56 protein-coding genes, 1 pseudogene and 1 riboswitch (1 of these 58 running past the window's edge) are annotated in these 56,942 nt (G+C 76.2%); of the genes and pseudogenes, 25 read left to right on the top strand and 32 right to left on the bottom strand.

Features of this window, described 5'->3' with window-relative positions; genetic code table 11:
- A protein-coding gene (locus ACI79C_RS16885; RefSeq protein ID WP_456946827.1) for an AMP-binding protein crosses the window boundary here: on the top strand, positions 1–413 show its 3' end. 1,192 nt of this gene lie to the left of the window's left edge; the window shows 413 of its 1,605 coding nt (coding positions 1,193–1,605); the start codon falls outside the window, past its left edge; its stop codon occupies positions 411–413.
- A 112-nt stretch (positions 414–525) separates the two neighbouring features.
- Complete coding sequence (locus ACI79C_RS16880) at positions 526–1,035, top strand: phosphohydrolase (RefSeq protein WP_456946826.1); 510 nt, start codon at positions 526–528, stop codon at positions 1,033–1,035.
- Positions 1,036–1,053: 18 nt separating this feature from the next.
- Here ACI79C_RS16880 and ACI79C_RS16875 read toward each other — a convergent pair whose 3' ends face one another.
- Positions 1,054–1,248: a hypothetical protein gene (locus ACI79C_RS16875; protein ID WP_456946825.1), complete on the bottom strand. Its 195-nt coding sequence runs from the start codon at positions 1,246–1,248 to the stop codon at positions 1,054–1,056.
- A 283-nt stretch (positions 1,249–1,531) separates the two neighbouring features.
- Here ACI79C_RS16875 and ACI79C_RS16870 point away from each other — a divergent pair, with 283 nt between their 5' ends.
- Positions 1,532–1,858 (top strand): WhiB family transcriptional regulator, encoded by a 327-nt coding sequence (locus ACI79C_RS16870; protein WP_456946824.1) that lies wholly within the window; start codon positions 1,532–1,534, stop codon positions 1,856–1,858.
- Here the strand turns inward: ACI79C_RS16870 and ACI79C_RS16865 are convergent.
- Both ACI79C_RS16865 and ACI79C_RS16860 read right to left on the bottom strand, forming a co-directional pair.
- Complete coding sequence (locus ACI79C_RS16865; protein WP_456946823.1) at positions 1,848–3,449, bottom strand: Na+/H+ antiporter NhaC family protein; 1,602 nt, start codon at positions 3,447–3,449, stop codon at positions 1,848–1,850. The two genes, ACI79C_RS16870 and ACI79C_RS16865, sit on opposite strands and share 11 nt — an antisense overlap.
- Before the next feature lie 40 nt (positions 3,450–3,489).
- Complete coding sequence (locus tag ACI79C_RS16860; RefSeq protein WP_456946822.1) at positions 3,490–4,350, bottom strand: fumarylacetoacetate hydrolase family protein; 861 nt, start codon at positions 4,348–4,350, stop codon at positions 3,490–3,492.
- A 263-nt stretch (positions 4,351–4,613) separates the two neighbouring features.
- Between ACI79C_RS16860 and ACI79C_RS16855 the strand changes: the two genes are divergently transcribed.
- From ACI79C_RS16855 to ACI79C_RS16845, 3 genes and pseudogenes are all read left to right on the top strand, one after another.
- Positions 4,614–5,306 (top strand): cysteine hydrolase family protein, encoded by a 693-nt coding sequence (locus ACI79C_RS16855; protein WP_456946821.1) that lies wholly within the window; start codon positions 4,614–4,616, stop codon positions 5,304–5,306.
- A gap of 54 nt (positions 5,307–5,360) precedes the next feature.
- Complete coding sequence (locus tag ACI79C_RS16850) at positions 5,361–5,762, top strand: SgcJ/EcaC family oxidoreductase (protein WP_456946820.1); 402 nt, start codon at positions 5,361–5,363, stop codon at positions 5,760–5,762.
- Between the two features lie 27 nt (positions 5,763–5,789).
- Positions 5,790–5,984, top strand: a pseudogene (locus tag ACI79C_RS16845) (DUF6506 family protein); the annotation flags it as partial.
- A 34-nt stretch (positions 5,985–6,018) separates the two neighbouring features.
- Here the strand turns inward: ACI79C_RS16845 and ACI79C_RS16840 are convergent.
- The 5 genes from ACI79C_RS16840 to ACI79C_RS16820 all read right to left on the bottom strand — a co-directional run bounded on the left by ACI79C_RS16840 (position 6,019) and on the right by ACI79C_RS16820 (position 11,585).
- Positions 6,019–6,972 (bottom strand): C-terminal binding protein, encoded by a 954-nt coding sequence (locus ACI79C_RS16840; protein ID WP_456946819.1) that lies wholly within the window; start codon positions 6,970–6,972, stop codon positions 6,019–6,021.
- A gap of 11 nt (positions 6,973–6,983) precedes the next feature.
- Positions 6,984–7,865, bottom strand: a complete 882-nt coding sequence (locus ACI79C_RS16835) for a dihydrodipicolinate synthase family protein (RefSeq protein WP_456946818.1) — start codon at positions 7,863–7,865, stop codon at positions 6,984–6,986.
- Between the two features lie 2 nt (positions 7,866–7,867).
- Complete coding sequence (locus ACI79C_RS16830) at positions 7,868–8,851, bottom strand: sugar kinase (RefSeq protein WP_456946817.1); 984 nt, start codon at positions 8,849–8,851, stop codon at positions 7,868–7,870.
- On the bottom strand, positions 8,844–10,247 hold the full coding sequence (locus ACI79C_RS16825) for an Nramp family divalent metal transporter (RefSeq protein ID WP_456946816.1): 1,404 nt from the start codon (positions 10,245–10,247) through the stop codon (positions 8,844–8,846). Before ACI79C_RS16825 ends, ACI79C_RS16830 begins: the two co-directional genes overlap by 8 nt.
- A 129-nt stretch (positions 10,248–10,376) precedes the next feature.
- A complete protein-coding gene (locus ACI79C_RS16820; protein ID WP_456946815.1) occupies positions 10,377–11,585 on the bottom strand; it encodes an alpha-hydroxy acid oxidase in 1,209 nt (402 codons plus the stop codon).
- A 244-nt stretch (positions 11,586–11,829) separates the two neighbouring features.
- Here ACI79C_RS16820 and ACI79C_RS16815 point away from each other — a divergent pair, with 244 nt between their 5' ends.
- Positions 11,830–13,632, top strand: a complete 1,803-nt coding sequence (locus ACI79C_RS16815; RefSeq protein ID WP_456946814.1) for an IlvD/Edd family dehydratase — start codon at positions 11,830–11,832, stop codon at positions 13,630–13,632.
- 9 nt (positions 13,633–13,641) lie between these two features.
- On the opposite strand, the gene eda is transcribed toward ACI79C_RS16815, so the two are convergent.
- The 3 genes from eda to ACI79C_RS16800 all read right to left on the bottom strand — a co-directional run bounded on the left by eda (position 13,642) and on the right by ACI79C_RS16800 (position 16,245).
- A complete protein-coding gene (eda, locus tag ACI79C_RS16810) occupies positions 13,642–14,292 on the bottom strand; it encodes a bifunctional 4-hydroxy-2-oxoglutarate aldolase/2-dehydro-3-deoxy-phosphogluconate aldolase (RefSeq protein WP_456946813.1) in 651 nt (216 codons plus the stop codon).
- Positions 14,289–15,230 (bottom strand): phosphoglycerate dehydrogenase, encoded by a 942-nt coding sequence (locus ACI79C_RS16805; RefSeq protein ID WP_456946812.1) that lies wholly within the window; start codon positions 15,228–15,230, stop codon positions 14,289–14,291. Before ACI79C_RS16805 ends, eda begins: the two co-directional genes overlap by 4 nt.
- A 148-nt stretch (positions 15,231–15,378) precedes the next feature.
- On the bottom strand, positions 15,379–16,245 hold the full coding sequence (locus tag ACI79C_RS16800; RefSeq protein WP_456946811.1) for a hypothetical protein: 867 nt from the start codon (positions 16,243–16,245) through the stop codon (positions 15,379–15,381).
- A gap of 276 nt (positions 16,246–16,521) precedes the next feature.
- Positions 16,522–16,675, bottom strand: a riboswitch (cyclic di-AMP (ydaO/yuaA leader).
- Between the two features lie 279 nt (positions 16,676–16,954).
- On the opposite strand from ACI79C_RS16800, the gene ACI79C_RS16795 reads away from it, so the two are divergent.
- A complete protein-coding gene (locus tag ACI79C_RS16795; RefSeq protein ID WP_456946810.1) occupies positions 16,955–17,329 on the top strand; it encodes an ArsC/Spx/MgsR family protein in 375 nt (124 codons plus the stop codon).
- A gap of 18 nt (positions 17,330–17,347) precedes the next feature.
- Here the strand turns inward: ACI79C_RS16795 and ACI79C_RS16790 are convergent, their stop codons facing one another.
- The 5 genes from ACI79C_RS16790 to ACI79C_RS16770 form a co-directional block, all read right to left on the bottom strand.
- Positions 17,348–18,061 (bottom strand): CPBP family intramembrane glutamic endopeptidase, encoded by a 714-nt coding sequence (locus tag ACI79C_RS16790; protein WP_456946809.1) that lies wholly within the window; start codon positions 18,059–18,061, stop codon positions 17,348–17,350.
- Positions 18,062–18,649 carry a hypothetical protein gene (locus ACI79C_RS16785; protein WP_456946808.1) on the bottom strand — a complete coding sequence of 196 codons (588 nt, stop codon included), beginning with the start codon at positions 18,647–18,649 and terminating at the stop codon, positions 18,062–18,064.
- An 87-nt stretch (positions 18,650–18,736) separates the two neighbouring features.
- Positions 18,737–20,386, bottom strand: coding sequence for a serine hydrolase (locus ACI79C_RS16780; protein WP_456946807.1), 1,650 nt, complete (start codon positions 20,384–20,386; stop codon positions 18,737–18,739).
- Between the two features lie 293 nt (positions 20,387–20,679).
- Positions 20,680–22,341, bottom strand: a complete 1,662-nt coding sequence (locus ACI79C_RS16775) for a bifunctional 3'-5' exonuclease/DNA polymerase (protein WP_456946806.1) — start codon at positions 22,339–22,341, stop codon at positions 20,680–20,682.
- A gap of 48 nt (positions 22,342–22,389) precedes the next feature.
- A complete protein-coding gene (locus tag ACI79C_RS16770) occupies positions 22,390–23,778 on the bottom strand; it encodes a carotenoid oxygenase family protein (protein WP_456946805.1) in 1,389 nt (462 codons plus the stop codon).
- Between the two features lie 562 nt (positions 23,779–24,340).
- Here ACI79C_RS16770 and ACI79C_RS16765 point away from each other — a divergent pair.
- The 7 genes from ACI79C_RS16765 to ACI79C_RS16735 all read left to right on the top strand — a co-directional run bounded on the left by ACI79C_RS16765 (position 24,341) and on the right by ACI79C_RS16735 (position 31,465).
- Entirely contained in the window at positions 24,341–25,060 is a 720-nt protein-coding gene (locus tag ACI79C_RS16765; protein ID WP_456946804.1) for a DUF6597 domain-containing transcriptional factor, read from the top strand.
- A 10-nt stretch (positions 25,061–25,070) separates the two neighbouring features.
- Positions 25,071–25,937 (top strand): hypothetical protein, encoded by an 867-nt coding sequence (locus ACI79C_RS16760; RefSeq protein WP_456946803.1) that lies wholly within the window; start codon positions 25,071–25,073, stop codon positions 25,935–25,937.
- Between the two features lie 188 nt (positions 25,938–26,125).
- A complete protein-coding gene (locus ACI79C_RS16755) occupies positions 26,126–27,604 on the top strand; it encodes an amidase (RefSeq protein WP_456946802.1) in 1,479 nt (492 codons plus the stop codon).
- A gap of 89 nt (positions 27,605–27,693) precedes the next feature.
- Complete coding sequence (locus tag ACI79C_RS16750) at positions 27,694–27,885, top strand: antitoxin (RefSeq protein WP_456946801.1); 192 nt, start codon at positions 27,694–27,696, stop codon at positions 27,883–27,885.
- Positions 27,886–28,065: 180 nt separating this feature from the next.
- Positions 28,066–29,100, top strand: a complete 1,035-nt coding sequence (locus ACI79C_RS16745) for an alpha/beta fold hydrolase (RefSeq protein ID WP_456946800.1) — start codon at positions 28,066–28,068, stop codon at positions 29,098–29,100.
- 38 nt (positions 29,101–29,138) lie between these two features.
- A complete protein-coding gene (locus ACI79C_RS16740; RefSeq protein WP_456946799.1) occupies positions 29,139–30,668 on the top strand; it encodes an ATP-dependent DNA ligase in 1,530 nt (509 codons plus the stop codon).
- A gap of 86 nt (positions 30,669–30,754) precedes the next feature.
- A complete protein-coding gene (locus tag ACI79C_RS16735) occupies positions 30,755–31,465 on the top strand; it encodes a DUF2306 domain-containing protein (protein ID WP_456946798.1) in 711 nt (236 codons plus the stop codon).
- Between the two features lie 5 nt (positions 31,466–31,470).
- Here ACI79C_RS16735 and ACI79C_RS16730 read toward each other — a convergent pair whose 3' ends face one another.
- The 7 genes from ACI79C_RS16730 to ACI79C_RS16700 all read right to left on the bottom strand — a co-directional run bounded on the left by ACI79C_RS16730 (position 31,471) and on the right by ACI79C_RS16700 (position 35,771).
- Entirely contained in the window at positions 31,471–31,722 is a 252-nt protein-coding gene (locus ACI79C_RS16730; protein WP_456946797.1) for a hypothetical protein, read from the bottom strand.
- A 51-nt stretch (positions 31,723–31,773) separates the two neighbouring features.
- Positions 31,774–32,709, bottom strand: coding sequence for an anti-sigma factor RsbA family regulatory protein (locus ACI79C_RS16725; protein ID WP_456946796.1), 936 nt, complete (start codon positions 32,707–32,709; stop codon positions 31,774–31,776).
- A 152-nt stretch (positions 32,710–32,861) separates the two neighbouring features.
- The gene (locus ACI79C_RS16720; protein WP_456946795.1) at positions 32,862–33,053 is read right to left on the bottom strand and encodes a hypothetical protein; all 192 of its coding nucleotides are present in this window, start codon (positions 33,051–33,053) and stop codon (positions 32,862–32,864) included.
- Between the two features lie 233 nt (positions 33,054–33,286).
- Complete coding sequence (gene sigE, locus ACI79C_RS16715; protein ID WP_456946794.1) at positions 33,287–33,865, bottom strand: RNA polymerase sigma factor SigE; 579 nt, start codon at positions 33,863–33,865, stop codon at positions 33,287–33,289.
- A 188-nt stretch (positions 33,866–34,053) separates the two neighbouring features.
- Positions 34,054–34,398 carry a hypothetical protein gene (locus tag ACI79C_RS16710; RefSeq protein WP_456946793.1) on the bottom strand — a complete coding sequence of 115 codons (345 nt, stop codon included), beginning with the start codon at positions 34,396–34,398 and terminating at the stop codon, positions 34,054–34,056.
- A gap of 15 nt (positions 34,399–34,413) precedes the next feature.
- Entirely contained in the window at positions 34,414–35,418 is a 1,005-nt protein-coding gene (locus ACI79C_RS16705) for a hypothetical protein (RefSeq protein ID WP_456946792.1), read from the bottom strand.
- A gap of 143 nt (positions 35,419–35,561) precedes the next feature.
- Positions 35,562–35,771: a hypothetical protein gene (locus ACI79C_RS16700; RefSeq protein ID WP_456946791.1), complete on the bottom strand. Its 210-nt coding sequence runs from the start codon at positions 35,769–35,771 to the stop codon at positions 35,562–35,564.
- Positions 35,772–36,172: 401 nt separating this feature from the next.
- On the opposite strand from ACI79C_RS16700, the gene ACI79C_RS16695 reads away from it, so the two are divergent.
- On the top strand, positions 36,173–36,643 hold the full coding sequence (locus ACI79C_RS16695) for a DUF5709 domain-containing protein (RefSeq protein WP_456946790.1): 471 nt from the start codon (positions 36,173–36,175) through the stop codon (positions 36,641–36,643).
- Positions 36,640–37,863, top strand: a complete 1,224-nt coding sequence (locus ACI79C_RS16690) for a cytochrome P450 family protein (protein WP_456946789.1) — start codon at positions 36,640–36,642, stop codon at positions 37,861–37,863. Before ACI79C_RS16695 ends, ACI79C_RS16690 begins: the two co-directional genes overlap by 4 nt.
- A 15-nt stretch (positions 37,864–37,878) precedes the next feature.
- Here ACI79C_RS16690 and ACI79C_RS16685 read toward each other — a convergent pair whose 3' ends face one another.
- Positions 37,879–40,581, bottom strand: a complete 2,703-nt coding sequence (locus ACI79C_RS16685; protein ID WP_456946788.1) for a PEP/pyruvate-binding domain-containing protein — start codon at positions 40,579–40,581, stop codon at positions 37,879–37,881.
- A gap of 112 nt (positions 40,582–40,693) precedes the next feature.
- On the opposite strand from ACI79C_RS16685, the gene ACI79C_RS16680 reads away from it, so the two are divergent.
- The gene (locus ACI79C_RS16680; protein WP_456946787.1) at positions 40,694–41,440 is read left to right on the top strand and encodes an SDR family oxidoreductase; all 747 of its coding nucleotides are present in this window, start codon (positions 40,694–40,696) and stop codon (positions 41,438–41,440) included.
- 55 nt (positions 41,441–41,495) lie between these two features.
- On the top strand, positions 41,496–42,899 hold the full coding sequence (locus ACI79C_RS16675; protein WP_456946786.1) for an amidase: 1,404 nt from the start codon (positions 41,496–41,498) through the stop codon (positions 42,897–42,899).
- Between the two features lie 8 nt (positions 42,900–42,907).
- On the opposite strand, the gene ACI79C_RS16670 is transcribed toward ACI79C_RS16675, so the two are convergent.
- Positions 42,908–44,947 (bottom strand): lytic murein transglycosylase, encoded by a 2,040-nt coding sequence (locus tag ACI79C_RS16670; RefSeq protein WP_456946785.1) that lies wholly within the window; start codon positions 44,945–44,947, stop codon positions 42,908–42,910.
- Positions 44,948–45,193: 246 nt separating this feature from the next.
- Entirely contained in the window at positions 45,194–45,607 is a 414-nt protein-coding gene (locus tag ACI79C_RS16665) for a DUF6221 family protein (protein ID WP_456946784.1), read from the bottom strand.
- 105 nt (positions 45,608–45,712) lie between these two features.
- Between ACI79C_RS16665 and ACI79C_RS16660 the strand changes: the two genes are divergently transcribed.
- On the top strand, positions 45,713–46,057 hold the full coding sequence (locus ACI79C_RS16660) for an HNH endonuclease signature motif containing protein (protein WP_456946783.1): 345 nt from the start codon (positions 45,713–45,715) through the stop codon (positions 46,055–46,057).
- Positions 46,058–46,271: 214 nt separating this feature from the next.
- On the opposite strand, the gene ACI79C_RS16655 is transcribed toward ACI79C_RS16660, so the two are convergent.
- From ACI79C_RS16655 to ACI79C_RS16635, 5 genes are all read right to left on the bottom strand, one after another.
- A complete protein-coding gene (locus tag ACI79C_RS16655; RefSeq protein WP_456946782.1) occupies positions 46,272–46,781 on the bottom strand; it encodes a hypothetical protein in 510 nt (169 codons plus the stop codon).
- Positions 46,782–46,903: 122 nt separating this feature from the next.
- Entirely contained in the window at positions 46,904–47,536 is a 633-nt protein-coding gene (locus ACI79C_RS16650) for a class I SAM-dependent methyltransferase (RefSeq protein ID WP_456946781.1), read from the bottom strand.
- Between the two features lie 70 nt (positions 47,537–47,606).
- Complete coding sequence (locus ACI79C_RS16645) at positions 47,607–48,812, bottom strand: FAD-dependent oxidoreductase (protein ID WP_456946780.1); 1,206 nt, start codon at positions 48,810–48,812, stop codon at positions 47,607–47,609.
- A 29-nt stretch (positions 48,813–48,841) separates the two neighbouring features.
- Positions 48,842–50,221, bottom strand: coding sequence for a rhodanese-like domain-containing protein (locus ACI79C_RS16640; RefSeq protein ID WP_456946779.1), 1,380 nt, complete (start codon positions 50,219–50,221; stop codon positions 48,842–48,844).
- 108 nt (positions 50,222–50,329) lie between these two features.
- Positions 50,330–51,505 (bottom strand): cysteine--tRNA ligase, encoded by a 1,176-nt coding sequence (locus ACI79C_RS16635; protein WP_456946778.1) that lies wholly within the window; start codon positions 51,503–51,505, stop codon positions 50,330–50,332.
- A gap of 482 nt (positions 51,506–51,987) precedes the next feature.
- Here ACI79C_RS16635 and ACI79C_RS16630 point away from each other — a divergent pair, with 482 nt between their 5' ends.
- From ACI79C_RS16630 to ACI79C_RS16610, 5 genes are read left to right on the top strand one after another with little or no spacing between them, the layout of a single operon-like run.
- Complete coding sequence (locus tag ACI79C_RS16630; RefSeq protein WP_456946777.1) at positions 51,988–52,341, top strand: rhodanese-like domain-containing protein; 354 nt, start codon at positions 51,988–51,990, stop codon at positions 52,339–52,341.
- Entirely contained in the window at positions 52,338–53,141 is an 804-nt protein-coding gene (locus tag ACI79C_RS16625) for a sulfite exporter TauE/SafE family protein (RefSeq protein WP_456946776.1), read from the top strand. Before ACI79C_RS16630 ends, ACI79C_RS16625 begins: the two co-directional genes overlap by 4 nt.
- Before the next feature lie 60 nt (positions 53,142–53,201).
- Positions 53,202–54,053 carry a pyridoxal kinase PdxY gene (pdxY, locus tag ACI79C_RS16620; protein WP_456946775.1) on the top strand — a complete coding sequence of 284 codons (852 nt, stop codon included), beginning with the start codon at positions 53,202–53,204 and terminating at the stop codon, positions 54,051–54,053.
- Between the two features lie 14 nt (positions 54,054–54,067).
- On the top strand, positions 54,068–55,012 hold the full coding sequence (locus tag ACI79C_RS16615) for an alpha/beta fold hydrolase (RefSeq protein WP_456946774.1): 945 nt from the start codon (positions 54,068–54,070) through the stop codon (positions 55,010–55,012).
- 9 nt (positions 55,013–55,021) lie between these two features.
- On the top strand, positions 55,022–56,476 hold the full coding sequence (locus tag ACI79C_RS16610; RefSeq protein WP_456946773.1) for an amino acid permease: 1,455 nt from the start codon (positions 55,022–55,024) through the stop codon (positions 56,474–56,476).
- On the opposite strand, the gene ACI79C_RS16605 is transcribed toward ACI79C_RS16610, so the two are convergent.
- On the bottom strand, positions 56,466–56,942 hold a 477-nt coding region (locus ACI79C_RS16605), incomplete at its 5' end, for a zinc-binding dehydrogenase (protein WP_456946772.1). The two genes, ACI79C_RS16610 and ACI79C_RS16605, sit on opposite strands and share 11 nt — an antisense overlap.

Here is a 56,942-nt window from a genome sequence, read left to right as displayed (position 1 = left end):
CGATCGACGCCGACGGGTGGCTGCACACCGGCGACCTGGCGTCCATGGACGAGCGCGGCTACTGCCGGATCGCCGGCCGGCTCAAGGAGATGATCATCCGCGGGGGCGAGAACATCTACCCCCGCGAGATCGAGGACGTGCTGTTCGTCCACCCCGGGGTGGCCGAGGTGGCCGTCGTCGGCGTCCCGGACCCGGTCTGGGGCGAGCAGGTCGCCGCGTTCATCCGGCCGGCGCCGGCCTCCCGGCCCACGGAGGTCGAGCTCGTGGCCCACTGCCGCGAGCGCCTGGCACCCCACAAGACGCCGCGGTACTGGCGGTTCGTCGACCGGTTCCCCCTGACCGGTTCCGGGAAGATCCAGAAGTACCGGCTGCGGGAGGAGTTCACGCCGGATCGGCACCCCGAGCCGGCCTGAGGGTGCGCGGCACGCGCGGTCACCGATCCGGCGGGAGCCGCCGCCGGAGACAGCCGCCGCGACGGTGCCGTCCTGACGTCGGCGTCCGGCGACGACGCCTAACCTCGGGTCCGTGGGTTTCACCGTTCCCGATGCTCACCTGCTGGCACTGCGGGCGCACGAGGGGCAGGTGGACCAGCACGGCCGCGACCACTACCTCGCGCACCTGCAGCCGATCGCCGAGGCGCTGCGCCCGTACGGCCCGCACGCGGAGATGGCCGGCGCGCTGCACGACATCGTCGAGGACACCCGCGACAACCCCGACCCGGACCGCCGGTACGACCTCGACCGGCTGCGCTCCCTCGGCGTCCCGGAGGTGGTCGTCGAGGCGATCGACGCGGTCACCCGGCGCCCCGGCGAGCCGTACATCGCCGGACTGATCCACCGCGCCGCCGCCCATCCGCTCGGCCGCCTGGTGGAGCTGGCCCACAACAAGCGCAACCTCGCCGCCAACGCGGAGCTGGCCCGGACGGATCCGGACAAGGCCCGCAGCCTGCGCGAGGGCCGCTACCGCCCGGCTCGCCGGATCCTGCTGGCCGCCGAGGCCGCCGACCGCCTCCACGGCCGCCGCATCCTCGCCTGACGGCGGGCCGGTCCGCCCTCACGCCGACGGTCGCCGACCCGGCCCGCGGCTCGAGCCCGCCGACGGACTCCGGGTGAACTGCCAGCCCCTCCGCTCGAGCAGGGCGATGCACTGGTCGACCACCGCCTCGATGTCGTACTCCTCCGGCACCTCGGGCGGCAGGGCCAGCGCCAGTGCATTGGCCAGCGCCACGTGGAAGTCGCTGCGCGCCATGGCCGCGCCTCCGTACGTCCCTCGGGCGCGCCGGCGGTGCTCACCGACGGCGCCTCGATCATCTCCCCGGATCCGCCGGACGGCATCGCGGGCACGCGCCCCGGACGGGGGTGGGGCGGCGACCCGGCGAGTCCGGCAGATCCCGCCAAGCCTGCGGACCGATGTCCTCCACGTTGTGCCAGTGCCCCGCGGCGCACCGGGACCGTAGCGTTACGGAACGAAATCAGGGCGTACCGGTTCGTCACGCCGGCATGCATCTTCCCGACTCCCTGAGGAGCTCCCCGTGTCGTCTTCCCCGCGTCCGTACCTGACCCTCGCGCCCACGGTCCCCGCCGAGCCGCCGGCGCAGCCCTGGGCCGCTGCCGTCCCGGCCGGTGACGAGTCGTGGCGGCTGGACGCGCTCTGCGCCGAGACCGACCCGGAGGCGTTCTTCCCGGAGAAGGGCGGGTCCACCCGCGAGGCCAAGCGGGTGTGCGCCGGCTGCCCCGTCCGGTCGCAGTGCCTGGAGTTCGCGCTCGCCAACGACGAGCGGTTCGGCATCTGGGGCGGCCTCTCCGAGCGGGAGCGGCGTCGCCTGCGCCTGCAGCGCCGCGTCCCGCTCAGCGCCTGAGGTCGTTCCCGGGCGCGGACCCGGTGCCCTCGACGGGCGCCGGACTCGCCACGACGCCGGAGGACCGGGCACGCAGCAGGACGATCGCCCCGGCGAGGGCCAGCACGGCCGCCAGGAGCCCGAGGCCGGTGCTCTCCGTCAGCCCGGAGACCACGAAGCCCACCGCCGAGGCGCCGGCAGCGACCAGGGCGTAGGGCAGCTGGGTGTTGACGTGGTCGATGAGGTGCACGCCCGATCCGATCGAGGACAGGATGGTCGTGTCCGACAGCGGTGAGGTGTGGTCCCCGAAGATCGCGCCGGCCAGGACCGCCCCGAACACCGGGATCAGCAGGCCCGGGTCGAGGGCCACGGCGATCTGACCGGCGATCGGCAGCAGCAGGCCGAAGGTGCCGAAGGTGCTCCCCATCGAGAACGAGATGAAGCTCGCCAGGACGAACAGGACGACGGGCAGCAGGGCCAGCGGCAGCGCCTCGTCGACCACCCCGGCCAGGTACTCGCCGATGCCGAGCTCGGAGATGATCTCCGCGGTCATCCAGGCCAGGAAGAGCACCGCCGCGGCCATGAGCATCGACCGGACACCGGCCCAGGCCGCCCGGCCCAGCAGGCCGCCCGGCGTCCGGCGCGCCACGAGGATCGCCGCCGAGACCAGCGTGGCGGCGATCGTCCCGTAGAAGAGCGCGAGGATCACGTCGGTGTTGGTGAGGATGTCCATCGGGCTCAACGAGCCCTCTGCCCCGGCGATCCCCAGCCAGACCGCGCCGACGACGGTGACCCCCAGCAGCGTGGCCACCGGCCAGAGCAGGTCCCCGATCCGCCCGTCGCCCCGGGTCGGCAGGTTCCGGTCGGTCTCCCCGGGCACGGCTCCCCGGCTGTCGTCGAACAGCACGCCCCGCTCGATCGCGGCCCGCTCGTGCCGCCGCATCGGCCCCAGGTCGATGGTGAGCCAGGCGACGGCGATGACCAGCAGCAGGGCGGTGATCGGGTACAGCATCGCCGGGATGGTCCGGAGGAACGCCTCGTAGCCGTTCATGTCCGTGACGCCGTTCTCGTCGAGGATGCCGGTCATCGTGGCGGCGATGAAGGCGGCCCAGCCCGAGATCGGCACCAGGACGATCACCGGCGCCGCGGTGGAGTCGACCAGGTAGGACAGCTTGGCGCGCGAGATCCGGTGCTGGTCGGTGATGGAGCGGCTGACCGTGCCCCCGACCAGGCTGCTGAACGCGTCGTCGAAGAAGATCACGAAGCCGATGACGACGGGCACGAAGGCCGCCTGCGCCCGCGTCCGGACCTTGGTGACCGCCCAGGAGGCGAAGGCCAGCAGGCCGCCGGAGACGTAGATGAACGACGTGAGGACGCCCAGCAGCACGACGACGGCGAGGATGTAGACCTCCTCGGCCACCTCCCCGTCGGCGACGACGAGCCCGCCGGCCGTGTCCAGCACCAGGTCCGCGGCGGTCCCGACGTCCCACTGGGCGAACAGCAGCGCGCCCAGGACGATGCCGACGCCCAGCGAGACCAGGATCCGCCGGGTGGTGATGGCCAGGACGATCGTGACCAGGGGTGGCAGCAGGGACAGCAGCGACGGTTCCACGAGCGCTCCTCGGCGGTGGGGTGGTGCGGGCGGAGGTCGGTCAGGGCGGGTCGGCCACCAGGCGGGTCACCAGGCGTCCCAGGCCCTGGACCTCGCAGACCACCTCGTCGCCCGGCTGCAGCCAGACGGGGTCGGCCATGCCCATGACCACGCCCTCCGGGGTGCCGGTGTAGATGACGTCCCCGGGCTCCAGGGTCATGACCTGGGACAGGTCGCTGACCAGGTCGGCGACGGAGAACACCATGTCCCGGGTGTTCGAGCTCTGCCGCAGCTCCCCGTTGACCCAGCACTGCAGGTCCAGCGCCTGGGGGTCGGGGACCTCGTCGGCGGTGACGAGGTAGGGGCCCAGGGGCGCGAAGCCGTCGATGGCCTTGCCGTAGGTCCACTGGCTGCTGCGCATCTGCAGCTCGCGGGCGGACAGGTCGTTGCCGGTGGCGTAACCGAAGACGGCGTCCAGCGCCTGCTCCGGGGACAGCTTCCGGGCCCGCCGCCCGATGACGGCGACCAGCTCGACCTCGTAGTCGGCCCTGGTCGTCGCCGCCGGGATGACGACCTCCTCCCCGGAGCCGGCCAGGCTGTTCTGGAACTTGGCGAAGTAGATCGGCCGCTCGGGGACCGGCTGCCCGCCCTCCGCGGCGTGCTTCGAGTAGTTGAGGCCGACGCAGATGATCTTCCCGGGGTCCGGGACGGCCGCGGCCAGCCGGAGCTGCTCGATCGGCACGGCGTCGGTCGCGGACCCCACGGCCTGCCGCAGGTCCTGCAGCGCCCCGGGGCCGGCCGCGATGAGCGCCCGCGCCGTGGCCGGGGCGTCGGGAGCGGCCGTGCGGACGTCGACCACGCCCGCCGCGGTCTCGACCCCCAGGCGCACCCCGTCCTCGCCGGCGAAGGACACGAGCCTCACCGGGCACCCCCCGGCGTCCCATCGGCGGTGCGTGCACCGGTCCGGCAACGAGCCCGTGGAGTGATGTGCGTCACGCCGCGCATCGTGGACGGATGCGTTCCTGAACGTCAAGGGAGCACCACGACCGCCGGGGCCGCACCACCCGGACGCGCCACGACGCGGAGCCGGGACGGCGCGCGGTCCCGTGACGTCGGGCGGTCGCTGCGCCACAGTGGCGGCACGGACGCCGCACCGCGCCACCGCACGACCTGGAGGGAGCACGCATGGGCGCCTGGCCGGAGGACCTCGACCCGCACATCACGCCTGAGCTCGACCGCTCCGCACTGGTGGTCATCGACACGCAGGTCGACTTCGTCGACGGGGGCGCCAGCCCGATACCGGGGACCAGCGAGGTGGTCCCCGGGATCGCCGCGCTGCTGCGTGCCTACCGGGACGCCGGACGCCCGGTCGTGCACGTCGTGCGGCTGTACGAGGGACAGGACGTCGACCTGGTCCGGCGCACGCTGATCGCGTCCGGGGCGCCGGTGGTGCGCCCCGGCTCGGCGGGGTCCCAGATCGTGCCGGAGCTGCAGCCCGCGGGCGCGGCGCCGCTCGACCCGGACCAACTGCGCGCCGGTGCGGTGCAGGCCCTCGCGGACGGCGAGTGGGCGGTGTGGAAGCCCCGCTGGGACGCCTTCCACCGCACGCCGCTCGACGACCACCTGCGCGGGCTGGGCGTCACCACCGTGGTCCTCGCGGGGTGCAACTACCCGAACTGCCCGCGGGCGACGGTCTACGGCGCCAGCGCGCGGGACTACCGCGTGCTCATCGCCTCCGACGCCGTCTCCGGCATCCGACCCTCCCACCTGGAGGAGGCCGCGCTCATGGGGGTCGTCCACGCGCCGAGCTCCGACGTCGTCAGCCGCCTGGCCGGCCTCGCGGCGCTGTCGCCGTCCCCGCCGGAGCGGGGCGCTTGACCTCGAGTGCGCTCGACCTCCGACGCTGGGACGAGGCGAGCGATCGGAGGGGTCATGGGAGACCGGGACGCGGACACGGACCAGTTGGCAGCTGTCATCGCGGACATCGAACGCGGGTCCAACACCAAGGACCCGGAGCTGTCGGTGGCGCACTTCCTCCCCGAGGCCTGGACGGTCACCGTCGCCGGGAGTGAGGCGGATGGGCGCGAGGCCCTGCTCGAGGCCCACCGGCGCGGTCTGAGCGGGCCGCTGCGGGAGCAGTACGCGCGCTACGACGTCGTCCGCGTCGCCTTCCCGGCACCGGACGTCGCCGTGCTGCAGAAGCACGCCCGGGCGACGGACGCCGACGGCCGCCCCCTCGACGCCGGACACGCCATGACCGCGCTGTACGTCTTCGTCCGGCGCGACGGGCGCTGGCAGGTGCTGGCCCGCCAGAACACGCTCGTCCACCGGTGACCACCCCGACCAGTCGCCGTCCGGACGCGGCGGTGGCCGCCCGAGGTGGCACGAGCCCTCGTCGACGAGGGGGTCGAGCTCACGCTGTGCGGTGGGTTCGGTCTCGCCGCGACCGCCGCCGTGGCGGGCCGGGTCCCGGTCGGCCACGTGACCTCCGCGGTCGACTCGGTGGGCGGCGCGGCGTCCTACAGCGAGCGCTCCGCCGCCGGTCCGCCGCACTGACGGGCGGGCCGGGTCCCGGCCCGACGGCCCGACGTCATCGGCCCTCGACGACGGGGTACGTCGGCCGTCCGGTCCGCGCCCAGTCGACGACGTTCCCGGCCGCCTTGCGCCGCAGCTCCACCTCGGCCTCCTCCGAGTACCACGCGACGTGCGGGGAGAGCAGGGCGCGCGGGTGGGTGAGCAGCGGGTGGCCGGCGGGCGGCGGCTCCTCGGGCAGCACGTCGAGGGCGACGCCGGCGAGCCGGCCGTCCGCCAGCGCGGCGAGCACCGCGTCGACGTCGACGAGCCCGCCGCGCGCGGTGTTGACCAGGTAGGAGCCGGGCGGCATCCGGCGCAGCAGGTCGGCCCCCACGAGGCCGGAGGACCCGGCAGTCAGCGGCAGGTGCAGCGTCACCGCGGAGCTCCGGGTGAACAGCTCCTCCAGCCCGACCCGCTCGACCCCGGGCGGCCACACGTCGTCCGGGAGGTGGGGGTCGTAGCCCACGCAGGCGCCGAACCAGGGCGCCGCCCGCTCCATCGTCATCCGGCCGATCCGGCCGAGGCCGACCACCCCGAGGGTCAGCCCGCCGGGACGCCGCAGCGTCCCACCGAGCCGGTGGTCCCACCGTCCCGCGCGCACCTCCCGGTCGTGCCCGGCGAGGTCGCGCAGGAGCGCCAGCAGCATCGCGACCGCGTGCAGCGCGACCTCGGCGGTGCCGTAGTCGGGCACGTTGCACACCCAGACCCCGCGGGTGCGGGCGGCGTCGGTGTCCACGACGTCGACCCCCACGCCGAAGCGGCTCACCAGCCGCAGCCGGGGCAGCGCCGCCAGCACCTCCGCGGTGATCGGGGCGTACTGGACGAGGACGGCGTCGGCGTCCCCGGCGGCGGCGACGACGTCGGCCGCGGTCCGGCACTGCGCGGTGCGCAGCTCGTGTCCGGCCGCGGCGAGGACGTCGGACTCGATGTCGGAGTCCCCGTAGTCGGCGTCGGTGACCAGGACGCGCACCCCGCGCCGCCTCAGCCGACGGGGACCGCGGCGGCGCGCCCTGCGGCGCCCGCGGCGTCGAACGACGCCGGCACCGGGACCAGTGGCGGGCGCACGGTGCCCATCGGGTGCCCGTGCCGCGCCTCGGCGACGCGCTTGAGCACGCCCGGGCTGGCGTGCGTCTTGGTCATCGCGCGCACCTGCTGCAGGTGCGCGGACAGGGACGCCGCCTCGGCGGCGCGCCCGCTGCGGACGTGCCGGTAGAGCGCGACGACCTGCTCGGGGACGATGTTGGCCAGCGCGGAGATCGACCCGGTGGCGGTGCGCAGGCGGGCCGGCAGGTCGTCCTCCGTGCCGACCAGCACCCCCTTCCCCGCCCCGGCGACGGCCTGCGCGTAGCCGGCCTCGCCCCCCGAGTCCTTGACCCCCCACACCGGCAGGCCGGTCACCAGGTCGGCCGGGACGGGGACTGCGTACTTCGGGATGTGGTAGACGACCACCGGGTGGCGGGTGGCGGCCAGGACGCGCTCGTAGAACAGCCGCAGCCCCTCGGCCGACACCGGCTTGAAGAAGTACGGCGGCAGCACCAGGACCGCCCGCACCGGCAGGTCCTGGAGGAACTCGAGCAGGTCGAGGGTGTCGGGCAGGTTGCCCTCCGCGACCGTGGGGACGACGTGCAGCGCGCCCGCCGCGGGGAGCAGCGCCTCGAGCACGGCGCGCTTCTCCCCGGTCGCGATGGAGGGGCCCTCACCGTTGGTCCCGAACGGGATGACGCCGGTGACCCCCTGGTCGGCGAGCCACCGGACGTGCCCGACGTAGGAGTCGACGTCGATGGAGCAGCGCTCGTCGTCGCGGAACGGCGTCACGTTGGCCACGTAGACGCCCTCGAGCAGCTCGGCCGGGTCGCTGGTCATCGTCACCTCCCGAGGTCGACGGTCCGGTCGAGGAACGCGGTCAGCTCGGGGCGGCTGGGCAGGCCCTCGTAGTCGCCGAGGTTCTGCACGCAGAAGGCGCCCATCGCGTTCGCCGTCCGCAGGCGCTCGACCGGGTCGAGGTCCCACAGGGTCGCGGCGAGGTACCCGGCGGCGAACGCGTCCCCCGCCCCGATCGGGTCGACCTGGCGCGCGGGGAAGCCGGGGGCGGTCAGCCGCTCGCCGTCCACCGTCGCCGCGCAGCCGCGGGCGCCGAGCTTGAGCACGACCTCGCCGGGGCCGGCGTCGGCGAGGCGCTGCAGGCAGGTCTCGTCGTCCCACCCCCACAGGGCGCGGGCCTCCTCGTCGCCGACGAGCAGGACGTCGACGTGCGGCAGCAGCGCCTCGGTGGCGGCGCGGGCGGCCGCCGGCTCCCACAGCCGGCTGCGGTAGTTGACGTCGTAGCTCACGCGGACGCCGGCCCCCTTGGCCGTCCGCGCCGCCCACGCCAGGAACTCGGCCGCCTCCGGCGACAGCGCCCCGGTGATCCCGGTGAGGTGCAGGAAGGCGGCGCCGTCGAGGACGGCCGGGTCGAAGGCGCCCGGCGCCAGCGTCGAGGCGGCCGACCCGCGCCGGTAGTAGTACACCCGCAGCGCGCCGGCGACCTCCTCGCGCAGGTAGAGGCCGGTGGGGCGGTCCGGGTCCCGCCGCACGGCGCTGGTGTCCACCCCCTCGGCGCGCACCCGGTGCAGGACCAGCTCGCCGAGCTCGTCCTCGCCGAGGGCGCTCACCCAGCTGGCCGGGACGCCGAGCCGCGCCAGCCCGATGGCGACGTTGCTCTCCGCGCCCCCGATGGACAGCGTCACCGCGCCGGCGTGCCGCAGCCGGCCGGGAGCGGTGGGGACGACGAGGACCATCGTCTCGCCCGCGGTGACCACCCGCGGGGCGGCGTCCCCTCCCGTCGCCGTCACCTCCGCGGGCTCACCCACCGAAGAGCTTGCCCAGCTGCTCGTTGAAGGTCAGCAGCGACAGGAAGCCGAAGAGCAGGAAGGCCCAGACCAGCGCGGCGATCCGGACGGCGCCCGGACGGATCTGCTTGGGCAGCGTCCGCCGGTTGACCAGCAGCAGGAGCGCCGAGTAGATGAACATCATCAGCCCGCCGGTCACCGCGGAGATCACCAGCAGGACCAGCGGCTGCGACAGCCCTGACAGCAGCACGATGACGCCGATCGCGACCAGGCCCCACACCAGCGCGAAGTAGATCTTGCTCTCGTTCGCGTTGCGCAGGTACGCGGTCTTGAGGACGTCGGCGCCGAGCCGGCTGGTGTAGTCGACGATGCCCAGCGCGGCGGCGAACAGCGAGAACGCGCCGATGATCCAGAAGAAGGTGCCGAACCAGCCGCCGACGGTCGCGTTGAGCGCCTCGCCCTCCGCCTCCAGGAACGAGATGTCGCTGGCCAGCCCCTCCTGGCCGAACACGGTCGCGTAGGCCAGCAGCGAGGTGAACAGGATGGTGAGGAAGCTGATCGCCACGAAGGTCGTGAGCTGCTCGGTGTTGGCGAACTTCCACCACCGGCGCCACCGGCCGAGGTTCTCGGGGGTCGGCTCGAACACGAAACCGGTGGAGGGCGCGGCCTCCGGGTGCCCGGTCACCGGGCTGACGATCCGCGGGACGTAGGCGCCCATGCCGAAGCGCTTGTCGCGGATCCAGTTGCTCTGGCACAGGTTCTGCCCGCCGCCGGCCCCGGCGAACGCCAGCGCCCCCAGCAGCAGCGCGAACCCGAGCTCCTCGGCGGGCAGCCCGGCCTCGGTGACGATCTGCGGCACGTCCGCCCAGGTCGAGGCACCGATCGCGGCGATCGAGGCGACGACGATGAGCAGCAGCACGGCCGCCACCTTGACCATCTCGATCTTCTCGAGGGCCTGGTAGACCACCGGCGCCATGGTGAGGATGATCCCGATGAGCAGCAGGAAGCCGATCGCGATCGGCACCACGCTGCCGCCCACGAGGTAGGTGACCAGCGTCGCCGAGCTCGTCGCCCACCCCGGCCAGATGTTGGCGAAGTAGGCCATGATCGCGAACACCAGGCCCCAGTGCCGCCAGTACCGGCTGAAGCCGGTGAGCGCGGTCTCCCCCGTCGCGAGGGTGTACCGCTCGATCTCCATGTTGAGGAAGTACTGGGTGGCCAGTCCCACGAAGGCCGCCCAGACGAAGACCAGGCCGACCTGGGAGGCGATGTAGGGGTAGAGGATGAACTCGCCGCTGGCCATCCCGACGCCGGCGGCGATGATCCCCGGGCCGATGACGTGCCGGAAGCTCGCCGGCGGCTCCGGCATGTCCCGCACGGCCGGTGCGGCCAGGTGCTTGGTCGGGAACAGGTCCACCACCGAGGAGGGTCGGCCTCCCGGACGGGTCGTGACCATCGCGGCCCCCTTGTGAGCTGCGTCACTTCCTGGGCGGGACCATTCCTGCACGTTCGCGTCCCGGCGGCAACCCGGGGGTGCGGGCCGTGCTCAGACCGAGACGTCCGGGTAGTCCCCCGTGCCGTGCGGCGTGAAGGCGACGTGCCGCTCGGAGAGGTCCGCGCTGCGCCGCACCCCGAGCAGCTGCATGCAGCGCAGGTACTCCTCGGCGAGGATCTGGTAGGCGCGCAGGACGCCGTCGCGGCCGCCGGCCATGAGCCCGTAGAGGTAGGCCCGACCGATCATCACGGCGTCGGCACCCAGTGCCCGGGCCGCGACGACGTCCTGGCCGTGGAGGACGCCGCCGTCGATGAGCACCGTGGCCCGCTCCCCGACGGCCGCGCGGACGTCGGGCAGCACGTCCAGCGTCGCGGCCGAGCGGTCCAGCTGGCGGCCACCGTGGTTGGAGACGACCACGCCGTCGGCCCCGCGCTCCATGATCTCGCGGGCCGACGCCGGCGTCGTCACGCCCTTGACCAGCAGGTTGCCCCGCCAGCGCTCCCGGACCCAGTCCAGGGACGTGAGGTCCAGGCCCGGGTCGAACACCATGCTCGCGACCTCGCCCGGGGTGGGGTTGCCCGGGACCTCGGCGAGGGAGGCGAAGGCCAGCCCGCCGGTGGTGAGCTTGTTGAACCACCACACCGGGAACCGGGACATGTTGAGGAAGGTCCGGGCCGTCAGCGTCGGCGGGATGGTGAGGCCGTTGACCACGTCCCGCAGCCGCATCCCGGAGACCGTGGTGTCGACGGTGAGCAGGAGCGTCGAGTAGCCCGCCGCCTCGGCCCGCGCCAGCAGGCCCGCGTTGACCTCCCGGTCGGCGGTGAAGTACAGCTGGAACCACAGGTCACCGCCCGGCGCGGCGGCCCGCACGTCCTCGATCGAGGTCGAGCCGACCGTCGACAGGGCGTACGGGACGCCGACGTGCGCCGCCACGCCCGCCACGGCCGCCTCCCCGTGGTGGTGCATCATCCGGGTGTAGCCGGTCGGCGCGAAGGCCAGCGGCATCGCGATGCGCGACCCGAACAGCTCCACGCTCGGATCGGGGTCGGCGACCGAGCGCAGGGCGTCGGGGCGGAACGTGACCCGCCGGTAGGCCGCGACGTTGCGGGCGGCGGTGATCTCCTCCTCGGCCGCGCCGTCCACGTAGTCGAACACCGCGCGGGGCGTCGTCCGCCGGGCGGCCGCGCGCAGGTCGCGGACGGTGAGGCAGTGCTCGAGGCGGCGGGCGGTGCGGCCCAGGCGCGGCCTGCGGAACTGCACGACCTCGCGGAGTTCGGACCACCGGGGCACCTGCCGAGCGGTCGAGACGGGCTCGAGCGGCGCCTGGCCTCCCATGTCCCTCGCCTCCGTAGCTCCTGGCGGTGACGACCGGCCGGGTCGCGGCCGCGTCCAGCGTCGCAGGCTCCCGGGCGGCGCGCTCGTCGTCCGACGGACCACAATCGCGCCCGAGAGGACCGGGCCGTCCCGCGGAGGCGGCCGGCTCCGACCGGCGAGAGGAGCTCCGGTGGACGACGACGCGACGCCCGGGCGACGGCTGCGCAGCCAGGAGTGGTTCGACGACCCCCGCGACACCGGGATGACGTCGCTCTACGTCGAGCGGTACCTGAACTGGGGGCTGACCCGCGAGGAGCTCCAGTCGGGCCGGCCGGTCATCGGCATCGCCCAGACCGGCTCGGACCTCTCCCCGTGCAACCGGCACCACCTGCAGCTGGCGCAGCGCGTGCGCGAGGGCGTCCGGGACGCCGGCGGGGTGGCGCTGGAGTTCCCGGTCCACCCGATCCAGGAGACCGGGCGGCGACCCACGGCGGCGCTGGACCGCAACCTGGCCTACCTCGGGCTGGTGGAGGTGCTCTTCGGCTACCCCCTCGACGGTGTCGTCCTGACCACCGGCTGCGACAAGACCACCCCGGCCTGCCTGATGGCCGCGGCCACCGTCGACCTCCCCGCGATCGTGCTGTCCGGTGGGCCGATGCTCAACGGCTGGTTCAACGGCGAGCGCACCGGCTCGGGGACGATCGTCTGGCGCGCCCGGGAGATGCTCGCCGCCGGGGAGATCGACGAGGCCGGCTTCGTCGACCTGGTCGCCTCCTCGGCCCCTTCCCCCGGCCACTGCAACACCATGGGCACCGCCTCGACGATGAACGCGATCGCCGAGGCCCTCGGCATGAACCTGCCCGGCAGCGCGGCGATCCCCGCCCCGCACCGGGACCGCGGGCGGATGGCCTACCTCACCGGCCGGCGGATCGTGGAGATGGTGCACGAGGACCTCACGCCGTCGTCGATCCTGACCCGGGAGGCGTTCGAGAACGCCGTCGTGGTCACCTCCGCCATCGGGGGCTCCACCAACGCGCCGATCCACGTCAACGCCATCGCCCGGCACATGGGCGTCCCCCTCGACGTGACGGACTGGCAGGCCCTGGGGCTGACCGTCCCGCTGCTGGTCGACGTGCAGCCGGCCGGCCGGTTCCTCGGCGAGGAGTTCCACCGGGCCGGGGGCGTGCCCGCCGTCGTCCACGAGCTCATGGCCCACGGCCTGATCCACGAGGACGCCCGCACCGTCAACGGCGCGACGATCGGCGAGAACTGCCGGGACAGCGCCGCGACCGACCGCGAGGTCATCCGCACCTTCGACCGGGCGCTGCTGCCCGACGCGGGCTTCCTGGTGCTGCGCGGCAACCTCTTCGACAGCGCGATCATGAAGACCAGCGTCATCTCCGCCGAGTTCCGGGAGCGCTACCTGTCCGACCCGGAGCACCCCGGGGTGATGGAGGGCCGCGCCGTCGTCTTCGACGGGCCGGAGGACTACCACGCCCGCATCGACGACCCGGCGCTGGCGATCGACGAGACCTGCCTGCTGGTCATCCGCGGGGTCGGCCCGCTGGGCTACCCGGGGTCGGCGGAGGTCGTGAACATGCAGCCGCCCGCGGCGCTGATCAAGGAGGGCGTGCACGCGCTGCCCTGCATCGGCGACGGCCGCCAGTCGGGGACGTCGGGCTCCCCGTCGATCCTCAACGCCTCCCCCGAGGCCGCGGCCGGCGGCGGGCTGGCGCTGCTGCAGACCGGGGACGTCGTCCGGATCGACCTCCCCGCCGGCCGGGCCGACGTCCTGGTCCCCGAGGAGGAGCTCGCCGAACGGCGCCGCCGGCTGGAGGCCGACGGCGGGTACCCGGTGCCGCCCTCCCAGACGCCGTGGCAGGAGATCCAGCGCTCGATGGTCGGTCAGCTGTCCGAGGGCATGGTCCTGCGCCCCGCGGTGGGGTACCAGCGCGTCGCGCCCACCGTGGGCGTCCCGCGCCACAACCACTGAGGCGGGGTCTCAGTCCCCTGCCGCCGGCGCCGGCCGGCCCCGCACGAGGGCGACGGCCTCGGCGGTGAGCCGGCGGACGGTCGCGAAGTCGCCGGCCGCGATGCGGTCGCGGGGCACCATCCAGGAGCCGCCGACCGCGACGACCGCGTCGACGCGCAGGTACTCCTCCACGTTGCCCGGGCCCACGCCACCGGTGGGGATGAAGCGCACGTCGCCGAACGGTGCCGCGAGGGCGGCGATCGCCCGGGCACCACCGGACGTGCCGGCGGGGAAGAACTTGACGGTGGTGAGGCCAAGCTCCAGGGCGGCCTGGACCTCGGTCGCGGTGACCGCACCGGGCAGCGCGAGGACGCCGTGCTCGGCGCAGCGCTCGACGACGGCGCGGCTCAGACCGGGCGAGACCACGTAGGCCGCGCCCGCGGCGACGGCCTCGTCGACCTGCGCGGGGGTCAGGACGGTCCCCGCCCCGAGGAGCACGTCCCCCCGCGCGGCCATGGCGCGCAGCGCGTCGCCCGCGGCCCGGGTGCGGAAGGTGACCTCGGCGACCGGCAGCCCGCCCTCGACGAGGGCGCCGGCGAGGGGCTCGGCGTCCCGCGCGTCGTCGAGGACGACGACGGGGACCAGCCGCGCCCGGCCCAGCGCGGCCAGCACGTCGGTCACCGCTCCACCACGTTGCGCAGCTCGCCGCCGTCCAGCAGCGCCGCGAGATTGGCACTGACCAGGTCGTCGGCGCCGACCGGCCGGCCGCCGGCCGCGTGCGGCGTGAGCAGGAGGTCGGGGGCGTCCCAGAGCGGGGAGTCGGCGGGCAGCGGCTCGGTCTCGGTCACGTCGAGGGCGGCACCGGCGATGCGGCCCTCCACCAGCGCCGCGACGAGGGCGGGCTCGTCGACGGTCGAGCCGCGGCCCACGTTGACCACGTGGGCGTGCGCCGGCAGTGCGGCCAGCCGGCCGGCGTCCAGGGCCCGGGTGGTGCCGGCGGTCGACGGCAGGATCATGACCAGGACGTCGGTCCGCCCGAGCTCGGCCTCCAGGTCCTCCTCGGCGACGACGGCGAACCCGGCGCGCTCCCCCGCGCTGCGCGCCACCCCGCGCACCCGGGCGCCCAGCGAGGCGAGCACCGGCGCGAGGGTCTGCCCGATGGCACCGAACCCCCAGATGAGCACGCGGGCGTCGATCAGGGTGGTCACCGCACCCTCGGGGTGCAGCGGCTGGAGCCCGCCGAGCTCGCGGGCCCAGCGGTGCTCGCCCTGCGCCCGGGCGGCGGCGGGCAGGCGGCGCACCAGGGCGAGGGTCAGGGCCAGGGCGTGCTCGGTGACCGTCGCGCTGTGCAGGCCCGCACCGGCGGTGACGACGACGTCCTCGGGGAAGCCGGCGGCGAGGACGGCGTCCGGTCCGGCCGCCAGGGTCTGCACCCAGCGCAGCCGGGGCATCCGGCCGGCGACGGCGGCGAGGTCGGCGGTGGAGCTGCCCCACACGACCATCGCCTCGGCGTCCAGGTGCTCGTCGGGCACGGGGGCCGCGGCGTCGTAGACGACCGCGTGCACGCCCTCGGGCAGGTCCGGGGCCAGCGGGACCGAGTCGGGCAGCAGGAGCTTCATCCGAGGAGGCCTCTCGTGGGGTCAGGCGGGGACGGTGCCCGAGCCCCATGCCACACCCGGCCGTCGGGCGCCGCCACCCCAGCCCGGTCGCCCGTGGACGGGAGCCGGACCCTGACCTCCGGCCGCGCCGGGCCCGACCGGCGGGGTGTCAGCCCCGGTAGTTCACGTGGACGTGGTCGAAGTGGTTGGCCGTCACGCCCCCGCGGTCGGCCATCGGCTTCCAGGAGCCGTTGGGCGAGGAGAGCATCCGCTGCTGCCAGATGACGTACTCGACACCGAGCTCGTCCCAGTGGTCGATGTGGTACTGGGCGATGGCGTCGCCGAGGGCGTCGTCGGACATGACCATGTAGTCGACCGCCAGGCCGGACGGGTGACCGCCGGGGTCGGCCGCGCTGGCGCGGGTGCCGCCCAGCCTGATGCCGGCGGCGCCCGGGACGTTGGAGACGACCGCGTTGGCGGCCGCCTGCGCGGCCGGCTTGATGCTCCCGGCGGTGTTGGTGATGCGCGCGACCGCACCCGCCGCGGCCGCGGCGGCCCGGGCGGGAGCGGCCGGCTCCGGTGCGGCGGCGGCCTGCGCGGCCGCGGCCTCCGCCTGCTGTCGCGCGGCGGCCTGCGCGGCCGCCTCGGCCTCGGCCGCGGCCCGGGCGGCGGCCTCCGCCTCGGCCTTCTGCCGGTCGAGCACGGCCTGGTCGGCGGCGGCCTGCGCCTGCTGGGCGGCCGCCTGCGCGGCCTCGCGGGTGCTGCGGCTGGCGGCGAGGTCGGCCAGCGGCTGCAGGTCCCGGGTCGCGTCGACCTCGACGGGCGCGGACTGGGCCGAGAGCCCCAGCTGGGCGGCGACGCTGACCGACTCCGACGCCCCGGCGTCGGCCTGGGCGGCCGGCTCCGCGCCGATGACGACGTTGGCCACGACCGCGCCGGCCGCGGCGGCGGCCAGGAGGAGGGCCGGGCGGCGGCGCGAGGGAGCGATCCGGCCGCGGCGGTCGGCGCGGCGGGAGGTGGTGGTGCGGGGGTCCATGGGGTGGGGTGCTCCGAGGGTGCGGGCGCAGGTGCGCACGGAGGGGCGCAGGCTGCGGGGAGGTCGGGGGACGTCGGCGGTCCGGGAGAGCCGGCCGGTGCGGACACCACGGAGACGGCGGGGACGCCGGTCGAGCGAGGGTGCTCGGGGAGGGTCCGCGGGAGGCGGGTCAGGGACGGCCGCGGGCGATCACGTGCGAGGGTGCGCCCGGAGCCGGCGGTGCCGGAGCGAGGGTGGGCATCCGGCAGGGCTGGGGCACGCCATCCGGCGGCTCTCCGTTCTTCCGATGGCCGCCTACCGAGTTAGCTGACGGGTTCGGGCGGGAAGCGGCCCTGCCCGCTACCCGGACGACGGCCCGGGAGCGGGGTTCACCCCAGTACTGCGGTGGGTCCCCGGCTCGCCCCGGAGGGCGACTCGGCGGCGTCCGCTCGGCTTCCCCGGCAGGGGACGTGAGGACCGGCCGGACCCGACCACCGTAACCGGCGTTATGTGTTTGTGACAATCGCGGACCGTCGATTCGTCGGGTGATGTGTGTCGCGCCTCCCCCGGTCGACGGCCGGGTGGTGTAGGCGCCGACGATCCGCGTGCACGGGGCCACCCGCGTCGTGTGCACGGACCGCGGTGGTCGGCGCCCGCAGAGCGCGGTACGTGCACGAACCGTCGTCGGCGCCGCGGGAGAGGCCAGGGGCGCCGCCCCTAGGGTGGGCCCGTGGAGGTCTGGTTCACCCCGTCCTGCTCCAAGTGCCGCACCGCGCGGGCCCAGCTGGAGGAGGCCGGCGTCGAGTACACGCTGCGCCGCCACCTGGACGACCCGCCGACGGAGGCCGAGCTGCGCGCCGCGCTCCGTGCCCTGCAGCTGGAGCCGTGGGACATCACCCGCATGTCCGAGCCCCTCGCCCGGGAGCTCGGGCTGCGGGACCTGCCCCGGGACGCCGACGCGTGGATCCGCGTGCTGGCCGAGCACCCGCGGCTCATCCAGCGCCCGCTCGTGCTGACCGACGACGGACGGGCGTGGGTCGCGCGGGACGACGCGACGCTGACCGAGGTGGTGGCGGCCGGACGGCGGTCGGACGCGGGCTCCTGACGACGCCGGCTCCCCTGGTCAGAGGCGGTGTGCCGCGGCGGCGGCGAGGGTCCCGAGGGTGTTCGTCGAGAGATGCAGCACGGTGGGGGCGAGCAGGCTCCCGCTGCGGAGCCGCAGCCAGGCGAAGAACGCGCCGGCGGCGGCCGTCCCGGAGCACAGGAGCGCGACGGCCAGCGCCCGGGCGACCGGACCCTCGACCAGGTCGTTGGCCGCCAGGCCGCTGAGCGTGGGCCGGACGTGCCAGACCCCGAAGACCGCCGCGGACACCGCGACCGCGCCGCGGAGCGGCAGCACCCGCCCGAGGACGGCCAGGAGCACGCCCCGGAAGGCGACCTCCTCCCACACGACGGTGCCGAGCGGGATCCGGACGAGGACCTGGTAGGCGATCTCGGCGCCGTCGGCCCCGGCCACCCGGGCGTCGCGCACCAGCGGCCGCAGGGCGGGGACGGCGACGGCGACGGCGTACCCCGAGGCCACCAGCGCAGCGGGGACCCCGCCCCAGCGGAGCCCGGCACCCAGCCGCGACCGCGCCAGGCCCAGCTCGGCCCAGGACAGCCCGGCGGCGCGCGCCACCGCCAGCAGCACGCCGGCGGCGGTCAGGTTCGCCGGGACGTAGGACGCCGGGGCCCCGGGCAGCCGGGTCACGACGAGGTTGTTCCAGGTGCCCAGCACCAGGACCAGGCCGGTGGCGAGGGCCAGCGCCCTCGGGCGGTCGCCGGCCCCGGTCGGCACCTACCGCGCCTGGTCGGTGAGCAGCCGCCGCAGCCCCGCCACCGGCGCGCGCAGCGACCACCACGCCAGCCGCACCGGTACGCCCGCTGCGGCGCGGACCCCGCGGGCGCAGAGCCGCAGCAGGTCGGCGTACTCGGCCGGCCGCGGCCCCTCCGCGGCAGCGGTCCGCGCCGCCCGGTCGGGAGCGGGCGCCGACTCGGCCGGGGGCGGCGTCGCCGGGACGATCAGGTCGACCGTCGTCCGCCGCCGCGGGCCCCGCAGCGACTCGAACGACGGGATCGCCGGCGACGGCGGCCCCTCCTCCTCGTCCGGCTCGATGCCCGCGGCCACGGCCTCGGCGCGCACCTCGGCCTCCGACGGGGCCGCGGCACGGGGCACGCGGGCGACTGGTTCGGGGACGACGTTCCGGATCGCGGCGATCATGCCGGGACCGAGGCCGCCGATCGCGGCGAGGTCGCGCCGGGACAGCCGCGCCAGGTCCTCGGTCCTGGTGACCCCCGCGCGCAGCAGCGCGGAGACCGCCCGGCCGGGCAGGCCCAGGTCCCGGACCGTCCCCGCCGGGACACCCCCGGACGACTCGATCGACATGCGGCTCAACCTATCCCCGTCCCGCTCCGCCCACGCATGCACTCCCGTCCCGTCCCGCGCGGTGCCCGGACGCCCTGACGGGGTCCGTCAGGCACGGGTGAAGGTGCCCAGCCCGGTGCGGTCGTAGAAGTCGAGTCGCACGGTCGCGGCCGAGGCGCCGTCCACGGTGAAGACGGCCCCGGCCGGCCCGTTGGCGTTCTCGCCGATGGTCTCGAAGGTGAAGGTGTCCCCGGAGTGGTGCGTCAGGGCGAAGGACGTCGGCCGGTCCGGCGGCCCCATCGACATCGTCAGGGCGCCACCGTCGGCGGCCACGGTGAGCGGGCCGTAGTAGGAGTTGGCGTAGGTCCCCGTGTAGGCCTCCAGTGGCCGGGCCGGCACCGGGTCGGCCGCTGGCTGCGTCCAGTCGGTCTCCGGAGCGTCGGCCTGCTCGATCTGCTCGAAGATCGCGGCGGTGAAGGTCAGCCAGTCGACCGTGGGTTCGCCGTGGTTGGCGACGTCGAAGAACCCGGCGGCGATCGCCTCCGGGATGCCCTGCGGGCGCCCGTTGGTCAGCACCACGATGCCCAACTGCTCGCCGGGGAGCATCAGGACGGTCGTGGCGGCGCCCAGCGCGAACGCGCCCGAGTGGCCGATCTGCAGCCGGCCCTGGTCGTCGTAGGAGACGTTCCACCCGAGGCCGTAGAAGCCGGTGCGGGCCTCCGGTGTCGCCGGCGGGCCGGAGACCGAGTGCGGGACGCGGGTGACGTCGAGTGCGGCCGGGTCGATGACCCCGGTGCCGGCGTGGACGCCGTTGCCCAGCTGCAGGCGGATCCACTGGGCCAGGTCACGGACCGACGAGCTCGCCCCGCCGGCGGGCGCCTCCGCGTCGGCGTCCCGGGTGTACCGGGCCGCCCAGGTCCCGTCGCCGGTCGGCACGTGGATGGCGGCCCGGTTCGCCGCGGCCTCGTAGTCCTCGTGGCGGTAGCTGGTCGAGGTCATCCCCAGCGGGTCGAAGAGGACCTGCCGGGCCAGGTCCTCCCACGGGGTCCCCGCGGCGGCGGCCGCGGCCTCCCCGGCCGCCGTGTACCCGAAGTTGCTGTAGTTGTAGCTGGACCGGAACCGGTCCAGCGGCTGCTGGTCCAGGTGGTCGAGGATGTACCCCCGGTCCCACCCCAGGTCCTCGAGCAGGTCACCCGCCCCGGTGTGCAGGCCGCTGCGGTGCGACAGCAGGTCGGCGAAGGTCGCGTGCTCGCTGACGTAGGGGTCGCTGAGCGCGAAGGAGGGGTCCGACGCCCGGACCGGGTCGTCCCAGCCGATCGTCCCCTGCCCCACGACGCCGGCGATCACGGTGGACGCCAGCGGCTTGGACACCGACGCGAGCTGGAAGACGGTGTCCGGGTCGACCGTCTCCGGCCGGCCGACCTCGCGGACCCCGAACCCCTCCGCGTGCACGACACGGTCGCGGTGGACCACGGCGACGGCCACACCCGGCACCCCGGTCCGGTCCATCGCGTCGGTCACCAGCCCGTCCAGCGCGGCCACCGCGGTGTCCACCTGGTCCTGGGTCAGCAGCGGTGGCACCGCGGCCGGGGGCGCGGGGGGCAACGTCGTGGACGCCGCCGGGGCGCCGACGGGACCGCCGGCCGCCGCGCACGCCGCGGTCAGCGCCGTCATCGCCACGACCGCGGCGGCCGAGCCGGCCCTGTGCCGCGGTCGTCGGCTGCGGTCGCGGGTGCCTGCGGAGGAGGGGTCGGACACGGTCCACGGTCCAGACTGGCACCCGCAGCAGAGGGTGCCCGGTCGTGAGCGCCACGGGCGGGGCCGGCGGGGCACGCGGCACGCGGGGCGCCCGTGGTGGGGCGGGACCGTAGCCCGGCACGGACGCGGAAGTCGAGGTCCAGCCGGACCGGGCCCCCGGCCGCCGGGCCGCCCGCGGGGTTGCGCGCGTGTGCCGCTACAGGGGGCGTCCGGCGCACCCCTGCCGCGTGTCGGCCGGAACGCCCCTCCGCGGCGCGGGCGAGGTCCCAGCCGTGCACCGGCGTCTCGTGCGCTCAGCCCGCGTCGGCCCAGGACCGCACCACGGCGACGTCGAGCGGGAAGTCGACGGGGAATGCGCCGAACAGGAGCCGGCCCGCTTCCGCCGCGGCGGACCGCACCGCGGCCACGACGTCGTCGGCCAGGTGCTCGGGGGTGTGCACGACGACCTCGTCGTGCAGGAAGAAGACCAGGTGGGGGCGCTGGTCGACCGTCCCGGTGCCGCCCAGTCGCCAGAGCCGGTTGCGCAGGGCGGCCAGCCAGCACAGCGCCCACTCGGCACCGGTGCCCTGGACGACGAAGTTGCGGGTGAACCGGCCCCAGGCGCGGCGGGCCCGGTCCCGCTCCTCGCGCGGAGCCCCCTCGTCGGACGGCTCGCCGAGGTCGACCGGCCGTTCCGCCCACGCGCCGGCCGGCGCCGGGGAGCCCCGGCCGAGCAGGGTGTGCACCACCTCGCCGCGCTCCCCCGCGCGGGCGGCCTCCTCCACCAGGCCGATCGCGCGGGGGTACCGGCGGGCCAGCCGCGGCATCATGCGGCCGCTCGCCCCGCGGGTGCCGCCGTACATCGCCCCGAGCATCCCGACCTTGGCCTCGGCGCGGGTCGCCACCGCGCCGGCGGCCACCATGCCCTGGTAGAGGTCCGACGACCGGGCCGCCTCGGCCATCGCGGCGTCCCCGCTCATCCCGGCGAGCACCCGCGGCTCCAGCTGGGCGACGTCGGCGACCACGAACCGCCAGCCGTCGTCGGCCACCGCCGCTGGGCGGACCTGGACGGGCACCGACAGCGCACCCCCGCCGTTGGACGCCCACCGCCCGGTCACCACGCCCCCCGGCACGAACACCGAGCGGAACCGGCCGTCGCGCACCCAGGTGTCCAGCCAGTTCCAGCCGTTGGCCGTCAGGAGCCGGGAGCGCCTCTTGTACTCCAGCAGCGGCGGGACGGCGGGGTGGTCGAGCTGCTCGAGGGTCCAGGACCGCGTGTCCCGCACCGGCAGCCCGGCGTCCTGCAGGGCCCGCAGCAGCGCGCCGGGCGAGTCGGGGTTGAGGTCGGGGACGCCCAGGGCCCCGCGCACCTCCCGGGCCAGCGCCTCCAGCCCCGACGGGCGCCCCCCGGCCTCCGGCCGCGGACCCAGCAGGTCGGTGAGCAGGCGCTCGTGCACGTCGGCCCGCCACGGCAGCCCGGACCAGGTCATCTCGGCGGCCGCCAGCGCACCCGAGGACTCCGCCGCGACCAGCAGGCCCAGGCGCGCCCGCTGCGCCGACGCGGCGAGCACGGCCTGCTGCCGGTCGTGCTCGGCGACCGGGTCGAGGCGGTCGGCCGGGTCGTCGAGCGGGAACAGCGCCGGATCGGCCTCCGTCACGGGTTCCAGCGCGTCCCACCCGGGCGCCTGCTCCCCGCCGAGCAGCGCGGCGTCGGCGAACGGCGACCGCCGGAGGAGCGCGTGGCCCAGCCGCAGGTCGGTGCAGCGCTCGACCCGGACGCCTGCGGCCAGCAGCGCGGGGTACCAGCGGGTGGTGTCGTCCCACACCCAGCGGACCGGCGAGGACTCCCGCTCGCGGACGAACCCGGCGAGCTCTCCGGCGGGCACCGGGGAGACCGCGACCGGCGTCCCGTCGTCGGTGCACTCCCGCGCCTCCACGACGCCCTCGCCGCGGCGGACGAGGACGACCCGGTTCACCCCGGCAGTCTCCCCGAGGGGTCCGACGGCGCCGGGGAGGCCGGGACCTCAGGCGTCGGCGACCCAGCTGCCGTGGAAGCCGAGCGGGACCCGGGCGGGGAGGTGCACCCGCGCCACCGGGTCGCCGGTGAAGTCCTGCGCGGCCAGGACGACGAGGTCGGTGGCGCCCCGGTCGGGGTCGTGGACGAAGGCGAGGACGTAGCCGTCGTCCTCTGCCGCGTCCGGGGACGAGGGCGCGAACACGGCCTCGCCGACCGTGGCGTCCCGGCCGAACGGGTGGGCCTCGACGGTCCCGGCGGTCATGTCGTGCTTGAGCAGAGCGTTGGCGAAGGCGCCGTCGGCGAACAGGCCGGCCGGGTGGACGGTGGCCGGGCTCAGCTCGCCCACGGCGACGCTGTACCCGTAGCGGTGCGGCCGGGAGACGACCCGCTCGTCGACCCGCGGGAACTCCTGCTCGCGGTCGTCGAGCCGCTGCGCGGACACCCGGCCGGCCGCGGGGTCGACGGTCCAACGGTCCAGGGTCAGCGGTCCCTGACCGGCCAGCGCCGACAGGTCGTAGGCGCCCTCGTACCGGCACACGTCGACGACGACGCGACCGTCCGCGTCGTCGAAGGCGTTGAGCGTGTGGAAGACCCAGCAGGGGTCGATGTCGACCCACCGGACCTCGCGCGCCGCGCCCTCCCGGGGCAGCAACCCGACCCGGGCCGGGTGGGACGCGTTCCAGGCGTAGGGCAGCCGGGCGCCGGCCATCGCCGCGGACAGGTCGAAGGTGACCGGCAGGTCCAGCAGGACCACGTACCGCTCGGTCAAGGCGAAGTCGTGCACCATCGGACCGTCGGCGACGGGGACGTCGGTGGTGCTGCTGACCTTCCCGTCGGGGCCGACGACGACGTGCTGGAGGTGGTCCCAGCCCCAGTAGTAGGCGACCGCGTGCAGGTCGCCGGTCCGCCGGTCGAGCTTGGTGTGCGCGGCGTAGCCGCCGGGCAGGGTGCCGTCGAAGTCGCAGGGGCCCACGGTCTCCAGCTCGTCGGTCAGCTCGTAGGGCAGCGGGCCGGCCTCGACGGTGGCCAGGGTGCGCCCGGCATGGGCGATCACGTGCGTGTTGGCGGCGAAGTCCGTGTCGGCGTGGATGGGGCCGCCGGCCCACTCCTCCCCCAGCGCCCGGGCCATCTCCCGGGAGCGCACCCAGCGGTTGCGGTACCACTCGGCCCGGCCGTCCCGCAGCCGCACGCCGTGCACCATGCCCGGGCCGAGGAACCAGTGCTGGACCGGTTCGTCGAGGCCGAGCGGGTTGGGCCCGTTGCGCAGGTAGCGCCCGGAGAGCTCGGCGGGCAGGCGGCCGGTCACCGGCAGGTCGAAGGCCGTGACCTCCTCGGTGACCGGGGCGAAGGGCCCCTCGAGGAAGCGGCTGCCGTCGGAGATGGGCTGGTCGAGCATCGTCTGTGTCCCCCGGGGGGTCGTCGGCTCGGGCGTCCGGTGCGATGCTCGCCCGCACGCCCCGTCGCCGGACAGGGCCCAACCGCCCTGCCGCGGTCCACCTGGACCACACCGTCGTCGCCGCACGCGACAGGCAGCGGTCAGCGACCTTCCTCGCCGACGTCCGGCCGGACGACGACGTCTCGCTCGACCTCGCGGACGACGGGCAGGTGCAGCCGCGGCACCACGCGCTCCTCGTCACCGAGGAGGAGCTCGACGCCATCCTCGGACGCATCCGCCCCCGGGGCTCTATCCCTTCACGGCCGACCCGTTCGAGCAGCACCGCGCCGAGGTCGACACCCACGACGGCGGCCGGGGCGTGTACCGGCACGACCCCGACGGCCACGTCCTCGAGATCACCACCCGGCCGTACGGTGGCTGCTCCCCGCGCGGGGCACGTTGGCGGGCGGGGCGCACCCGAGGTACGCCCCGGGGCCCCGCCCACGGGAAGTCTGCGACGGACCGGGCCGTCTCGCAACAGATGTCTAGGACGTCTGCCGTGGTGCGGTCGTAGGGTCGCCGGGTGACGTCGGAGTACCGGGAGCTGTCCCCGTCCGGTGCCGCCGCGGCCGTCGTGGCGTGCGTCTGGGAGCAGCGGGCGGCGGCCGACCACGTCCAGCTCGTCGTCCCCGACGGCTGCCTCGACGTCATCTCCGGAGGCGGGCGCGACCCCGTCGTCGCGGGAGCCGACACCGGCCCCCGCCTGGTGGGCCTGCCGGCGGGCACGCTGCTGACCGGCGTCCGCCTCCGCCCGGGCGCGGCCGGCGCGGCGCTGGGGGTGCACGCGGCGCAGCTGCGCGACCGGGAGGTCCAGCTCGCCGACCTGTGGGGGGAGGCCGCCCGGCGGCTGGGGGCCGCGCTGGCCGACGCGGCCCCGGCCGTGCGTCGCGCGCTGCTGCTGGAGGCCGTGCACTCCCGGCGGGCCGCCCCCGACGCACTCGTCGCGGCCGCCGCCCGGCTGCTCGCCGCGCCGCGCGCGCGGGTCGCGACGGTGGCCGCCGACCTGGGGGTGACCGAGCGCCGGCTGCACCGGCGGACCCTCGCCGCGGTCGGCTACGGCCCCAAGCAGCTGGCCCGGGTGGGGCGGCTCGCGCGGCTCCGCGCCCTCCCCCACCCCGACCTGGCCGGCCGGGCGCTGGCCGCCGGCTACGCCAGCCAGTCCCACATGACCGACGAGGTCCGCCGGCTGACCGGGACGACGCCCGTCCGATTCCTGGAAGACGGCGGTCCGGCCGCTCCCTAGCGTGCGGTGCATGCCCATCGACGTCGCCGCCGCCGAACGGTTCGTGCTCGACACCGCCCGCCTGCTCGACCGGCACCGCCTCGCCGTGCTGCTGCACGGGGCCCCCGTCGAGCCGGTCCTCACCGCCCTGCGGGCCTACCGCAACCCCGACGGCGGCTTCGGCCACGCCCTGGAGCCCGACGTCCGGGACCCCGCCAGCCAACCGGCGGCACTGCTGCACGCGCTGGAGGTGCTCGCCGAGGTCGGGGCGCTCGACGACCCCGTGGTCACCGGCGCCGCGGAGTGGGCGGCGCGCACCGCGCGCCCCGACGCGGCGCTGCCCTTCGTCCTGCCGAGCGCCGCCGGCGCGCCGCACGCACCGTGGATGGCGCCGGACGACGGTCCCTCGTTCCTCACCATGGCCGTCGTCGCGCTGCTCTCCCGGGCCGGGGAGGACGGCGCCTGGCTGGCCGACGCCACCGGCTGGTGCTGGTCACGGGTCGAGGCCCCCGCGGAGCTGGGCGCCTACTGGGTGAAGTTCGCACTGGACTTCCTCGACGCCGTCCCGGACGACGACCGCGCCCGCGCGGCGGTGGAGGGGCTCCGCCCGGCGATCGGGCCGGACGGGACCATCCCGGTCCCCGGGGGGACGGAGGGCGAGCACCTCACCCCGGCGGAGCTCTCCCCCCGCCCGGGCCTGCGCAGCCGCGCGCTGTTCACCCCCGGGCAGATCGAGGCCGACCTGGACCGGCTGGAGGCCGGGCAGCGCCCGGACGGCGGGTGGGAGTTCTCCTGGCTGGCCTGGTCGGAGGGCCAGCGGGTCGAGTGGCGGGGCGGGGTGACGCTCCGGGCGCTGCAGACGCTGGCCGCACACGGCCGGCTCCCGGCGACGGGCTGAGCCGCCCGCCCTCGTCCCGGTCGGCCTCGTCCCGGTCGGCCTCGTCCCGGTCGGCCTCGTCCCGGTCGGCCTCGTCCCGGTCGGCCTCGTCCCGGTCGGCCTCGTCCCGGTCGGCCTTGTCCCGGTGGGCGGACGTGGGCAGACTCCCCACACCCCGGGATCCCCACGACGCCGTGCGGAGGACGACCGTGTCCGACGACCTCGCCTACGCCCCCGCCACCGAGCTCGCCGCCCGGATCCGGCGCCGCGACCTCTCCCCCGTCGAGTTGCTCGACGCGGTGATCGAGCGCATCGAGGCGCGCAACCCGAGCCTGAACGCGCTGGTGTTCACCGCGTTCGACGAGGCCCGCGACCGTGCGCGGGAGGCCGAGCGGGCCCTGACGTCCGGGGCGACCCTCGGCCCGCTGCACGGCGTCCCCACCGCGCTCAAGGACCTGTTCGACTTCAAGCCCGGCTGGCCGGCGACCTTCGGCGGCGTCCGTGCGCTGCGGGACTTCAGCGTCCCCGCCCGGTGCACCTACGCCGAGCGGATGGAGGCCGCCGGGGCGGTCCTCGTCGGCAAGACCAACAGCCCGGTGATGGGCTTCCGCGGGACCTGCGACAACCCGCTGTTCGGCCCGTCGCGCAACCCGTTCGACACCACGAAGAACACCGGCGGCTCCTCCGGCGGCAGCGCGGCCGCGGTCGCCGACGGGCTGCTCCCGCTGGCCGAGGCCACCGACGGCGGGGGCTCCATCCGCATCCCGGCGTCCTGGTGTGGGCTCTACGGGTTCAAGGCCTCCTTCGGCCGCGTGCCGCAGACCTCCCGGCCCAACGCCTTCGGCTCGCTCAACCCGTTCCTGTTCGAGGGCGCGCTGACCCGCACCGTCGACGACGCCGCCCTGGCCCTCGACGTGCTGGCCGGCTACGACGACCGCGACCCCTTCGCGCTCGACGAGCCCGTCACCTTCGCCGGCGCTCCCCGCCGCTCGATCCGCGGCCTGCGGATCGCCTACAGCCCCGACTTCGGCGGGTTCCCCGTCGACCGCCGGGTCGCCGCGGTCGTCGCCGATGCGGTGCGCGTGTTCGAGCAGGCCGGCGCCGTCGTCGAGGCGGTCGGCCTGCGGTTCGACGCCGACCAGCGCGAGCTCAGCGACCTGTGGTGCCGGCTGATCGCGCCGCTGAACATCGAGGGCCTCGAGGGGCTGGCGGCCCTGGGGGTCGACGTGCTCGGGGAGCACCGCGCCGACCTCCCACCGGAGTACCTGCGCTGGATCGACGAGGGGTACCGGCTCAGCGCGCTGGACGTGCTCCGCGACCAGCGGATGCGCACCGCGGTGTACGACCGGGTGCAGGAGGTGCTGCGGACGCACGACCTCCTGGTCACGCCCACCCTCGGCGCGCTGCCGGTGGACAACGCCGCCGACGGCAACACCGTCGGCCCGAGCAGCGTCGAGGGCGTCGAGGTCGACCCGCTCATCGGCTGGTGTCTGACCTACCCGGTCAACTTCACCGGGCACCCGGCCGCCTCCGTCCCCGCCGGGGACGTCGACGGGCTGCCGGTCGGCATGCAGCTGGTCGGCCGCCGCTACGGCGACGCCGACGTGCTCGCCGCGAGCGCGTGGGTGGAGCGCCTCCGACCGTGGTCGGACGCCTACGCCCGCTGCGCCGCCCGCCCGCTGGACTGAGCCCGGCGACCGGCCCCGTTCCCCAGGCGTCGGGGCGGTCGGGGTCGGGTAGGGGCACCACCTCGACACCCGACAGAGAGGGGAACGACATGGACGTCGGAGGTCTCGGCGACAAGGCGAAGGACGCCCTCAACAGCGAGCAGGGCGAGCAGCGCAGCGACCAGGCGCTGGACAAGGCGGAGCAGTTCGCCGACGAGAAGAGCGGCGGCAAGTTCGACGCGCAGACCGACAAGGCCGGCGACCTCGCCGACCAGCGCATCGGTCAGGAGGGCGGCGCCTGAGCCGCCGGTGAGGGGGGGGGGGGGGGGGGCGGCCCCCCCCCCCCCCCCCCCCCCCCCCCCCCCCCCCCCCCCCCCCCCCCCCCGCCCCGACGGCGTCCCGCGGCGCGCTCAGGGGCATTGCCATCACCGTCGGCCGGTTGGAGGCTGCCCCCGAGGCTCCCGAGCGGACGGAGGCATGCCATGCCGGCACCGACCGACCACGAGCTGTTCGACCTGGGGGACCTCCCCCTGCAGTCCGGCGGGACCCTGCGCGGGGCGAAACTGGCGTACAAGACCTACGGCAGGCTGGCCGACGACCGGTCGAACGTGATCCTCCACCCGACCTGGTTCAGCGCCTGGCACGACGCCAACGAGTGGACCATCGAGCCCGGTCTGGCGTGCGACCCCGACCGGTACTTCGTCGTCGTCCCGAACCAGCTCAACAACGGGCTGTCGTCGTCGCCGAGCAACACGCCGCCCCCGTTCGACGGGCCGCACTTCCCGCCGGTCACCTTCCACGACCAGGTGGAGGCGCAGTACCGGCTGCTCACGGAGAAGTGGGGCATCGAGTCGCTGGAGCTGGTCCTGGGCTCCTCCATGGGCGCGGGCCAGACCTACCAGTGGGCGGTCAGCCACCCCGAGATGGTCAGGCGTGCCGCGCCCATCGTCGGGTCACCGCGGACCAGCGAGCACAACCAGGTGTTCCTCAAGAGCCTGCGGGCGACGCTGACCCTCGACCCGGCCTTCCGCGGCGGGCACTACTCCCCCGACGCCCCGCCCACCGCCGGACTGCGCGCGTTCGCCCGCATCTACGCCGGGTGGGGTCTGTCCCAGGCGTTCTACTGGCAGCGCGAGTACCGGGAGATGGGCTACTCCTCGCTCGAGGACTTCCTCGTGGGGTTCTGGGAGGGCTTCTGGCTCGACCACCGCGACCCCAACGACCTGCTGGCCATGCTGTGGACCTGGGAGCACGGGGACGTCGGCGCGACGCCCGGCTTCGACGGGGACACCGAGGCGGCGCTGCGGTCCATCCGCTGCCCGCTGGTGTCGATGCCGGCGCGGACCGACCTGTACTTCCCGCCCGAGGACGAGCAGTGGGCCGCGCAGTTCATCCCGAACGGCGAGGTCCGGGTGATCGACACGATCTACGGCCACTTCGCCGGTCTGGGCGTGCACGCCCCGGACAACGAGTTCATCGACAAGACGCTGCGCGAGCTGCTCAGCCGCCCGGCCTGACGGCGGCGGACGTCGGCCGCGGCTGCGACGATCGCGCCGTGCTGCTCAGCGACGTCCTCGCCGTCTCCACCGCGGTCGCCGCCACCCGCTCCCGGACGGCGAAGGCCGCGGCGATCGCCGACCTGCTCCGGCGGGCCGGCGCGGCCGAGGTTCGGCCGGTCACCGCGTGGCTGTCCGGCGAGACGCTGCAGGGACGGCTCGGCGTGGGCTGGCGGACCCTCGCGCAGCGGGCGCACGACCCCGCGCCGGCCCCGACGCTCTCCGTTGCCGCCGTCGACGGGGTCCTGAGCGACCTCGCCGCGACGACCGGTCCCGGCTCGGCGGCCCGCCGCGACGCCGTCCTGGGCGGCCTGTTCACCGCGGCGACCGCCGACGAGCAGCGGTTCCTCGTCCGGCTGCTCACCGGGGAGCTGCGCCAGGGCGCGCTCGAGGGCGTCGTGCTCGACGCGGTGGCCGCGGCCGCCGACGTCCCGGCCGCCGAGGCCCGCCGGGCCTTCATGCTCTCCGGGAGCCTCCCGGCCACTGCCGCGACCGCCCTGGCCGGCGGCGTCGACGCCCTGGCCGCCGTGCGCCTGCGGGTCGGCCGGCCCGTGCGGCCCATGCTGGCCAGCCCCGGCTCCTCGCTCGACGCCGCGCTGGCCGACCTCGGCGAGGACGTCACGGTGGAGTACAAGCTCGACGGCGCCCGCATCCAAGTGCACCGGGACGGCGACGTGGTCCGGGTGTGGACCCGCACGCTCCGCGAGGTGACCGACGGCGTGCCCGAGCTGGTGGCGCGCGTGCGGGCGCTGCCGTGCACCGCCGCCGTCCTCGACGGGGAGACCCTCGCGCTGGACGACGACGGCCGCCCGCGCGCCTTCCAGGACACGATGAGCCGCTTCGGCAGCGACGGCGGCGAGGACGTGCTGCTCAGCCCGTTCTTCTTCGACCTGCTGCACCTCGACGGGGCGGACCTGCTCGACGAGCCGCTGGGCGTGCGCCTCGACGCGCTCGCCCGGCTGCTCGCCGCCGACGAGCACGCGCCGCTGCGGATGCCCGGCGTCCGCCGCCCGTCACCGGACCAGGCGGCCGAGGTGCTCGACGGCGCGCTCGCCGCCGGCCACGAGGGCGTCGTCGTCAAGGCCCTCGACGCCGCGTACGCCGCCGGCCGGCGCGGCCGGGCGTGGCAGAAGGTCAAGCCCGTGCACACCCTCGACCTGGTCGTGCTCGGCGCCGAGTGGGGGTACGGGCGCCGCTCCGGGAAGCTGTCCAACATCCACCTGGGGGCCCGCGACCCCGACGGCGGCGAGCCGGTCATGGTGGGCAAGACCTTCAAGGGCATGACCGACGAACTGCTGGACTGGCAGACGCGCACCTTCCCCGAGCTGGCCCGCGAGCGCCCGGACTGGGGCGTGCTCCTGCGGCCCGAGCTGGTCGTCGAGATCGCCCTGGACGGCGCCCAGCGCAGCCCCCGCTACCCCGGCGGCCTCGCCCTGCGGTTCGCCCGCGTGCTGCGCTACCGCCCCGACAAGACCCCGGCCGAGGCCGACACCGTCGACGCGGTCCGCGCGCTGCTGGCCGGGGGCTGACGGGGCCGTCGGGCCCTGGTGGGCCCGGCCGGCCCGCGGCACCCTCGCGACGCACGGGGCCGCTGCGGGGAGTACGGAGCGCCCGCATGACGCTGACCCGCCCCGGGACGACCGCCGTCCGGGCACCCACGTGGCGGACCCGCACCGCCTCCTGGTGGGTCCTGCTCAGCGCGCTGGTGGTCGCCGTGTACGCGCCGCTGCCCTACGCGCTGGACCCGCTGGCCGACCTCGCCGCCGAGGGCCAGGCACTGGCGGCGAACTACGTCGCGCGACCGCCGCTCGTCCGGCTCGCCTTCGCCCTGCACGTCGGGTTCGGCGGTCTGGCGCTGCTGCTGTCGCCGCTGCAGTTCCTGCACCGGCTGCGGGCCCGGGCTCCTGGGGTGCACCGGTGGGTCGGCCGGCTCACCCTGGTCTCGATCGCGGTCGCGGGGCTGGCCGGGCTGGTCCTCGCGGCGCACAGCCTCGCGGGCCCGGTCGGCACCGCCGGGTTCGGCACCCTCGCGCTCCTGTGGCTCGCCTGTGCCGCCACCGCCTTCCGTGCGATCCGGCGGGGGGACGTGGCCGCGCACCGGCGCTGGATGGTCCGCACGTTCGCGCTCACCTACGCCGCGGTCACCCTGCGGCTGCAGCTCGGACTGCTGGTCGCGGTCCAGGCCGGCCTGTTCGGCGTCGACGGGGACACCGCCTTCGGCCGGGCCTATCTGCTGGTCCCGTTCCTCTCCTGGGTGCCGAACCTGCTGGCAGCCGAGCTGTACCTGGCCACGGGCGACCGGCGCGCCGCGGCCCTGGCGGCCTGACCGCGTCAGTGGTCGGCGCTGGAGCGCAGGGCCGCGCCGCCGTACTCGCGCAGGTGCGTCACGGCCAGCACCCGGGTCATCGGGTAGAGCTCGACGTCGGCGTCGTCGGTCAGCTCGTCCACGACGGTGAGCCAGCCGGGTGGTCCGAACCGGACGACCCGGCCGGGCAGCTCGACCGGTCCTCCCGGGTCCTCGGCCTCGCGCACCACGACCCGCGCCTGGTACAGGTGGCGGTCGTTGACGGTGGTGATGTCCATGGGGTCACCCTCCTCACCGCAGGGGCTCCGCGAGGGGCCGCGGCGCGGCCCTCAGCGGCGGAAGAACAGCCGGATGGCCGTGCCCCCGGACCCGGAGGCCACGGCGACGTCGTCGGCGACGCTCCACGCCAGCCACATCCCGCGCGCGCCGGCAGGGTCCTCGTCGGGCGGGACGTAGCCCAGCGTCTCGTCCGGCAGCCCGGGCCCGGCGTCGGCCACCTCGACGACGAGGGTGTCCCCCTCCGCCCAGGCCGAGACCGACGCGAACGCCGCCACGCGCAGCGCGTTGGTCACCAGCTCGTGCACCGCCAGGACGACGTCGTCGGTCCGGGTCGCCCATCCCGCCGCCGCCGCCGCGGCGAGCCGGCGGGCCGGCTGCGGCGCGGTCACCGCGACCGGTAGCACCCCGGCCGGCGGCTCGCGCCACGCCGGCTGGGCCGACCGGATGAAGTGCCGCGGGTCCTCGTAGGCCGCGGCCGGGACGGGCGCGCCCGCCCCCCAGGTCAGCGGGTGGGTGCGGGCGACCGCGTCCAGCACGTCGGGCGACAGACGCTGCCGGTCGTGCAGGCACAGGCTGTAGTAGGGCATCGAGGTGTAGCAACGGTTGGCGACGGCCTCGAAGCGGCTCCACTCCCGCCCGTCCTCCGAGGCCAGCCACACCGGCTCGGCGGCGAGCCGCCAGGTGGGCACCGAGGCCCGCAGGGCACGCAGGTCCCGGTCGTAGGCGTGCAGCGTGCCGTGCCCGCCCCGCCACCAGGTCTCGGCCGGGGCGAAGGTCGCCAGCCGCGCCACGTCCGGTCCGAGGTGACCGGCGAGCACGGTGCGGACCCGTTCGCCCGCGACGACGAGCACCGGCTCGCCGCGGGAGAGCCCCTCGAGCACGAACGGCACGACGCGGTCCACGACCTCCTGGTCGGTGCCGAAGGCGAAGGCCTCGTGGGCGAACCCCGAGCCGTCCCAGTCGCCGGTCGGGCGCACTGCCGACACGTCGGCCCCCCTCTGTCGTCGGCCGGGGCGAGGAACAGGTCCACCCGAGACCCGGCCGTTCCCTCGACGCTACCCCCGCCGTCCCGGAGCGGAACAGCTGCGTCCGGTACGTCCCGGACGGCGGGGAGCCGGTGCGTCGAGGGTGGTGGCGGTCAGGCGGCCTCGGCCTCGCCCGACCCGCGGGCCGGGTCCCGGGGCTCGGGCGGGGACCCGGCAGCTCCGGGCGCCGGGTGGTCGCGGTCGCGGTCGGCCAGCGCGCCGGCCAGGTGCCAGGCCGTGCAGTCGGCACAGCTGGCGATCCAGACGGAGCGGGCGTGGCGGGAACAGGGGGTGCGCAGTGCCATGGTGGTTCTCTCTGATGGCCGGGGTCGGACCACCGGCCGGTGGTTGGACTCCTGCACAACACGCGCGGGCGGCCGCGTCATCCGGGGTGTGCCGGGGACCACGCGGCACCGGCCGCGGTGCTCCCCGAGCGCTGCGAGCGGCACGCGGACCTCGTGCGCCTGGTCGAACGGCTGGAGCCCCGAGGGCGTTCCACGACGACCGGCTGGAGACCCACGTCCTCGGCTGATGCCGCCTACTCCGCCGGCTCGGCGCCCACGCGGGGGTCGAGGTGGGCCAGCGCCCGGCGCAGCTGGACGCGGCCGCGGTGGATGCGGCTGCGCACGGTGCCCAGCTTGATGCCCAGCGTCGCCGCGATCTCCTCGTAGCTGAGCCCCTCGATGTCGCACAGGACGACGGCCACCCGGAACTCCGGCGACAGCGCGTCCAGCGCCGCCTGCACCTGCGGGTCCAGGTGGGTGTCGGCGTAGACCTGCTCGGGGCTGGGCGCGGTGCCGGGCAGCCGCTCGGTGTCCTCCGGCAGCGCGTCGAACCGGATCCGCTGCCGGCGCCGCACCATGTCCAGGAACAGGTTGGTGGTGATCCGGTGCAGCCAGCCCTCGAAGGTGCCCGGTGAGAAGTCCGCCAGCGAGCGGAACACCCGGATGAAGGTCTCCTGGGTGAGGTCCTCGGCGTCCTGCGGGTTGCCCGACAGCCGGTAGGCCAGCCGGTAGACCCGGGCGGAGTGGTCACGGACGACCTGCTCCCACGTCGGCGTCACCCAGCCCTCGGCCTCGACGGACGCGGCGACGGTCGACAGGTCAGCAGTACTCACGGTAGGGGGCCTCCACCACACGGTCGGCAGGTCTCCCCCGCCCGGTGGTCTCCCGGGCCGACGCGCCGGACCTGGTGTCAGGTCGTACTGACGACGCTTCGTGGAGGGGTACTCCCCTACGCCGTCCATGCTATCGCAGCGACCGGCGTCGGCCGACGACCTGCCGCGCCGCGTGGCCCGCGGCCGGCTCAGTCCACCCGCCAACGGACCTCGACCGCCGTCCAGGTGGTGACCCGGAACTCGGCTCCGCCGGCGGACGGCGGCGGGCGGCGGGCCACCGGCGGCGTCCGGACGGGCCGGACCGGCCGGCCTGGGCCGGTCAGGGAGCGGACCACCCGGCCCACGACCGCCGCGGCGACCGCGTAGGCCGAGGCCCGCAGCACCGGCCCGGCCGTGAGGACCCGCGCCACGGGCACCCGGCGCACACCGGCGAGCGCCCGGGTCGCCGCCCGGAGCGGGGTCGGCGGGGAAGGCGGGGACGGCGCGGGGACGGCCCGCGCGGACTCCGCGCGGGCCGTCCCCTCGGAGGTCACGTGCGCTCCTGCGGGTCAGCAGACCTCGAGCACCCGCTGGTCGCGCCCGGCTCCGGCCGGCCGCTCCGCGCGGTGGGCGACGTCCGCCCGCGCCGGTCCGTCGGCCGGAGCCGCAGGAGGCGCTGGTCGCCGGGCCGCCCGCACGCCGTAGCCGCCGGTCACGACGATGACGACGCAGACCGCCACGTAGGCCCACAGCCACGGGTCGCCCGGGTCCACGTCCGACCGGTACCGGACGAGCACGCCAAGCTGCAGCGCTCCGAACGCGGTGTAGGCGACCGCCGGCACGAGCAGGCGGTGCAGGTCCCGCTCCCGGATGACCAGCGCCGCACCGATCCCGAGGGCGATCAGCCAGGCGCCGATCACCTGGCTGCTCAGCGGCATCAGGTCCCACGGCCAGAAGCGGGTGACCGGCTCGGACTCGTGGTGCACCACCAGCCCGCCCAGGAAGAGCGCCACGCCGGCCGCCGCGAGGACCGCGCCCTGGGCGCCCAGCAGCCGGGTCAGCCACCGGGGCATGCCGCGGCCGACGCTCCGCACCGGCCGCCGGCCGACCTCCTGGAGGACGACAACGGCTCCGGAGGCCACCGGGACGACCAGGTAGACGACCAGCCAGAACCACGCGGCGGCCTGGCCCGCGCCCTCCCCGTGCACCAGGTGCATCCGGTGCGCGTGGATCAGCGTCGCCACGAGGGTGAGGACGGTGAACACCGCGACCGTGATGACGGCGACGCGGATCTCGCCCCACGTCCGGCGCCGCAGCGCCAGGAGCGAGAGGGCCGCGCCGGAGGCGTAGGCCGCACCGAGGAACGCCGCGGTGAGCTCCATCTTGATGCTCCACGCGAAGTTCGCCTGAGCGCGCTCGGGCGAGACCAGCAGGGCGAGGACGGCGAGCAGGGTGAGCGCCGAGAAGGCCCTCAGCAGCCACCGGGTGCCGGGACGGATGTCCGACACCTGGGCGTCCCGGCCGGGACGCAGCGGCGTGTCCGCCTCCGGTGCGACGCGGGTGACCGCGGCCATGTCAGTTCCTCCGGACGCCGAACGGTGTGAGCGTTCTCACTCTGACGGGTGCTCCACCCCGGCACATGACCAGGACGGGCCCACTTGCGCACGGACCCGGCATGGTCAGATCTGACCATGCCGGACCGTGGCGCGCGGATCGGCTAGGCGTGACGGGCCCAGACCGACGCGCCGTGCCAGTCGATGGCGACGACGGGCTCGTCCCCGACCACCCACGCGTCGTGGCCCGGCGGCAGCGACGTCACGTCGCCGGGACCGGCCTCGAGCTCTGTGCCGTCGGCCATGACCACGTGGATGCGGCCCGAGACCTGGTACTGCTGGTGCGGCGCCTCGCACAGCTCCGTCCCGGCCACCGGCCGGACGTGCTCGGACCACCGCCAGCCGGGCTGGACCGTGATCCGCCCGACCTGGGCGCCCCCGCTCAGGTTCAGCAGTTCCAGCCGCCAGTTCTCCCCCCCGGACCTCGTCCGGCTCGTCGAACGTGGCGTGCTCCAGCGGCTGGGTGTCCATGGCTCCTCCTCCCCGGTGTCGTGTGTCCGGGCACTGTCGTTGTCCTCGCGTCCCGGCACACGGTCAACGGGAACCGCACCGTCCGGCCTCTCGGCACGCCCGCCGCGAGGGGTGGCCACGCCGGCCGGACGACCGCGTGCGGGGTGCTGGCCACGCCGCCACGAGCGGAGCAGGCTGACGAGGTTCCGGTCGGGGCACCGCTCGCGGCCGGTGTCCACCGACCGGCGACCGCAGGGAGCCTCCCGTGCAGCCCTTCGACACCACCCCCGACGACCTCGACGGCGAGAACGACTCCGGCGTCCTGGACCCCGAGGACTCCCTCGACGACCGCGGCGTGGACCCGCTCGACGAGGGGTGGTCGCCGGCCGAGCGGCCGTGGGCCGTCGACGACTGGGGCATGACCGGAGAGGAGGAGGAGGCCGGGGAGGGCCTGGACCGGCGGCTGGCGCGTGAGCTCCCCGACCGCGCCGACCCGGACGGTGACGGGTTGGGTGACGCCTCCGACACCGACGGCGAGCTGCTCGACGACGAGGTCGGGGGTGCCCGGGCCGGGCGGCTGGTCGAGGAGGACGAGGGCATCGGCTCCGACACCGAGTCCGAGCTGGTCGCCTCCGACCGGGGCATCGACGGCGGTGCGGCCTCCGCGGAGGAGGCCGCCGTCCACCTGGTCGACGACGACCGCGAGACCGACGAGACCCTGGTCGGTGACTCGTGACCCGGACCGACGACCTGGTGGTGCAGCTCGACCGTTCCTTCTTCGCCGATCCGCACGCGGTGTTCGCGACCCTGCGGGACGAGCGGCCGGTGGTACGGGCGCGGACGCCGGTGGGCCTGCCCGTCTGGCTGGTGACGCGCTACGAGGACGCCCGTGCGGCGCTCGCCGACCCGCGGCTGTCCAAGGACGGCGCCCGCTTCGCCGAGGTCCTCGACTCCTCCCCCGTCCCGCCGGAGCGGCGGGTGGTCTTCGCCCGGGAGCTGACCCGGCACATGCTCAGCTCCGACCCGCCCGACCACACCCGGCTGCGCAAGCTGGTGGGGCGGGCGTTCACCGTGCGGGCGATCGCCGGGCTGCGCCCGCGGATCGAGCAGATCGCCACGGACCTGGCCGACGCGATGGCGGCCGGGCCCGCGGAGGTCGACCTGCTCGACGCCTTCGCCTTCCCGCTGCCGATGAGCGTGATCTGCGAACTGCTCGGCGTCCCGGACCGCGAGCGCTCGGCGTTCCGGACGTGGTCGAACACGCTGCTGGCCTCCGACGACGCGACCGCCGAGCGCACCAGCGCGGCGTCGTCGATGGCGGGGTACCTGGCCGCACTCGTCGCGGAGAAGCGCGCCTCCCCCGGGGACGACGTCCTCTCGGCCATCGTCGCGGCCTCGGAGGACGCCGACCGGCTCTCGGCCGAGGAGACGGTCGCGATGGCCTTCCTGCTGCTGGTGGCCGGCCACGAGACCACGGTCAACCTCATCGGCAACGGGGTGTACGCGCTGCTGCGCCACCCGGAGGCGTTCGCCCGGCTGCGCGCCGACCCGGACCTGACCCCCCGCGCGGTCGAGGAGTTCCTCCGGTTCGACGGGCCGGTCGACCTGGCCACGTTCCGCCACACGGTCGAGCCGGTGGAGATCGCGGGCACCACCATCCCGGCCGGGGAGGTCGTCCTCGTGGCCCTGTCCTCGGCCAACCGGGACCCCGACCACTTCCCCTCCCCCGACGTCCTCGACCTGGAGCGCGACGCCGGCGGCCACCTGGCCTTCGGCTTCGGCCTGCACCACTGCCTGGGCGCGCCCCTGGCCAGGCTGGAGGGGGACGTCGCGTTCCGGACACTGATCGGGCGCTTCCCGGACCTGGCGCTGGCTGCCGACCCGGACCAGCTGACGTGGCGGTCGAGCATGGTGATCCGCGGGCTGACCCGCCTGCCGGTGCGGCTGCACGGCTGAGGGCGGACGGCGGACCTACGGCGCCGGGGTGACCAGGCCGCGGCTGCCGTCCACGGTGAGCTGTCGGCCGGTGGTGATGCGCGCGGTCGCGCCCGGGACGCCGACCACCGCCGGGATGCCGTACTCGCGGGCGACCACGGCCCCGTGCGAGTTGGCCCCGCCCATCTCCATGACCAGGCCGCCGGCGGTGAGGAACAGCGGCGTCCACCCGGGGTCGGTCGAGGGCGCGACGAGGATCTCGCCGGGCGCGAGGAACGCCCCCGTCGGGTCGAGCACGACCCGCGCCGGGCCGGTCGCCGTCCCCGCGGAGGCCGCGGTGCCGCGGAGCGCGCCGTCCGCCTCCGGCCCGGGCAGCGCCGCGGCCTCCGGCTCGCTGCCGTCGCTGAGCAGCACCCGCGGGACGTGCCGCCGGGCCGTCTCCCGCGCGAGGTCGTGGCGTCGCCGGACCACGAGGTCGCGCACGTCCCGGCCGTCGAGGGCGGCGGCGACCTCGCCCAGGTCGAGGAGGAACACGTCGTCGGCCCGGGCGAGGACGCCGGCGGCCGCGAGGTCCGCACCGATTCCCCGCAGCTGCGTCCGCGCCCGGCCGAGCACCAGCACGATGTCGTACTTCGGCAGCTCGCGGAGCCCGGCGAGCTGCCGCGCCCGGTCCAGGGCGAGGCCGACGACCCGGCCGCGGAGGGCACCGCGGCGCCGGGCCCTCGCGGTGAGCGTGGCGACCATGGCCTCGGCCTCCGCGGCGCTGCGGGCGAACACCGCGTCGGGGGCCGCGGTGGGGTCCTCCAGCCGCAGGTAGTTGGCGAGGACGCCGAGGACGTGGGTGGGGTCCTCGCCCCAGCGCGGCACGCCCAGGTCGATCTCGGCCACGGCTCGGGACCCGTAGCGGTCGAGGAAGCCGCGCAGCCCCCGGTCGAGGACCTCGGGCAGGGTGCCCTCGCGGGAGCGCTCGGCCAGCACCGCCGCCGGCGTCCGCCGGAGCACCTCGGCGGCCTCGCCGTCGCCGCGGACCGCCGTCGCCAGCTGCCACAGGGCGAGGTCCATCTCGGTCGTCACGTTGTGCGGCAGGCCCCGCAGGACCGTGGCGAGGTCGCCGGGGCGGGCGTCGGGGCCGAGCAGCCGCCCCGCCAGGGCGAGGCCCGTGAAGCCGGTGGCCGCCGGCGGGGCGATCCGCGGCGCCACGGAGGGAGCGACGTCCAGCAGCAGGCGGACGACGGCGTCCAGCCGCTGCCGGGCGGGTGCGCCCTCGCCCGGCAGCGGGCGCTCCCGCAGCCGGGTGCCCAGGCGGTCGACCCGCCGGCGCGCGGCCGACGGGCGCACGACCGCCTGGCCGACCTGGAGCGGGATGCCGTACCGCGCCGCGATCCACGCCAGCCGGCGGACCACCGGACCCCACCCGGAGACCACCGACAGCCGCGGGTCGTCGAGCAGGCCGCGGAGCACCGTGGCCGACCGTGCCTCCATGACGTCGAGCACGCGGGGGAAGACCGCCCGCCCGGCGGTGTTGCGCAGGGCCACGCTGACGTCGAGGAACAGCCGCCCGGCGGCGTCGCGGACCCGTGGCGGGCCGGCGACCGGGTCCGCCGGCGGGTGGCCGTACAGGCGGGCGACGGAGGAGGCGACCACGCGCATGGCCGACAGGCCCATCGGGGTCAGCGGCCGGGTCAGCCCCTGCGCGAGGCTGAAGCAGAACCACACCCGCAGGGGGCCGTCGGCCGGACCCGCGTCGGGGACCGGGAACAGCGTGGTGATCGGGCGGGCCTGGGTGAGCCACAGCGTGCCCGCCGCGTCGATCGCCCACTCGGTGTCCTGCGGCCGGCCGAAGTGCTCCTGGACGCGGCCGCCGAGCCGGACCAGGGCCCGCAGCTGCTCGTCGTCGAGGCTCGCCGCGGTCGACGCCTCGCGCTCGACGGTCTCCGTGCCGCCACCCGCCCGCGGGCGGACGACGAGGCGCTTGGCCCCCAGCCGCCGCTCGAGGACGCTCCCGGTGGCGCTGTCGAGCACGAAGTGGTCGGGGTCGACCGCGCCGCTGACCACGGCCTCCCCGAGGCCCGGGCTCGCGTCGACCACGGTGTGCCCGCGGTGGCCGGTCACCGGATCGGCGGTGAACAGCACCCCGGCCACCGCGGCGTCGACCATCCGCTGCACCACGACCGCCAGCCGCACCCCGGCGGGGTCCATCCCGTTGCGCAGCCGGTAGACCACCGCCCGGTCGGTGAACAGCGACGCCCAGCAGCGGTGGACGGCGTCGAGCACGGCCTCTGTCCCGACGACACCCAGGAAGGTGTCCTGCTGGCCGGCGGCGCTGGCGGAGGGGAGGTCCTCCGCGGTGGCCGACGACCGGACGGCCACCGGGTCGGACCCGCCGAGGTCCCGGAGCGCGGCGGTGACCGCCTCGGCCACCGGCGGGGGCATCGGCGTGGCCAGGACGCGCTCCCGGGCCTCGCGGGCCAGGCGTGCGGCGGTGGCCTGGTCGTCGGGCGGGCAGGCGGCCAGCTGCGCGACGACGTCGGCGAGGTCGGCCGCGGCGGCGACGTCGTCGTAGGCCCGGGTGGTCACGCAGAAGCCGTCGGGCACCGGCAACCCCGCGTGGAGGAGCTCGCCGAGGTTGGCGGCCTTGCCCCCGGCCAGGGCCAGGGACGAGGCGTCGAGGTCCCGCAGCCGCACGACGGTCGGCGAGCCGGTGGCCGGGGTGCCGGTCCGCTGCGGTGCTGCACCCATCGCGACGTCTCCCGCCGTCCGCGCCGGTGGAGGAGGGTGCGGACGCTACTCCCGATCCGGTCGCACCGGGCAGGATCGCCCCGACGTCCGGGCGAGGAGGCGAGGAGGCACGGTGGAGGACGGGGTCGCGGTCGTGACGGGCGCGGGGAGCGGCATCGGGGCGGCCACGGCCCTGGCCCTCGCCGACGCGGGCTGGCAGGTGGTCCTCGCCGGGCGGCGGCCCGAGCCGCTGCGGGCGGTCGCCGACCGGGGGCCGGCCGGGCGGATGCACCCGGTGCCCACGGACGTCACCGAGGAGGCGTCCGTGCGCGCGCTGTTCGACGCGGCCGTCGCCGGCTCCGGGCGCGTGGACCTGCTCGTGAACAACGCCGGCCGGTCCGCGCCGGAGGCCGAGGTCGGCGACCTCCCGCTCGACGTGTGGCAGGCGGTCGTGGCGGTGAACCTCACCGGGACCTTCCTGTGCACCCGCGAGGCCTTCCACGTCATGCGGGACCAGCGACCGCAGGGCGGCCGGATCATCAACAACGGCTCGATCTCCGCGCAGGTGCCGCGGCCGATGTCGGCGGCCTACACGGCCACGAAGCACGCGGTCACCGGCCTGACGAGGTCGACGTCCCTGGACGGCCGGCCGTACCGCATCGCCTGCGGCCAGATCGACGTGGGCAACGCCGCGACGGAGATGACCGAGCGCATGGCGACCGGGGTGCGGCAGGCCGACGGCAGCGTCCGGCCCGAGCCGCGGATGGCGGTGGAGGACGTCGCCCGCGCCGTCGTCTACATGGCCGGTCTGCCGCTGGACGCCAACGTCGCGAACCTGACCGTGCTGGCCACCGCGATGCCCTACGTCGGACGGGGATAGGGCTCCCCCGGGCGGCGCGGGCGCAGTACGGTCCGCGCACTCCCGAGGAGGCGGAATGACCGATCCGTTGTGGCGCAGGGGTGCGGGCGAGCTGGCGGGGATGATCCGCGCCGGCGAGGTCTCGTCGGTGGAGGTGGTCGAGGCGCACCTGGCGCGCATCGACGCCGTCAACCCCGAGCTGAACGCCGTCGTCGTGGTGCTGGCCGACGAGGCGCTGGCGGCGGCCAAGGTCGCCGACGAGCGGCTCGGCAGCGGCGGCGAGGTGGGGCCGCTGCACGGCGTGCCGGTCACGGTCAAGGAGAACATCGACGTCGCGGGGACGCCGACCACCAACGGCGTCGTCGCCCTCGGCGAGGCGATCCCGGCGGCGGACGCCCCGCTGGTCGAGCGGCTGCGCGCGGCCGGGGCGATCATCGTCGGGCGCACCAACCTGCCGGACATGGGGCTGCGGATCTCGACCGACTGCAGTCTGCGCGGCCTGACCCGCAACCCGTGGCACCGCGACCTCACCGCGGGCGGCTCGTCGGGCGGTGAGGCCTCGGCGCTCGCCGCGGGCATGTCACCGCTGGGCGCCGGCAACGACATCGGCGGGTCGCTGCGCAACCCCGCCCACTGCTGCGGCGTCTCCTCGCTCAAGCCCACCAGCGGCCGGGTCCCGCACGCCACCGTGCTGCCACCCGAGGACGGGCCGCTGTCGTTCCAGCTGATGGCGGTCAACGGCCCGATGGCGCGTGACGTCGCCGACGTGCGGCTGGGGCTGGGGGTCATGAACGGCCCGGACCGGCGCGACCCGGCGTCCGTGCCGGCGCCGCTGACCTTCCCCGACTCCGGGGGCCCGGTGCGCGTGGCGGTGGTTCCCGAGCCGCCCGGGGGCAGCACCGACGCGGCCGTGGCCGCGGTGGTCCGGCAGGCGGGTGCACACCTCGCGGCGGCCGGCTACGAGGTCGAGGAGGTGACGCCGCCGGACTACGAGGCCGCGATCGAGCTGTGGCACGCGTGGCTGTTCACCGACCTGCGGACGATGCAGCCGGTGCTGGCCGAGCTGATGGGCCCGGTCGCCCGGCGCTTCCTCGAGGTCGCCCTGGACAGCACCCCGCGGCTCGACCTGGACGCCTACGTCGGGTCCTTCGTCCGCCGCCGGCAGGTCGCGCGGGCGTGGCTGGAGTTCTTCGAGCGCTACCCGGTGGTGCTGTCGCCGGTCTGGTCGCAGCCGGCGTTCCCACACGGCTGGGACGCCGACCACGTGCCCGCCACCCTGGAGCTGCTGCGGCCGGTGATGCCGGCCAACCTGCTCGGCCTGCCCGCGGCGGCCACGCCCGGTGGCCTGGCCGACGGGATGCCGGTCGGGGTCCAGTGCATGGCCGCACCGTTCCGCGACGACCGCGCCCTCGACGCCGCCGCGGCCATCCAGGCGGCGGTCGGCGTCCTGGGCCCGGTGGACCCCTTCGTCAACGGCTGAGGCGCGGCTCAGCCGGTCGGGCCGTCGTCGACCGGGCAGTCGCCGGGCGGTGCCGGCACGCCCGGCAGGACGGCGAGCAGGGCGGGTACGCCGTCGGTGCCGACGACGAGGGTGATGCCGTCGACCGCAGCGGGCTCGACCGCCACGTGGAGCACGTCGGCCATCTGCTGCGCCCCGGCGCTCTGGCCGTCGGCGTACTGGACGGCCGAGGAGGGCCGCCCGGGGCTCTCTGTGACGGTGCCGACGACGAGGCCGGCGGCGGCGAGCGCGGCGGCGACCTCGTCGGCGACGCCGGTGCCCGAGGCGTCCACGACGTCCACCGGAGCGGGGGCGGTGCAGTCGGTCGCCGGCGTCTCGGGAGCCTGCTCCTCGGCCGGCGGTGGCTCCGGCACCGGGAGCGCCGGTGGTGGCTCCGGGACCGGTGTCTCGGGGGCCGGCTGCGGTTCGGGAGTCGGGGGTGGTTCGGGGCCGGGCTGCGGATCCGGAGCCGGTGTCGTCGGCTCCGTGTCGGCCGCTGAGGTCGAGGGCTCGTCCGCCGGCGTCTCCGGCGCCGGGGTCGAGGGCTCGCTCGGCGGCGCCTCCGGCGACGGCGCGGTGTCGGCCGTCGAGGTCGAGGGCTCGTCGACCGTCGAGGTCGAGGGCTCGCCGGCCGGGGTCTCGGGAGCCGGAGTCGAGGACGCCTCCGACGGGGTCTCCGGAGCCTGAGTCGAGGGCTCGTCCTGCGGCGGCTCGCCCGGCGGCGCCTCCTCCGGCGCGTCCGCGTCGGGACTCGGCGTCGACGGCTCGTCCACCGGCGTCTCCGGAGCGGGGGCCGACGGCGCCTCCTCCGACGGCCCACTCGGCGGCGCCTCCCCCGGCGCCTCCGTGTCGGGACCGGTCGTCGGTGCCTGCGGCAGCTGGTCCGGCGGTGCGGTCGGCGGATCCGCGGGCGGTGCCCCGTCCGGCGCCGTCTGCTCGGACTGGCCCGTCGTCCCGGGGGCATCCGGCCCGGCGTCCGCGGGCGGGACCGCCGGCGGCGCCGCCAGGACGGACACGTCGGTCGGTTCGGCCGGCGGCGGGGCACTCTCCGGCGGTGCGGCGGGGGGCTCGGCCGGCGGGTCGACGGCGGGGGGCTCGGCCGGCGGGTCGACAGCCGGAGGCGGGCCCGGGTGCGCGGGCTCGACCGTCGGTGCGGGGTCCGGTACCGGCACCGGCACCCTCGGCACCGGCGTCCCGGCGTAGGCGGCGGCGAGTGCGAGGACGGTCGCCACGTAGCTGTTCGAGTGGTTGTAGGCGAACACCGCCCGCGCCTTGCCGGCGGGACCGGAGAGGTCCCCGCCCGCGGCGCAGAGGTAGCGGGCCGTCGCGGCGGCGGCGTCGTGGATGTCGAACGGGTCGCGCCGGCCGTCCCCGTCCCCGTCACTCGCGAAGCGGGCCCACGACGACGGGATGAACTGCATCGGCCCGACGGCGCGGTCGAACTGCGCGTCGCCGTCCAGCCGTCCCCCGTCGGTGTCCAGGACCACCGCCATGCCCGGGCCGCCGGACAGCCGTAGGCCGAGGACCGGCGGCGTCGAGCGGCCGTCGGTGTGGAGGACGGCGCCGGCGAAGCGGCCGTGGTTGGACTCGACCCGGCCGATGGCCGCCACCAGTGACCAGTGCACCTGGCAACCGGCAGGGGCGGCCGCGGCCGCCGCCGTGTAGGCGTCCAGTGCTGTGACCGGGACCCCGGCGGCCGCCAGCCCGGACGCGGGGCCGGTCGCCGCCGGCCCGGTCGCCGCCTGCCGCGGTGGAGGTGCCGCGTCGCCGGCCGGCGCGGGCGCAGGCGGCGCCGGGGGCGGGGCGGGAGCCGGCGGCGGCGCCGGGACGGGAGCCGGGCGGGGGACGGCGGGGGACGACGCGGAGGCGCTGGGAGCACCCAGCAGCTGTGTGCGCGCGACCAGCGACGAGGGATCCGACCGCGGCGCGGGAGTGGGCTGCGGGTGCGCCGTGGGGGTCGCGACGAGCGCAACGGTGACGACCGCCGCGGCGCTCCCCCACCGGAACCGGCGCGCTCGCCGGGCGTTCACCCCGCCGCTCCCGCGAGACGGCCGCGAGGCAGCTCCCTCGGCCGCATCGGCTCACCGCTCCCGGCGCGGCGGGCCGGAGGATCTGGGCGGGCTGGGGATCCCGGTCACGGCGCCTCCTCGGCCACGGGTCCGTCCTCGACCGACCACCAGCTCGTCCTGCCGAGTGTCACCCAACCCTGCCCGGGTCCGCACCCGTAGGGCAGAACGTCCCCGGACCGGAACTCGCCGGACCGCCCGGCCGGCTGCTCAGGGCCGCCACTCCGGGCGGTAGTCGTGGTGCTGCGCGTAGGGCATCGCCAGCAGGGCCAGGGTGAGCGCGGCGAGCTGGTGCTGGTCGGTCGGCGTGAGCGGGAAGTCGGCCAGCCCCGGGGGACGGGACCCGAGGAAGTGCAGGTCCGGCCGCGACTCCCGGCAGGCGAGCACGAGCCGCCGGCGCGCCGCGCACTCGGCGAGCACCCGTGCCGGATCGAACCGGGCGACGTGCTCGCCTGCGCCCTGCGGCGACCCCGCGGCGTCCCCGTCGTCCCACTCCTCGCGGCCGCTGGCTGCGGCGGCCTCCGCCGCGATCCGCTTGTCCTCGGCGATCCGGGCGAGCACGAACTCGTCCAGGTTCGGCTCCCGGTCCGGCTCCAGACCCGACTCCGCGTCCACGGTCGCCATCCTCCCGCCGACCGGGGACGCCCGCCGTCCTCAGAGCGAGACAGTTCCCTGCTCGGGTGCGCGGCGCGGTCACCTCGTCGGCCCACCCCCGCCCAGCGCGCCTGGGTGACCACCCGCGACCGCACCTGCGCCCATCCCGGCTGCGCCCATCGGGCCGGCTGGGCCGAGCTGGACCACCTGCTCCGGCACGCCCGCGGCGGCCAGACCAGCTGCGCGGACCTGTGCTGCCTGTGCCGGCGCCACCACCGGCTCAAGACCCACGCCCGCGGCTGGACCCACGCCCTCACCGCCGACGGCACCCTGACCGTCACCACCCCCAGCGGCATCACCCGGACCGGCCGGCCCCCCGGCCTGCGACCGGCCCTGCCCCTCACCGGCTCCCGCGTGCTCGCCGGACCCCCACCGAAACCGCCGCAACCACCCCCGGCACCCGACCCCCCACCCTTCTGACCCGACCCCCACCTGCGGCGACGGCACGTGCCCGCCGTGGGTGCGGGCTCGGCCGCAGTGAGGTCAGGGGCCGGCGGCTCCAGCGTCACGGCGACCAGCGACCGGCGACCGGCGACCGGCGACACGGCGACCGACGGCCGCATGCGTCCGGGATCCCGGGGTCACCGCCCACCGCCAACGCCTGGCGCGGGCTGTGGGGTCTGTCGGGCAACGATCAGCCGACCAGCGACTCCAGCGTCACGGCGGCCAGCAGCCGCGCCCACCACGGACGCCGGGTCGGTGGCGGAGCGGGGTTCGCACGGCGCCACAGGCGGCGGGCCGGGCGAACCGCCATGGCCCCGCCCTTCATGCTCACCCAGCCGCCCGGCCCCATGGCGACCAGCGCCTTGGCGCCACTCGGCCGGGTCGCCAGGCGCCGGGCGACCAGGACACCGCCGACCACGACCTCGGCCGTCGTCAGCACGCGGGTGAGGTCGACCGCCGGACGCCAGCGCACGCGGCCGTCGCGGATGACGAACGCGCCCAGCGGCCGGGCCCCGGCCATCTCGGCGTCGAAGCCGCCATCACCGGCCGCGCCGGCGTCGCGGCGGGTCGCGGTGTGCGCACGGGAGGCGGTCGCCGTGATGACCGTGACGCCGTCCCGCTCGTAGGGCGGGGCGAAGCCGACCACCTCGCCCTGCCGGGCAGCTGGCTCGAACGGGTCAACGGTGCGCAGACGGTCCACGGGCGGCCTCCGGTGTGCTCGGTGACGGGCCGGCCCAGCCTGACAGCGGCGGACCGCCCGAGGCACCGGGTCGGAGGTCCCGGGGTCACCCGCCGGACGACCCGTCCCCGCGGCGGCACGGGTCACCGGCGGACGGCGGTTCCCAGCACCTGCGGAGCCGTGGGCATGGGGACACGTGAGTCCGGGAAGCGGAAGCGTTCCACCCGCTCGACCGTGAACCCGGCGGCCTCGATGGCCGCGAGGGTGTCCCGGCCCGCGTGGCACCCGCCGCCGATGCGGGGCCAGATCGTCCGGTCGAGCGCACCCTGCACCCGGGCGAGGGCGCCGCCGTCGGCCCGGACGTGCTCCCAGAAGTGCAACCGCCCGCCGGGCCGGAGGACCCGGTGGATCTCCCGCAAGGCACCGGCCTGGTCGGGGACGCTGCACAACACCAGCGAGACGACGGCCGCGTCGAACGACCCGTCGGGGGCCGGGAGACGGTCCGCCACGCCGTCGACCACCGTCACGGGCACGCGGGCGTGCCGCGCGGCCTCCTCCGCCCGGGCACGGAGGTGGGCCTCGGGCTCCACGGCCAGGACCCCGTTCACGGCCGGTGGGCAGTGCGGGAGGTTCGCCCCCGTGCCCGCGCCCACCTCCACGACGCGGCCCGAGATGCCCTCGAGCAACCGATCCCGGAGCTCGTCGGCCCCGGCGCGCTCCATCGCCGGTGCCAGCCAGGCGTACACGCGGGCGAAGACCGGGTGGTGCACCGTCATCCGACCCTCCCGCGGACCGTGCCGACGGACCACTCCTCGGCGGACGGCCGCGGTGCCGGGTCCACCCCCCTCAGGCGAGCCCCCGGAGCATCAGGTTCCAGTACATGAAGGGCAGGCCGTAGCGCTTGAGCAGCCACATGTCGTGACGCTCGTGCGTGGTGTCGATGAGCGGGATCGTCGGGTGCGGCTGCATCGAGTAGTCGAACTCGCACAGCAGCATCCTGTCCCGCGCCGTGGTGATCGGACAGGACGCGTAGCCGTCGTACCGCGCGGTCGGCTCGCGCCCCTCCCGCACGGCCAGCAGGTTCTCCACGACCACGGGTGCCTGCTTGCGGATCGCCGCCCCGGTCTTCGAGTTCGGCGACGACCCGGCGTCGCCGAGGGCGAACACGTCGGGGAACCGCGCGTGCCGCATCGTCGCCTTGTCGATCTCCACGTAGCCGTTCGGGTTGGCCGGGTCGGCCAGCGGCGTCGCCTTGAGCCAGTCGGGTGCCGACTGCGGCGGGACGACGTGCAGGAAGTCGTAGCCGATGGCCTCCTTGGTGCCGGCCACGTGGTCGGTCACGATCGCCGAGCGGCCCTCGCCGTCGATCTCGGTGACCTCGCTGTTGAGGTGGACCTCGATCCCGTACCGGGCGACCACCCGTTCGAGCTCGCGGGAGAACACCTCCACGCCGAACATCGCCGGCGTCGGCAGCACGAGGACGACCCGGATGTCGCCCAGCACGCCCTCCCGACGCCAGAAGTCCGCCGCCAGGTAGGCGATCTTCTGCGGCGCACCGGCACACTTGATCGGTCCGGCCGGCATCGCGAAGACCGCGGTGCCGCTGCGCATCGAACGGATCCGCGACCAGGTCTTGGGCGCCAGTCCGTAGGTGTAGTTGCTCGACACCATGGGCGTGTCCAGGGCCTCGGTCATGCCGGGGACCCGTCCCCAGTCCAGCTGGATGCCGGGGGCCACCACCAGCTGCTCGTAGGTGACGTGCCGGCCCGACCGCAGGGTGACCCGCCGGTTGCCGGGGTCGACGTCGGCTGCGGCGTCCCGGATCCAGTCCACGCCCCTGGGCATGACGCTCGACTCGGGGCGGGCGCTCGCGGCGAGGGGCGCTCGGCCGCCCCCGACGAGGGTCCACAGCGGCTGGTAGTGGTGCGTGGCCGACGGCTCGACCACACCGACGTCGTCCTGGCCGGCCCGCCGCAGGCGGGCGGCCACGGTGATGCCGGCGGTCCCGCCGCCGACGACGAGGACGCCGTGGTGGGCATCGGTGGGGGGCATGGGATCGGCTCCTCTCGTGGGGGTGGGGCTCAGACCGGCTGTCGGGTGGCCGCGGACCAGGCGGTGAACCCGCCGAGCAGGTCGGAGACGTCGGCGAACCCGTTGGCGCGCAGCAGCGAGGCGGCGACGCTGGACCGGTATCCGCCTGCGCAGTGGACGACGACGGGCCGGTCGCGCGGGATCTCGTCCAGCCGGTGCGGCAGCTGGGCGAGCGGGACGTGCAGGGCGCCGGGGACGGTGCCGGTGATCAGCTCCCCGGCGTTGCGGACGTCCACCACGACCGGGGGCTCCGCCCGGCCCAGCGCCTCGTCGAGCTGCGGCACGGTCAGCCGGCTGGCCTGCACCACCCGGTCGGGGACGGCGAGGAACGCGCCCTCGGGCTCGCGCAGGTAGCCGGCGACCCGGTCGAAGCCGATGCGGGCCAGCCGGACGACCACCTCCTCCTCGCGGTCCTGCGGCGCGACCACGACGACCTCCTGGTCGGGACGGACGACCATGCCGGCGGTCTCGGCGAACCGGCCGTCGGCGGGGACGTTCAGCGACCCGGCGAGGTGCCCGGCGGCGAACTCCTGCGGGTCCCGGGCGTCGAGGACGACCGCCCCGGCCGCCTGGCGGGCGAGTACCTGCGCCACGTCCAGCGGCACCGGCGCGGCGGCGGCGTCGAACACCGGGTGCCGGCGGCGGTTGAGCACGGCGTCGTAGACGAAGTAGTCCGGCGCCGACGGCTGGCCCGCGGTGACCATCGCCAGGAACTCGTCCTCGGTCATCGGCTGGCAGGCGTAGTTGGTCTCCCGCTGCTCCCCGATCGTCGACTGCCGCTCGGTGGAGAGGTTCTTGCCGCACGCCGAGCCGGCGCCGTGGGCCGGGAACACCCGCACGGAGTCCGGCAGGCTCATGAGCCGGCGCACCGAGCGGTGCAGCATCCGGCCGAGCTCGTCGGCGCTCACGCCGATCGAGGCGAGCAGGTCCGGACGGCCGACGTCGCCGATGAACAGCGCGTCACCGGTCAGCACCCCGTAGGGCACCTCGTCCCCGGCGTGCTCGAACACCAGCACGCTGATCGACTCCGGGGTGTGCCCCGGTGTCTCCATGACCTGCAGGGTCACGTCCCCGAGGGAGATCCGCTCGCCGTCGGCCAGCCGCCGGATCGGGAAGTCCGCCTCGGCCCGCTGCCCGAAGCCGATCCACGCCCCGGTGGCCTCCGCCAGCTCCAGGTGGCCGGCGAGGAAGTCCGCGTGGAAGTGGGTGTCGATGACGCCGACGATCGTCAGCCCGTGTGCCCGCGCGTCCGCGAGGTACTCGGCGACGTCGCGCCGCGGGTCGACGACGACCGCCTGCCCGGTCATCTCGTCCGCGACCAGGTACGAGGCCTGCGACAGGCAGTCGAGGTAGTACTGGGTGAAGAACACGGGGACCCTCCTCCGGCCGCTGCCGATACACCAGAGGAAACCCGTGGGGGTATCCGCACCGGCCGGGCCGGAGGTCCTGACTTGCGGTGCCGGGAGTCCCGGCCCGGCTCAGCCCAGCGCCAGCACGCGGACCAGCAGCCGGGCGGCGTCGCCCCCGTCGGCCAGGGCGACGTCCAGGGCGGCGGGGACGTCGAGGTCGTCGAGCAGCCGGTCGGTGACCGCACCGGCGGCGGACGGCGAGGACGACGGCCGCCCGGCGGCCGAGTACAGCGCGTCGAGCCGCTCCGCGGCCCGCTCCACCAGCTCCGGCCGGTACTCCCACGGCTGCGACCACGGCCGGTCGAGCACCAGCAGGCGCAGCGCCGGGCCGCTGGCGACCCGCAGCAGGTCGGCGACGAGGGTGAGGTTGCCCGTGGACTTGGCCATCTTGGCGCCGTCCTGGGCGACCGCCCCGACGTGCACCTGCGCCCGCGCGAACGGTCCGACGCCCGACGCCGCCTCGGCCATGGCCGTCTGGTAGCCGTGGTGCGGGAACGCGAGGTCCGCGCCGCCGACGAGGACGTCGACCCCGTGCCCGAGGGTGGCCGTCGCCATGGCCGCGCACTCGGCGTGCCAGCCCGGCCGCCCCCAGCCCCACGGGCTGGGCCACGCGGGGTCCCGGTCCCCGGAGGGACGCCACACCGGCACGTCGAACGGGTCGTCGCGGAGCGGGTCGTCGGGACCGTCGCCGAACTCCGCCGCCAGCTGCCGGGCCCGTCCGGCGTCCAGCCCGGAGCGGGCGACGACGTCCCCGGCGCGGAAGTAGACGTGCCCCTCGCGTACGTAGGCCCGGTCGTTCCGCAGCAGCGCCGCGGCCAGCTGCTGCACGTGCGAGACGTGGTGCCGGGCGCGCGGCGCGGCCGTCGGCGGCCGGACGCCGAGGGCGCGCATGTCCTGCTCGAAGGCGAACTCCTGGCTGAGCGCGAACTCGTCGTAGTGGCGGCCGCGGGCGTCGGCGGCCCGGGTCAGGACGTCGTCGACGTCGGTCACGTTGCGGCTGGTGCGCACCTCGGCGCCGGCCAGCCGCAGCACCGCCCCCAGGACGTCGGCCCACACGAACGTCGCCGCGTGCCCGAGGTGCGTGACGTCGTAGGGGGTGATGCCGCAGACGTAGACGCGGGCGGGGCTCACGACCGGCAGCGGACGCCCGGCCAGCCGCAGGTCGCCGGTGCGCACGTCGATCGGCTCGCCGACGCGGCCGGCGGCGCCGACGACCCCGGAGGTGCTCAGAGGAGGCAGTGCCATGCCGCCATCCTGCCCGCCTGGCCTGGCCGGTTGCCGCCGGGCCGGACATCGTGCTTATCTCGATCTGTGTACTGGGGTTTGCGCTCGAGCCGCGACGCGTTCTGCGTCTGCCTGCTCGCGGTCACCCCGCTGACCGTCGACGACCGGCTGTGTCCGGCGGGCCGCCCCGCCCGCTGAGCGCCCGCTCGGTGGGCCCCGCCCCCCGCCCGCCGCACCCCGAGGACCTCCTGTGACCGACCGCGCCGCCCCGCCCGTCCTGCCCGTCCCCGCCCCGCCCGCACCCGCTGGGCCACCGCTCCCGCTGTGGCGCCGGGTGGTCGGCGCCGTGACCGCCGCGCACCGGGCGTCCGTGCCCTTCTGACCCTCCCGCGAGGACCTCGGTCCCGCGCCTCCCCCGCCTCGGGCCCTGGTGCCCGGCGGGTGCGTGTGGTGCGCTGCGGAACGGCAGCCCGCGACGGCCGCCGGACCTCGGGAGGACCGCCATGTCCGCCGCTGCGCACTCGTCCCGGCTCCCCGACGTCGGCCCGGATGAGGCCGCGGCCATGGTGCAGCGAGGCGAGGCCCTGCTGCTCGACGTCCGCGAACCCGCCGAGTGGGGGGCGGGGCACGCACCGGGCGCGGTCCACGTGCCGCTCGGCCTGCTCGACCCCTCGGCGGTGCCACCCGGCCGGACCGTCGTCGCCGTCTGCCGCTCCGGGAACCGCTCCGGCACCGCGGCGGACCGGCTCGGGGCGGCCGGGATCCCGGTGCACAACCTGGCCGGGGGCATGAAGGCCTGGGCGGCGGCCGGTCGGTCCGTGGTCACCGACGACGGGCAGCCGGGCACGGTCGCGTGAGCGTCGCCGCGGTCGGGCTCGGGCTGCTCATCGGGGTCGTGCTCGGCGCGCTGGGCGGCGGCGGAGCCGTCCTCACCGTGCCGGCGCTGGTCCACGTGCTCGGCCTGGACGCGCAGGCGGCGACGACCGCGAGCCTGTTCATCGTCGGCACCAGCGCGGTGGTCGCCGCCCTCGGGCACGCCCGCAGCGGCCGGGTCCGCTGGGGCGTCGGCGCGGGTTTCGGCGTGGCGGGGATCGCCGCCGGGTTCGCCGGCACGGCGCTGAACCAGCGGGTGGACCCGGACGTGCTCCTGCTCGCGTTCTCCGGGGTCGTCCTGCTGGCCGCCGCGGCGATGCTGGCGCAGACCCGGTCACCGGACCGGCGACCGGTACCGGTGGCCGGCCCCGCGGCGGACGCCGGCGCGCCCGCGCCGCCGACGGGACGCTCCCGCGTGGTCGCGGTGGTGGGCGTCGGGCTGGTCGTCGGGTTCCTGACCGGCTTCTTCGGCGTCGGGGGCGGGTTCGTCATCGTGCCGGCGCTGACCCTCGTGCTGCGGCTGCCGATGGGCCATGCGGTCGGGACCTCGCTGGTCGTCATCGCCGTCAACTCGGGCGCCGCCCTGGTGGCGCGGGCGGGGACGGCCCACTTCGACTGGGCGGTCATCGCGCCGTTCACCCTCGCCGCGGTCGCCGGCTCGCTGGTCGGCAAGCGGGTCGCCGACCGGCTGGACCCCTCCTCGCTCACCCGCGCGTTCGCCGTCCTGCTGGTCGTCGTCGCCCTCTACACCGGCGGGAGCGCGCTGGTCGGGCTGCTCGGCTGAGCCGGCCGCCGGCAGGGCTGGTCGTCCTGGGCGGGTCGGCGCTGTGCGACCGTTCTGCGCATGGTCGCCGTCCTCTCCATCCAGTCGCACGTCGCCTACGGGCACGTGGGCAACTCCTCGGCGGTGTTCCCGCTGCAGCGCCTCGGCATCGAGGTGTGGCCGGTGCACACGGTGCAGTTCTCCAACCACACCGGCTACGGCGAGTGGCGCGGGCGGGTCTTCGACGGCCCGGCCATCGAGGAGGTCGTGCAGGGCATCTCCGAGCGGGGCGTGCTCGGCAGCTGTGACGCGGTCCTCTCCGGGTACCTGGGCTCGGCCGACATCGGTCACGCGGTCGTGCAGACCGTCGCGCGGGTGCGGGCGGCCAACCCGCAGGCGGTGTACTGCTGCGACCCGGTGATCGGCGACGTCGGCCGCGGCGTGTTCGTCCGGCCCGGCATCCCGGAGTTCATGCGCGAGGTCGCGGTGCCCGCCGCCGACGTGGTCACGCCCAACCACTTCGAGCTCGACTCGCTGTCGGGCCGGACCACCCGGACGCTCGGCGAGGTCACTGACGCGGTCGCCGCCGTCCAGGCCCTGGGCCCCCGGGTGGTGCTGACGACGTCCCTGGTCACCGACGACACCCCGGCGGACTCGGTCGACCTGCTCGCCTCCGAGGGCGGCCGGCACTTCCGGGTCCGGACGCCGCGCCTCGACGTGTCGGTCAACGGCGCGGGCGACACGATCGCGGCGCTGTTCCTGGCCCACTGGCTGGCCAGCCGCGACGCCGGGACCGCCCTGGGCGCGGCCGCGGCGTCCGTGCACGGCCTGCTGGAGCAGACCGAGGACGCCGGGTCCCGGGAGATCCTGCTCGTCGCCGCGCAGGAGGAGTTCGTGGCACCCTCCCGCACGTTCGACGTCGTCGAGGTCTGAGCCCGGGAGCCGCCGTGGACGCCCAGCCCGTCCCCTGGCCGCCGGGAGCCCGGTCGGCGACCGTGCCCCTGGGCGGCGACCGCGTGCGGCTGCTGCACCTCGGCGGCCCCCCGGACGCGCCGGTCGTGCTCTGCGTGCACGGCCTGGGCGCCTCGGCGCTCACCTTCGGCCTGGTCGGCCCGCTCCTCGCCGCCGGCCAGCACCGGGTGCTGGCCGTGGACCTCCTCGGCCACGGCGCCTCGTCGGCCGGCGCCGACGCGGCCGCGGGCAACCGGCGGCTGATCGGCCGCGTCGTGGAGACGGTGGTCGGGGCGCCGGTGGTCCTCGTCGGTCAGTCGATGGGCGGGGTCCTGGCCATCCAGCACGCCGCGGGCGCCCCGGAGACGGTGCGGCGGCTGGTGCTCGTCGGCCCGCCGGTCCCCCGGCCCACCCGGCTGCCGGTGGACCCGGTCCTCGCCGCGCGCCGCGCGTTCCTCCGGCTGCCCCCGGTCGAGCGGGCGGTCGCGGCGAAGCTGCGCCGGATGACGCCCGAGGCGGCCGTCGGGGCGCAGATCCGGCAAGCCACGCCGCACGCCGACCGCATCCCGGCCGAGGTGGTGGCGGTGATGGTGGCCGAGACCCGCGAGCGGGCCGCCCAGCCAGACGCCGCCGCGGCGCAGCGGGCGCAGTGGCGGGCGATCACCGACACGATGGCGGTGCTGATGCGACCGCGCCGGTTCCGCGCGACGGTCGACGCCGTTGCCGCCCCCACGCTGTACCTGCAGGGCGAGGACGACCCGCTCGCCCCGGCGGCGTCCGCCCGGGCGCTCGCGGCGACCCGGCCGGACTGGCAGGTCCAGGTGCTCCCCGGGGTCGGCCACGTCCCCCACGTGGAGGACCCGCGGGGCACGGCCGACCGGGTCCTGCGGTGGCTGGCCGAGCCGGCCGCCCGGCAGGCGGGAGCCGCCGACCGCGCCTAGCGTGACCCGGTGCGACTGTTCCGTACCAAGCCGGTCGAGATGCTGGGGGACGACGAGTCCGAGCACGTCGGGCACCTGCGGCGGCACCTGAGCGCCCGGCACCTGGTCGGCTTCGGCATCGGCGTCGTGATCGGCACCGGCATCTTCACCCTCACCGGGGTCGAGGCCCGCGACACCGCGGGGCCGGCCGTGGTGGTCTCCTTCGCCCTCGCCGGCGTCGTCGCCCTGCTCGCCGCCCTCTGCTACGCGGAGCTGGCCGCCTCGGCGCCGACCGCCGGCAGCGCCTACTCCTACGCCTACGCCACCGCCGGCGAACTGGTCGCCTGGGTCATCGGCTGGGACCTGTTCCTAGAGTTCGCCCTCGGCGCGGCGGTGGTGGCGCGCGGCTGGTCGGGCTACGTGGGCAACCTGCTCGACCTCCCGCCGTCGCTGTTCGGCGAGGAGTCGACGGTCAACGTCGGGGCCGCGCTCATCGTCGTCGTCCTCACGGCCGTGGCGGCGCTGGGCATCCGGGAGTCCGCCCGCGTCACCGGCGCGCTGGTGGTCGTCAAGGTCGCCGTCTGCGTCTTCGTGATCGTCGCCGGGGCCTGGTTCGTCCGCGGCGCCAACCTCACCCCCTTCGTCCCCGCCGCCCAGCCGGCCGAGGAGTCCGGCGGCCTCGCCCGCCCGGTGATCCAGGCGATCGCCGGCATCGACCCGGTCGCGTTCGGCGTCGGCGGGGTGCTCACCGCCGCCGCGGTGGTCTTCTTCGCCTACACCGGCTTCGAGGCGGTGGCCAACATGTCGGAGGAGACCCGCCGGCCCGGCCGCGACCTGCCGCTGGGCCTGCTCGGCACCCTCGGGCTGTCGACGGCGCTCTACATCGGCGTCTCGCTGGTCGTCGTCGGCATGGTCCGGTACGACCGGCTCGACCGCGGCGCCCCCATCGCCGACGCCTTCGACCAGGTCGGCCTCGGGTGGGCGGCGGCGCTGATCGCGCTCGCCGCGGTCGCCGGGCTGACCTCGGTGATCCTGGTCGACCTGATCACGGTCAGCCGGATCGGCTTCGCCATGGGCCGCGACGGGCTGCTGCCGCCGGTCGTGGCTCGGGTCAGCCCGCGCACCGGGACGCCGGTCCGGGTCACCCTCACCTTCGCCGCCCTCGTCCTGGTCATGGCGACGTTCGTGCCGCTGGGCACGCTGGCCGACCTGGTCAGCATCGGCACCCTGTTCGCGTTCCTGCTGGTGTCCGTCGCGGTCGTCGTGCTGCGGTACACGCGCCCGGACATGGCCCGGCCCTTCCGGGTGCCGCTGTCCCCGGTGCTGCCCGCCGTCTCGGCGCTGGCCTGCCTGTACCTGATGCTCAACCTGAGCATCGAGACCTGGCTGCGCTTCCTCGCCTGGCTGGTCCTCGGCCTGCTCGTCTACGCCGGCTACGGCTACCGGCACTCGCGGATCGGTGCCCGCACCGGCGTCAGGGGATGAGGACGAGCTTGCCGTGGGTGTGCCCGGCGAGCCCCTCGCGGTGCGCCGCGGCGACGTCGTCCAGCGCGTAGGTGCCGGCGACGACGACCTCGAGCCGGCCGGTCCCGGCGAGCTCGGCCAGCTCGGTCCGGGCGGCGTCGCGCAGCGCGGTCCCCGGGTCGGCGCCCGGCCCGCTGCCCAGCACGCGCAGCCCCTCGGCCGCGCCGCGGGCGAAGGCGGCGATGGTGGCGATCCGCCGCCGGTCGGCCACCAGCTCCAGGGAGACGTCGACGGCCTCGTCGGTGCCGACGGTGTCCACCGCCGCGGTCACCCCGCCGGGCGCCAGCTCCCGGACGCGGTCGGCGAGCCCGGCGCCGTAGCGGACCGGGGGGGGGGGGGGGCGGGGGGCGCGGGCGGCGCGGTCCGGCGGCCGCGCGCCCACCACCCCGGCCCCCCGCCCCCCCCGCCCCCGGCCGCCCCCCACCCG

Source organism: Geodermatophilus sp. SYSU D00697 (genome assembly GCF_054050175.1).
This window is presented reverse-complemented; position numbering and strand designations above follow the sequence as displayed.

Coding starts and splice junctions, on each gene's coding strand:
- ACI79C_RS16875 (WP_456946825.1), bottom strand. CDS start 1,248: ATGGCGCGCAGCGACTTCCACGTGGCGCTGGCCAATGCACTGGCGCTG.
- ACI79C_RS16855 (WP_456946821.1), top strand. CDS start 4,614: ATGGGCGCCTGGCCGGAGGACCTCGACCCGCACATCACGCCTGAGCTC.
- ACI79C_RS16850 (WP_456946820.1), top strand. CDS start 5,361: ATGGGAGACCGGGACGCGGACACGGACCAGTTGGCAGCTGTCATCGCG.
- ACI79C_RS16835 (WP_456946818.1), bottom strand. CDS start 7,865: ATGACCAGCGACCCGGCCGAGCTGCTCGAGGGCGTCTACGTGGCCAAC.
- ACI79C_RS16805 (WP_456946812.1), bottom strand. CDS start 15,230: ATGAAGCTCCTGCTGCCCGACTCGGTCCCGCTGGCCCCGGACCTGCCC.
- ACI79C_RS16800 (WP_456946811.1), bottom strand. CDS start 16,245: ATGGACCCCCGCACCACCACCTCCCGCCGCGCCGACCGCCGCGGCCGG.
- ACI79C_RS16785 (WP_456946808.1), bottom strand. CDS start 18,649: ATGTCGATCGAGTCGTCCGGGGGTGTCCCGGCGGGGACGGTCCGGGAC.
- ACI79C_RS16770 (WP_456946805.1), bottom strand. CDS start 23,778: ATGCTCGACCAGCCCATCTCCGACGGCAGCCGCTTCCTCGAGGGGCCC.
- ACI79C_RS16760 (WP_456946803.1), top strand. CDS start 25,071: ATGCCCATCGACGTCGCCGCCGCCGAACGGTTCGTGCTCGACACCGCC.
- ACI79C_RS16750 (WP_456946801.1), top strand. CDS start 27,694: ATGGACGTCGGAGGTCTCGGCGACAAGGCGAAGGACGCCCTCAACAGC.
- ACI79C_RS16745 (WP_456946800.1), top strand. CDS start 28,066: ATGCCGGCACCGACCGACCACGAGCTGTTCGACCTGGGGGACCTCCCC.
- ACI79C_RS16735 (WP_456946798.1), top strand. CDS start 30,755: ATGACGCTGACCCGCCCCGGGACGACCGCCGTCCGGGCACCCACGTGG.
- ACI79C_RS16730 (WP_456946797.1), bottom strand. CDS start 31,722: ATGGACATCACCACCGTCAACGACCGCCACCTGTACCAGGCGCGGGTC.
- ACI79C_RS16720 (WP_456946795.1), bottom strand. CDS start 33,053: ATGGCACTGCGCACCCCCTGTTCCCGCCACGCCCGCTCCGTCTGGATC.
- ACI79C_RS16705 (WP_456946792.1), bottom strand. CDS start 35,418: ATGGCCGCGGTCACCCGCGTCGCACCGGAGGCGGACACGCCGCTGCGT.
- ACI79C_RS16685 (WP_456946788.1), bottom strand. CDS start 40,581: ATGGGTGCAGCACCGCAGCGGACCGGCACCCCGGCCACCGGCTCGCCG.
- ACI79C_RS16675 (WP_456946786.1), top strand. CDS start 41,496: ATGACCGATCCGTTGTGGCGCAGGGGTGCGGGCGAGCTGGCGGGGATG.
- ACI79C_RS16665 (WP_456946784.1), bottom strand. CDS start 45,607: ATGGCGACCGTGGACGCGGAGTCGGGTCTGGAGCCGGACCGGGAGCCG.
- ACI79C_RS16650 (WP_456946781.1), bottom strand. CDS start 47,536: ATGACGGTGCACCACCCGGTCTTCGCCCGCGTGTACGCCTGGCTGGCA.
- ACI79C_RS16645 (WP_456946780.1), bottom strand. CDS start 48,812: ATGCCCCCCACCGATGCCCACCACGGCGTCCTCGTCGTCGGCGGCGGG.
- ACI79C_RS16635 (WP_456946778.1), bottom strand. CDS start 51,505: ATGGCACTGCCTCCTCTGAGCACCTCCGGGGTCGTCGGCGCCGCCGGC.
- ACI79C_RS16630 (WP_456946777.1), top strand. CDS start 51,988: ATGTCCGCCGCTGCGCACTCGTCCCGGCTCCCCGACGTCGGCCCGGAT.
- pdxY (WP_456946775.1), top strand. CDS start 53,202: ATGGTCGCCGTCCTCTCCATCCAGTCGCACGTCGCCTACGGGCACGTG.